The 57,671-nt window shown below is 38.1% G+C and carries 63 protein-coding genes and 1 pseudogene (2 of these 64 cut by a window edge); 60 read left to right on the forward strand and 4 right to left on the reverse strand.

What is annotated here, in order from left to right:
- From bhn_RS05015 to rlmD, 8 genes are all read left to right on the forward strand, one after another.
- A protein-coding gene (locus bhn_RS05015; protein WP_071175656.1) for a TlyA family RNA methyltransferase crosses the window boundary here: on the forward strand, positions 1-143 show its 3' portion. The gene continues 757 nt to the left of window position 1, outside the view; only the last 143 of its 900 coding nucleotides appear in the window; the start codon falls outside the window, past its left edge; it ends in the stop codon at positions 141-143.
- 20 nt (positions 144-163) lie between these two features.
- A complete protein-coding gene (locus tag bhn_RS05020; protein ID WP_071175657.1) occupies positions 164-1,006 on the forward strand; it encodes an NAD(+)/NADH kinase in 843 nt (280 codons plus the stop codon).
- 28 nt (positions 1,007-1,034) lie between these two features.
- Positions 1,035-1,490 (forward strand): arginine repressor, encoded by a 456-nt coding sequence (argR, locus tag bhn_RS05025; protein ID WP_071175658.1) that lies wholly within the window; start codon positions 1,035-1,037, stop codon positions 1,488-1,490.
- Between the two features lie 39 nt (positions 1,491-1,529).
- A complete protein-coding gene (gene recN / locus bhn_RS05030) occupies positions 1,530-3,221 on the forward strand; it encodes a DNA repair protein RecN (RefSeq protein ID WP_071175659.1) in 1,692 nt (563 codons plus the stop codon).
- A gap of 4 nt (positions 3,222-3,225) precedes the next feature.
- The gene (locus bhn_RS05035) at positions 3,226-3,873 is read left to right on the forward strand and encodes a DUF1836 domain-containing protein (protein ID WP_071175660.1); all 648 of its coding nucleotides are present in this window, start codon (positions 3,226-3,228) and stop codon (positions 3,871-3,873) included.
- Positions 3,873-6,332, forward strand: a complete 2,460-nt coding sequence (locus bhn_RS05040) for an ATP-dependent helicase (protein ID WP_071175661.1) — start codon at positions 3,873-3,875, stop codon at positions 6,330-6,332. The genes bhn_RS05035 and bhn_RS05040 overlap by 1 nt, the downstream gene beginning before the upstream one ends.
- A gap of 82 nt (positions 6,333-6,414) precedes the next feature.
- A complete protein-coding gene (locus tag bhn_RS05045; RefSeq protein ID WP_071175662.1) occupies positions 6,415-6,681 on the forward strand; it encodes a DUF4366 domain-containing protein in 267 nt (88 codons plus the stop codon).
- 12 nt (positions 6,682-6,693) lie between these two features.
- A complete protein-coding gene (rlmD, locus tag bhn_RS05050) occupies positions 6,694-8,106 on the forward strand; it encodes a 23S rRNA (uracil(1939)-C(5))-methyltransferase RlmD (RefSeq protein ID WP_071175663.1) in 1,413 nt (470 codons plus the stop codon).
- Between the two features lie 384 nt (positions 8,107-8,490).
- Here the strand turns inward: rlmD and bhn_RS15680 are convergent, their stop codons facing one another.
- Both bhn_RS15680 and bhn_RS05060 read right to left on the reverse strand, forming a co-directional pair.
- Positions 8,491-8,709, reverse strand: coding sequence for a hypothetical protein (locus tag bhn_RS15680; protein WP_071175664.1), 219 nt, complete (start codon positions 8,707-8,709; stop codon positions 8,491-8,493).
- Between the two features lie 60 nt (positions 8,710-8,769).
- Entirely contained in the window at positions 8,770-9,159 is a 390-nt protein-coding gene (locus tag bhn_RS05060; protein WP_071175665.1) for a hypothetical protein, read from the reverse strand.
- 535 nt (positions 9,160-9,694) lie between these two features.
- On the opposite strand from bhn_RS05060, the gene bhn_RS15685 reads away from it, so the two are divergent.
- The 19 genes and pseudogenes from bhn_RS15685 to bhn_RS05150 all read left to right on the forward strand — a co-directional run.
- Positions 9,695-9,862 carry a hypothetical protein gene (locus tag bhn_RS15685; protein ID WP_161487296.1) on the forward strand — a complete coding sequence of 56 codons (168 nt, stop codon included), beginning with the start codon at positions 9,695-9,697 and terminating at the stop codon, positions 9,860-9,862.
- 86 nt (positions 9,863-9,948) lie between these two features.
- A complete protein-coding gene (locus tag bhn_RS05070) occupies positions 9,949-10,200 on the forward strand; it encodes a DUF7678 domain-containing protein (protein ID WP_071175667.1) in 252 nt (83 codons plus the stop codon).
- A 209-nt stretch (positions 10,201-10,409) separates the two neighbouring features.
- On the forward strand, positions 10,410-11,432 hold the full coding sequence (locus tag bhn_RS05075) for a hypothetical protein (protein WP_071175668.1): 1,023 nt from the start codon (positions 10,410-10,412) through the stop codon (positions 11,430-11,432).
- Positions 11,433-11,471: 39 nt separating this feature from the next.
- The gene (locus tag bhn_RS15920; protein ID WP_161487297.1) at positions 11,472-14,102 is read left to right on the forward strand and encodes an AAA family ATPase; all 2,631 of its coding nucleotides are present in this window, start codon (positions 11,472-11,474) and stop codon (positions 14,100-14,102) included.
- Between the two features lie 12 nt (positions 14,103-14,114).
- Positions 14,115-15,422, forward strand: coding sequence for an McrC family protein (locus bhn_RS05085; RefSeq protein WP_071175670.1), 1,308 nt, complete (start codon positions 14,115-14,117; stop codon positions 15,420-15,422).
- 51 nt (positions 15,423-15,473) lie between these two features.
- Positions 15,474-16,208: a hypothetical protein gene (locus bhn_RS05090; RefSeq protein WP_071175671.1), complete on the forward strand. Its 735-nt coding sequence runs from the start codon at positions 15,474-15,476 to the stop codon at positions 16,206-16,208.
- A gap of 133 nt (positions 16,209-16,341) precedes the next feature.
- Entirely contained in the window at positions 16,342-17,613 is a 1,272-nt protein-coding gene (locus bhn_RS05095) for an AAA family ATPase (RefSeq protein WP_071175672.1), read from the forward strand.
- Between the two features lie 79 nt (positions 17,614-17,692).
- Entirely contained in the window at positions 17,693-18,262 is a 570-nt protein-coding gene (locus bhn_RS05100; protein WP_071175673.1) for an HD domain-containing protein, read from the forward strand.
- Positions 18,263-18,985 carry a hypothetical protein gene (locus tag bhn_RS05105; RefSeq protein WP_071175674.1) on the forward strand — a complete coding sequence of 241 codons (723 nt, stop codon included), beginning with the start codon at positions 18,263-18,265 and terminating at the stop codon, positions 18,983-18,985. It abuts the gene before it with no gap.
- Positions 18,986-19,082: 97 nt separating this feature from the next.
- A complete protein-coding gene (locus bhn_RS05110) occupies positions 19,083-19,826 on the forward strand; it encodes a hypothetical protein (protein WP_071175675.1) in 744 nt (247 codons plus the stop codon).
- Between the two features lies 1 nt (position 19,827).
- Positions 19,828-20,814: a helix-turn-helix transcriptional regulator gene (locus bhn_RS05115; protein WP_071175676.1), complete on the forward strand. Its 987-nt coding sequence runs from the start codon at positions 19,828-19,830 to the stop codon at positions 20,812-20,814.
- 130 nt (positions 20,815-20,944) lie between these two features.
- Positions 20,945-21,517, forward strand: a complete 573-nt coding sequence (locus tag bhn_RS05120; RefSeq protein ID WP_071175677.1) for a tetratricopeptide repeat protein — start codon at positions 20,945-20,947, stop codon at positions 21,515-21,517.
- 102 nt (positions 21,518-21,619) lie between these two features.
- The gene (locus tag bhn_RS05125; RefSeq protein ID WP_071175678.1) at positions 21,620-22,432 is read left to right on the forward strand and encodes an ADP-ribosylglycohydrolase family protein; all 813 of its coding nucleotides are present in this window, start codon (positions 21,620-21,622) and stop codon (positions 22,430-22,432) included.
- Between the two features lie 93 nt (positions 22,433-22,525).
- On the forward strand, positions 22,526-23,824 hold the full coding sequence (locus bhn_RS05130; protein ID WP_071175679.1) for a PcfJ domain-containing protein: 1,299 nt from the start codon (positions 22,526-22,528) through the stop codon (positions 23,822-23,824).
- Between the two features lie 86 nt (positions 23,825-23,910).
- Positions 23,911-24,402 carry a hypothetical protein gene (locus tag bhn_RS05135; protein WP_071175680.1) on the forward strand — a complete coding sequence of 164 codons (492 nt, stop codon included), beginning with the start codon at positions 23,911-23,913 and terminating at the stop codon, positions 24,400-24,402.
- 265 nt (positions 24,403-24,667) lie between these two features.
- Positions 24,668-24,880, forward strand: coding sequence for a helix-turn-helix domain-containing protein (locus bhn_RS05140; protein ID WP_026527516.1), 213 nt, complete (start codon positions 24,668-24,670; stop codon positions 24,878-24,880).
- Positions 24,874-25,311: a DUF4869 domain-containing protein gene (locus bhn_RS05145; RefSeq protein ID WP_071175681.1), complete on the forward strand. Its 438-nt coding sequence runs from the start codon at positions 24,874-24,876 to the stop codon at positions 25,309-25,311. The genes bhn_RS05140 and bhn_RS05145 overlap by 7 nt, the downstream gene beginning before the upstream one ends.
- 216 nt (positions 25,312-25,527) lie before the next feature.
- Positions 25,528-25,692, forward strand: a complete 165-nt coding sequence (locus tag bhn_RS15690) for a hypothetical protein (RefSeq protein WP_161487298.1) — start codon at positions 25,528-25,530, stop codon at positions 25,690-25,692.
- A gap of 12 nt (positions 25,693-25,704) precedes the next feature.
- Positions 25,705-26,394 (forward strand): annotated as a pseudogene (locus bhn_RS05150) (Abi family protein); the annotation flags it as partial.
- A gap of 439 nt (positions 26,395-26,833) precedes the next feature.
- On the opposite strand, the gene bhn_RS05155 reads toward bhn_RS05150, so the two are convergent.
- Entirely contained in the window at positions 26,834-27,187 is a 354-nt protein-coding gene (locus tag bhn_RS05155) for a helix-turn-helix domain-containing protein (RefSeq protein ID WP_071175682.1), read from the reverse strand.
- A 124-nt stretch (positions 27,188-27,311) separates the two neighbouring features.
- Here bhn_RS05155 and bhn_RS05160 point away from each other — a divergent pair, with 124 nt between their 5' ends.
- The 6 genes from bhn_RS05160 (at position 27,312) to bhn_RS16130 (ending at position 31,970) form a co-directional block, all read left to right on the forward strand.
- Positions 27,312-28,259 (forward strand): hypothetical protein, encoded by a 948-nt coding sequence (locus bhn_RS05160; protein WP_071175683.1) that lies wholly within the window; start codon positions 27,312-27,314, stop codon positions 28,257-28,259.
- Between the two features lie 449 nt (positions 28,260-28,708).
- On the forward strand, positions 28,709-29,422 hold the full coding sequence (locus bhn_RS05165) for a metallophosphoesterase family protein (RefSeq protein ID WP_071175684.1): 714 nt from the start codon (positions 28,709-28,711) through the stop codon (positions 29,420-29,422).
- A 234-nt stretch (positions 29,423-29,656) separates the two neighbouring features.
- Complete coding sequence (locus bhn_RS05170; protein WP_148661919.1) at positions 29,657-30,265, forward strand: DUF6088 family protein; 609 nt, start codon at positions 29,657-29,659, stop codon at positions 30,263-30,265.
- A gap of 125 nt (positions 30,266-30,390) precedes the next feature.
- Positions 30,391-30,744 carry an AbrB/MazE/SpoVT family DNA-binding domain-containing protein gene (locus tag bhn_RS05175; RefSeq protein ID WP_035783510.1) on the forward strand — a complete coding sequence of 118 codons (354 nt, stop codon included), beginning with the start codon at positions 30,391-30,393 and terminating at the stop codon, positions 30,742-30,744.
- Between the two features lie 3 nt (positions 30,745-30,747).
- Positions 30,748-31,038, forward strand: a complete 291-nt coding sequence (locus bhn_RS05180) for a type II toxin-antitoxin system RelE/ParE family toxin (RefSeq protein ID WP_071175686.1) — start codon at positions 30,748-30,750, stop codon at positions 31,036-31,038.
- An 800-nt stretch (positions 31,039-31,838) separates the two neighbouring features.
- On the forward strand, positions 31,839-31,970 hold the full coding sequence (locus bhn_RS16130) for a helix-turn-helix domain-containing protein (RefSeq protein WP_161487299.1): 132 nt from the start codon (positions 31,839-31,841) through the stop codon (positions 31,968-31,970).
- 3 nt (positions 31,971-31,973) lie between these two features.
- Here bhn_RS16130 and bhn_RS05185 read toward each other — a convergent pair whose 3' ends face one another.
- Positions 31,974-32,522 carry a TetR/AcrR family transcriptional regulator gene (locus bhn_RS05185; RefSeq protein WP_071175687.1) on the reverse strand — a complete coding sequence of 183 codons (549 nt, stop codon included), beginning with the start codon at positions 32,520-32,522 and terminating at the stop codon, positions 31,974-31,976.
- Positions 32,523-32,668: 146 nt separating this feature from the next.
- Here bhn_RS05185 and bhn_RS05190 point away from each other — a divergent pair, with 146 nt between their 5' ends.
- The 27 genes from bhn_RS05190 to bhn_RS05315 form a co-directional block, all read left to right on the forward strand.
- The gene (locus bhn_RS05190; RefSeq protein WP_071175688.1) at positions 32,669-34,162 is read left to right on the forward strand and encodes a radical SAM protein; all 1,494 of its coding nucleotides are present in this window, start codon (positions 32,669-32,671) and stop codon (positions 34,160-34,162) included.
- A gap of 67 nt (positions 34,163-34,229) precedes the next feature.
- Positions 34,230-34,472 (forward strand): hypothetical protein, encoded by a 243-nt coding sequence (locus tag bhn_RS05195; RefSeq protein WP_236845968.1) that lies wholly within the window; start codon positions 34,230-34,232, stop codon positions 34,470-34,472.
- A gap of 337 nt (positions 34,473-34,809) precedes the next feature.
- Entirely contained in the window at positions 34,810-35,376 is a 567-nt protein-coding gene (locus bhn_RS05200; RefSeq protein WP_071175689.1) for an NAD(P)H-dependent oxidoreductase, read from the forward strand.
- 41 nt (positions 35,377-35,417) lie between these two features.
- Positions 35,418-36,368, forward strand: coding sequence for a DUF1848 domain-containing protein (locus bhn_RS05205; RefSeq protein WP_071175690.1), 951 nt, complete (start codon positions 35,418-35,420; stop codon positions 36,366-36,368).
- 209 nt (positions 36,369-36,577) lie between these two features.
- Complete coding sequence (locus bhn_RS05210) at positions 36,578-37,003, forward strand: DUF2798 domain-containing protein (protein WP_071177440.1); 426 nt, start codon at positions 36,578-36,580, stop codon at positions 37,001-37,003.
- Positions 37,004-37,403: 400 nt separating this feature from the next.
- Positions 37,404-37,985 carry a phosphatase PAP2 family protein gene (locus bhn_RS05215; protein WP_236845970.1) on the forward strand — a complete coding sequence of 194 codons (582 nt, stop codon included), beginning with the start codon at positions 37,404-37,406 and terminating at the stop codon, positions 37,983-37,985.
- 15 nt (positions 37,986-38,000) lie between these two features.
- Positions 38,001-38,612 (forward strand): helix-turn-helix domain-containing protein, encoded by a 612-nt coding sequence (locus bhn_RS05220; RefSeq protein WP_071175692.1) that lies wholly within the window; start codon positions 38,001-38,003, stop codon positions 38,610-38,612.
- A gap of 20 nt (positions 38,613-38,632) precedes the next feature.
- Positions 38,633-39,262: a GNAT family N-acetyltransferase gene (locus tag bhn_RS05225; RefSeq protein WP_071175693.1), complete on the forward strand. Its 630-nt coding sequence runs from the start codon at positions 38,633-38,635 to the stop codon at positions 39,260-39,262.
- Positions 39,263-39,321: 59 nt separating this feature from the next.
- Positions 39,322-40,200: a GNAT family N-acetyltransferase gene (locus bhn_RS05230; protein ID WP_071175694.1), complete on the forward strand. Its 879-nt coding sequence runs from the start codon at positions 39,322-39,324 to the stop codon at positions 40,198-40,200.
- 118 nt (positions 40,201-40,318) lie between these two features.
- Positions 40,319-41,731: an MATE family efflux transporter gene (locus tag bhn_RS05235; RefSeq protein ID WP_071175695.1), complete on the forward strand. Its 1,413-nt coding sequence runs from the start codon at positions 40,319-40,321 to the stop codon at positions 41,729-41,731.
- A 57-nt stretch (positions 41,732-41,788) separates the two neighbouring features.
- Positions 41,789-42,769, forward strand: a complete 981-nt coding sequence (locus bhn_RS05240) for an aminoglycoside phosphotransferase family protein (RefSeq protein ID WP_071175696.1) — start codon at positions 41,789-41,791, stop codon at positions 42,767-42,769.
- Positions 42,770-43,052: 283 nt separating this feature from the next.
- Positions 43,053-44,612, forward strand: a complete 1,560-nt coding sequence (locus tag bhn_RS05245; RefSeq protein ID WP_071175697.1) for an ATP-binding cassette domain-containing protein — start codon at positions 43,053-43,055, stop codon at positions 44,610-44,612.
- Complete coding sequence (locus tag bhn_RS05250) at positions 44,596-45,369, forward strand: P-loop NTPase family protein (RefSeq protein WP_071175698.1); 774 nt, start codon at positions 44,596-44,598, stop codon at positions 45,367-45,369. The genes bhn_RS05245 and bhn_RS05250 overlap by 17 nt, the downstream gene beginning before the upstream one ends.
- Positions 45,370-45,496: 127 nt before the next feature.
- A complete protein-coding gene (locus bhn_RS05255; protein ID WP_071175699.1) occupies positions 45,497-46,801 on the forward strand; it encodes an MFS transporter in 1,305 nt (434 codons plus the stop codon).
- On the forward strand, positions 46,782-47,900 hold the full coding sequence (locus tag bhn_RS05260; RefSeq protein ID WP_071175700.1) for a helix-turn-helix domain-containing protein: 1,119 nt from the start codon (positions 46,782-46,784) through the stop codon (positions 47,898-47,900). The genes bhn_RS05255 and bhn_RS05260 overlap by 20 nt, the downstream gene beginning before the upstream one ends.
- Complete coding sequence (locus tag bhn_RS16015; RefSeq protein WP_257786648.1) at positions 47,893-48,024, forward strand: hypothetical protein; 132 nt, start codon at positions 47,893-47,895, stop codon at positions 48,022-48,024. Before bhn_RS05260 ends, bhn_RS16015 begins: the two co-directional genes overlap by 8 nt.
- Before the next feature lie 240 nt (positions 48,025-48,264).
- Positions 48,265-49,269 (forward strand): ribosome small subunit-dependent GTPase A, encoded by a 1,005-nt coding sequence (rsgA, locus tag bhn_RS05265; RefSeq protein WP_071175701.1) that lies wholly within the window; start codon positions 48,265-48,267, stop codon positions 49,267-49,269.
- A gap of 58 nt (positions 49,270-49,327) precedes the next feature.
- Positions 49,328-49,882: a dienelactone hydrolase family protein gene (locus bhn_RS05270; RefSeq protein WP_071175702.1), complete on the forward strand. Its 555-nt coding sequence runs from the start codon at positions 49,328-49,330 to the stop codon at positions 49,880-49,882.
- A gap of 57 nt (positions 49,883-49,939) precedes the next feature.
- Positions 49,940-50,380: a LytTR family DNA-binding domain-containing protein gene (locus tag bhn_RS05275; RefSeq protein WP_071175703.1), complete on the forward strand. Its 441-nt coding sequence runs from the start codon at positions 49,940-49,942 to the stop codon at positions 50,378-50,380.
- Between the two features lies 1 nt (position 50,381).
- Positions 50,382-50,846 (forward strand): DUF3021 family protein, encoded by a 465-nt coding sequence (locus bhn_RS05280; protein WP_071175704.1) that lies wholly within the window; start codon positions 50,382-50,384, stop codon positions 50,844-50,846.
- Between the two features lie 96 nt (positions 50,847-50,942).
- Positions 50,943-51,641 (forward strand): ABC transporter ATP-binding protein, encoded by a 699-nt coding sequence (locus tag bhn_RS05285; RefSeq protein ID WP_071175705.1) that lies wholly within the window; start codon positions 50,943-50,945, stop codon positions 51,639-51,641.
- Positions 51,642-51,643: 2 nt separating this feature from the next.
- The gene (locus tag bhn_RS05290) at positions 51,644-52,435 is read left to right on the forward strand and encodes an ABC transporter permease subunit (protein ID WP_071175706.1); all 792 of its coding nucleotides are present in this window, start codon (positions 51,644-51,646) and stop codon (positions 52,433-52,435) included.
- Positions 52,436-52,583: 148 nt separating this feature from the next.
- Positions 52,584-52,985, forward strand: a complete 402-nt coding sequence (locus tag bhn_RS05295; protein WP_071175707.1) for a hypothetical protein — start codon at positions 52,584-52,586, stop codon at positions 52,983-52,985.
- A gap of 122 nt (positions 52,986-53,107) precedes the next feature.
- Complete coding sequence (locus bhn_RS05300) at positions 53,108-54,175, forward strand: substrate-binding domain-containing protein (RefSeq protein WP_083385752.1); 1,068 nt, start codon at positions 53,108-53,110, stop codon at positions 54,173-54,175.
- Positions 54,168-55,646, forward strand: coding sequence for a sensor histidine kinase (locus tag bhn_RS05305; protein WP_071175709.1), 1,479 nt, complete (start codon positions 54,168-54,170; stop codon positions 55,644-55,646). Before bhn_RS05300 ends, bhn_RS05305 begins: the two co-directional genes overlap by 8 nt.
- Before the next feature lie 16 nt (positions 55,647-55,662).
- Positions 55,663-57,258, forward strand: a complete 1,596-nt coding sequence (locus bhn_RS05310) for a helix-turn-helix domain-containing protein (protein ID WP_071175710.1) — start codon at positions 55,663-55,665, stop codon at positions 57,256-57,258.
- 20 nt (positions 57,259-57,278) lie between these two features.
- Positions 57,279-57,671: the 5' end (the start) of a sugar ABC transporter substrate-binding protein gene (locus bhn_RS05315; protein WP_071175711.1), read on the forward strand. It continues 651 nt past the right edge of the window; the window shows 393 of its 1,044 coding nt (coding positions 1-393); it begins with the start codon at positions 57,279-57,281; the stop codon falls past the right edge of the window.

Genomic DNA, 57,671 nt, shown 5'->3' on the forward strand with positions numbered 1-57,671 from the left:
AAAAAGTTTCTGAGCTCACAGAGGTTGATGGTGAGAAGATATTAAAAGAGGTATGTGAAGCTGGAACAGGAATCTCACATACTAAAGAGATGGAAAAGCTCATTGCAGAGACAGTAGACAGAGCCCACGGCAAACTTGATTAAAGCATTATTGGGGAATTTAGATGGATAACTTTTGTATAGTTACTAACAGAAACAAGGATATAAACCTTGAGATCACTAATTATATCAAGGGATATCTTGAAAAAAACGGAAAGAAATGTGTTATTGCTGAGAGTGAAAAGATCAGAGACGACAAGCACACAGGAAAAGAGTTTAAGAGTGCTATTCCAAAAGATTCTGACCTTTGTATTGTCCTTGGCGGCGATGGCACAATGCTTCAGGCGGCAAGAAGTGCCGCTATCTATGACATCCCGATCATTGGTGTCAATTTAGGAACACTTGGATATCTTGCTGAAGTCGAAAAAAATGGGATTGACAATGCTCTTGAGCAGATTCTTGCCGGAAAGTACGAGATAGAGGATAGAATGATGCTTGATGGCAGTATGGGAGACAAGAAGGATTATTGTCTCAATGATATTGCTATTACAAGGTATTCATCTATTTCAGCAATAGATTACAATATTTACGTTAATGATCTTTTGCTCTGCACTTATCACGCAGATGGTATCATAGTTTCAACTCCTACCGGATCAACAGGCTACAATATGTCAGCAGGCGGTCCTATCGTGGAGCCTTCAGCTAATATGATACTTATAACTCCAATATGTCCACATACTCTCAATTCAAGGAGCCTGGTGCTTTCATCAAAGACCAAGGTTGAAGTTGAGATTGGGTCCTTTAGAGACAACATCGGTCAAAAGGTTGTGGCCAGCTTTGATGGATGCGGTATAATTGAAATGACAACAGGGGATAGGATCGGGGTTCAGAGGTCCAATATGACAACCAGGATACTTAAGCTCAATAGGGTTAGCTTTTTACAGGTTCTTGGCGAAAAGTTCAGATAATATTTGAATATGAAGGGGATGGTTAGAAATGAAGAAAAACAGACACGACAAGATCATCGAGATCATTGCGAGAAATGTTGTTGAGACACAGGAGCAGCTTGCAGCTCTTTTAAAGGACGCAGGCTATGATGTTACTCAGGCAACAGTTTCAAGAGATATAAGACAGATGAAGCTTACCAAGCAGGTAACTGAAGATGGTAAGTCAAAATATGTGTATACAACTGCAGATAGCGATGTAATGCAGGACAAATATGTCAGCGTTCTCAAGGCTGGATTTGTAAGCATGGATCTGGCTCAGAATATATTAGTTATGAAGACAGTATCAGGTATGGCTATGGCCCTTGCTGCAGCCCTTGATGCACTTAATTTTCCACAGGTCGTTGGATGCATTGCTGGTGATGACACTATCATGATTGCCATCAAGAACAACGAAGAAGCAGTAGAGATCATGGAAGAGATCCAGAATCTCATGAATGAAGACTAAATAGACTTTGGCGGGGTCCTCTTTTAGAGGAGATGAAAAATGTTATATAGTTTGCATGTAAAGAACCTGGCTCTTATAAAAGAGCAGGAGATCGAGTTTTCCAAGGGACTAAATATTCTTACCGGTGAAACAGGTGCTGGTAAATCAGTCATCATAGGTTCAGTCAATCTTGCTCTTGGTGGCAAGACAGATGCTGGCCTTATCAGGACCGGCGAAGAGTCAGCACTGGTGGAGCTTATTTTTGGGGAATTAAATGATCAGCAAAAAAAGTTCATAAAGGATATGGATATTGACCTTGATGAGGATGGAACTGTAATCATCCAGCGCAAGATCATGCCTGGAAGAAGCGTGTCTAAGATCTGCGGCGAGACTGTTTCAGCCAGGCAGCTCAAAGATATTGCCAGCATTCTCATAAATATCCACGGACAAAATGATCATCAAGAGCTTCTTCACAAGAAAAAGCACATGGAGATTCTTGATGATTATTGTATGAATGAGCTAAAAACTCCGCTTCAGGAGCTTTCGCTTAGATATGAAGAGATGAGATCTCTTGAAAAAGAACTTGAGGACATGAGCATGGATGAATCTTCAAGGCTTAGAGAGCAGGAGCTTTTGGAGTTTGAAGTTAATGAGATAAATGATGCAAATGTAGTTCTTGGCGAAGACGAAGAGCTTGAGAGCAGATACCACAAGATGGTAAACAGCAGAAAGATTTCTGAAGCAGCCTATGCAGCATCAGCCATGACTTCAGGTAACGACGGAGAAGATAGCGCATCTGACCTTATTGGCCGCGCTGTAAGGGAGCTGTCATCTGTTTCAGGTTATGACAGCGATATAGAAGATCTTTTGTCCCAGTTATCAGACATAGAGAACCTCCTGACAGACTTTAATCACAGCTTGTCAGATTATGTCTCTGACCTTGAGTTTGATGACGAAGACTTTAGAAATACAGAAGACAGACTTAATACCTTAAATCATCTTAAGGACAAGTACGGCGGAAGCTTAGAAAAGGTTCTTGAGTACCTTGAGGAAAAGTCTAGTAGGCTTGAAGCTCTTTCAGACCTTGATGCTGTAAGGGATAAGCTTACTAAGTCTTTAAACGACAAGAAGAAAGAAGTTCTTTTACTATGTAAAAAAATCTCGGATATCAGGAAGAAGGGAGCAAAATCTCTTCAGGATAAGCTCACTGAGGCCCTTATTGACCTTAATTTCCTGGATGTGAGATTTGAAATAGAAATAAAGAGTGATGAAGATAAGATTTCTTCAAAGGGCTATGATGATGCACAGTTCATGATATCAACAAACCCTGGTGAAGCCATGAGACCACTTGATCAGATCGCCAGCGGTGGCGAACTTTCAAGGATCATGCTTGCATTAAAGACTGTGGTTGCTGACAAGGACGATATCAGCACTCTAATATTTGATGAGATTGATGCCGGAATCAGCGGCAGAACAGCCTGGAAGGTTTCCCAGAAGTTGGGCGAACTTTCAAAGGATCATCAGATTATCTGCATCACGCATCTTCCACAGATTGCGGCTATGTCAGATACTCATTTCATGATTGAAAAGGGCCTTGATGATGGCAGAACAGTAACAAGCATTTCAAAGCTTGACGCAGATGCTTCTACAAGTGAGCTGGCTAGACTTCTTGGTGGCGAAGAGATCACTGATGCAGTTATCCAAAACGCACTTGAGATGCGCAAATTGGCAGAAGAGACTAAACGAGGATAAAAAGATGACTATCGACAATGATGATCTTATGAACAGCATAATTGCTTCTCTTGGAAGAATAGATACTATTCCTCTTGATGAGATTCCAAATATTGATCTGTATATGGATCAGCTCACGACCTTCATGGATGAGAGACTCAAAAAGACAACAAGACATCCTGAGACTGACAAGATCCTAACTAAGACCATGATCAATAACTATGCCAAGAATGATCTTTTACCACCTCCAGTGAGAAAGAAGTATTCTAAAGATCATCTTATTCTTTTGATATTCATCTATTATCTTAAGAGTATTTTATCTATAAATGACATACAGACACTTATTGAACCATTGAAAAACAGGTTCCACGTAAGTGATGACGAACTAAATCTTAGTAAGATATATGAAACAGCCTTTGATCTTCAGAAGGAAGAACTTGAACCTGTTATAGAAGACCTTAAAAAGAAATATAAGAGAGCAGGCGAGACCTTCACAAACCTTGATATTACAGAGGATGAGAAAAAGAGAATGCAGCTCTTTTCCTTCATAACTCTTTTATCCTATGATGTTTATGTTAAAAAGCTTCTCATAGAGAAGATTCTTGATAACGTGACCAAAGATGAGGACGAGGCGAAGGCAAAGAAAGATAAGAGCAAGGAAAAGAAGAAGTAATGGGAATTTACGATACACTTAATACGCAGCAGAAAAAAGCTGTTCTTCAGACTGATGGTCCGGTATTGATCCTGGCAGGAGCAGGTTCAGGTAAGACCAGAGTCCTCACTCACAGAGTTGCATATCTCGTTGATGAATGCAACGTCAATCCATGGAATATAATGGCTATCACCTTTACTAACAAGGCAGCAGGTGAGATGCGTGAAAGAGTAGACAAGATCGTCGGCTTCGGAGCTGAGAGCATTTGGGTTTCAACCTTCCACTCCAGTTGTGTAAGGATCCTTAGAAGATACGCCGACAGACTTGGCTTCGATAATAATTTTACAATCTACGATACTGATGATTCTAAGAGTCTGATGAAGGATATCTGTAAGAGATTTCAGCTTGAAACTACTCAGCTCAAGCTTCGCAATATCATGGGTAGCATATCCAGATGTAAAGACAACCTGGTTTCTCCAGAAGAATACGCATTAAGTACAAATAATGAATATAACAAGGTCCGCATTTCAAAGGCATATACTGAGTATCAGAATGCTCTCAAAAAGAATAATGCCATGGACTTTGATGATCTTATCTTTAAGACTGTAGAGCTCTTTAAGACTAATCCTGATGTTCTTGAAGCTTATCAGGACAGATTTCGCTATATCATGGTGGATGAGTACCAGGATACCAATAATGCTCAGTTTGAGCTCATAAGGCTCCTTGCTGATAAGTACAGAAACCTCTGCGTTGTAGGTGATGATGACCAGAGTATCTACAGATTCAGGGGTGCTAACATCAGAAATATCCTTGATTTTGAGAAGGTATATCCTGATGCAACTGTAATAAAACTTGAGCAAAACTACCGCTCAACCCAGGAAATCCTCGATGCTGCCAATGCTGTCATCAGTAACAACTACGGCCGTAAAGACAAGGCTCTTTGGACAGATCAAAAGGATGGGGATAAGGTTAAGCTCGTGCAGTTTGATACAGGAGAAGATGAAGCTAAGTTCGTTGCTACAGATTTGGGCAAATTAAAAAGAAGCGGCAAATTAAATTATAACGATGTAGCCGTTCTGTATAGAACTAATGCACAATCTCGTCTTTTTGAAAAATGGTTTGCAGCGGAAGGAATTCCATACAATGTTGTTGGTGGAGTGAATTTCTATTCGAGACGAGAAATAAAGGACATTTTAGCGTATTTGAAAGTTATTGATAATGGTCAGGATGATATCGCAGTAAAAAGAATTATCAATGTTCCTAAGAGAGGCATTGGAGCAACGACCATTGAATATGTTCAGGAATATGCTATAGAGAGACAAATTAGTTTCTATGATGCTTTGTGCGAAGCTGATCAAATTGTTGCAGTTGCTAGAAGTGCTAGCAAATTAAAAGATTTTGTTACAATGATCAGAGCTTTTAGAACAAAAGCCAAAAGCTATTCTGTGGAAGACTTAACTAAAGACATCATTGATGTTACTGGCTACATGAAGTATGTAGAAACTTTGGATGAAGATGAAGAAGACAATAGCGGTGATAATAGCAGAAAAGGCAATTTGGATGAGTTGATCTCAGCCATTGTTGAATATGAAAGACGCGTTGAGGAAGAAGGTAATGAAACTCCAAGTATATCAGGATATTTGGAGAATGTAGCTCTTATTTCTGACCTTGATAGAGTAGATGAGGATGGTGAAAAAGTCCTTCTTATGACACTTCATAGTGCTAAGGGACTTGAGTTTGAGCATGTTTATCTTGCAGGTATGGAAGAGGGCGTGTTCCCATCTTACATGACACTTCAGTGCGAGGATTCTGATCCTGAGGGCATTGAAGAGGAGAGAAGACTTGCTTATGTAGGAATCACAAGAGCAAAAAAGCATCTTACTTTAACTGCTGCAAGACGCAGAATGGTAAGAGGCGAGACCATGTACAACAGGCTCAGCCGCTTTGTTACTGAGATTCCTGACAATATGCTTGAAAACGCCAAGCCTCAAAGTAGTAAGCCAGCATTTCTTTTTGATGATGGCGAATCAATTGACGAGTATGAAGGCGTAGAGAGTACTTATGGAAAGTCCCGTAGAAACAGCTCTTTTGACGACTATGATGGACCAAGCCTTAAGTCATCCTATCAGAACAAGAACTTTGGAAGTAGCAGCGGAGTTTCACAGCTCTCCAATTCTTACAAGCTAAAGGCAAAGCCTGCTCCTAAAAAGCCAAGGGCAGTTCCACAGAGTAAGCCTTACATTGCTGGCGCAGCCAAGACACACACTAAGGGCACTCTTGCAGGTCTATCTAAGGGAATGCCAATGTCAGCATCCAAGCCTGATTACAATGTTGGAGATAAGGTATCACACATTAAATACGGCGTAGGAGTAGTAACATCTCTTGAAGAAGGACCACGTGACTACAAGGTTACAGTTAACTTTGATGATTGTGGTCAGAAGATCATGTATGCTGCTTTTGCAAAACTTAAGAAAGTGTGAAAAAATTCGGCATTCAATTACGTTTAATATTATATATGCTATACTTAATCTAGATTATTTATTCGAGAAAGGGGTTACTAAGATGGAAGTAAAATCAAAGATTGACGACATTATTGAACTTACAAGAATTAACGAACTTCTGGACAAGAGAGAGGCTGCAAACGCTAAGAAGCCTTCTAACGTGATCCTTTGGATTTTGGCTGTGATTGGATCTATTTCAGCTGTAGCAATCATTTCATACCTTGTATATCGTTACATGACACCAGCCTTTGAAGATGATTATTATGATGATGATTTCGACGATTTCGAAGATGACTTCGATGACGAAGATTTTATCAGGGAAAGTTAAGAATTAATTACCGTGAAGAAAAAAGACATTGTAACAGGAATAGTTAAAAGAGTAGAGTTCCCAAATAAGGGAGTTCTTGAGACAGAAGAGGGAAAAGTCATTGTAAAAGGTGCTCTTCCTGATCAGAAAGTTTCAGTACAGATACAGAAGGTTAGAAATGGCAGGGCAGAAGGAAGACTTCTTGAAGTATTAGAAGAAGCTCCTGATTCAAATGAGAGCCCATGCATTCACTTTGGAAAATGTGGTGGATGTAGCTATCTTACTATGCCTTATGTCAAGGAACTTGGTCTTAAGGAACAGCAGGTAAGAAGCCTTTTAAAACCAGCTGTAGAGAGAAACTCTATTCGCTTTACATGGGAGGGTATCAAGACCAGCCCTGTTAAGTATGCATATAGAAACAAGATGGAATTCACCTTTGGTGATGAGATCATGGGAGGACCTCTCTCTCTTGGAATGCACAAGAAAGGGAGCTTTTATGATATCGTAACTGTCAGCGGTTGTCGCATCGTAGACGATGATTACAGAGCAATCCTCTCAGCTACTGTAGATTACTTCTCGCCATTGTATGAGAAAAAGAAGATTACCTTCTATCACAGAATGAAGCAGGAAGGCTATCTTAGACACCTTCTTGTGAGAAAAGCCGTTAGAACAGGTGATATCCTGGTTGACCTTATTACAACAACTCAGGAAGAGCATGATCTTACTGGCTTTAAGGAGGCACTTTTAAATCTTCAGTTGGATGGCAGGATTGCAGGTATCCTTCATACTAAGAATGACTCTCTTGCAGATGCTGTAATTGATGAAGGCACAGAAATCCTCTATGGTCAGGACTTCTTTTATGAGCAGATTCTTGGTCTTAAGTTCAGAATCACACCTTTTTCATTCTTCCAGACAAATAGCTTAAGTGCTGAAGTTCTCTATCAGACAGTTCGTGATTACATTCGCAGCTTGTATGATCAGAGCAATATCAAAAATGACGGAGTCGTATTTGATCTTTATTCAGGAACCGGAACTATCGCTCAACTCCTTGCACCAGTAGCAACGAAAGTTATCGGCGTTGAAATTGTTGAGGAAGCTGTTGAGGCAGCTAAAGAGAATGCTAAGCTCAATCACCTGGATAACTGCGAGTTCATCGCAGGTGACGTCCTTAAGGTTCTCGATGACATTGAAGATAAGCCAGACCTTATCATTCTTGATCCTCCTCGTGATGGTATCAATCCTAAGGCACTGAGGAAGATTATTGATTACGGCGTAAATTATATGATCTACGTATCATGCAAACCTACATCCCTTGCCCGCGACCTGGAGATCTTTCAGGAGAACGGCTACATGATGAGCAGAGCTGTAGCTGTAGATCAGTTCCCATGGACAAGCCATGTTGAAACAGTCGTTCTCTTAACGAAAACGACTGATAAGGAAGTTTGAGTTTAGAGACGACTGTTGTTCTGGCGAGCCCCGTATTTTGGGGCGAGAGCAGAACTTCCTTGTGAAAAAGTGGTGAGAAGCCAACGGGATTGAGGCGGTTTTACAAGGAAACATGTCGACTAAAATCGAAGCAAAAATTATGTACTTTTAGCGCACAATGAACTTTGGGGGATAGGAAAAAAAACCTATCTGCGGACAATGTTTTTGTACGCAAATATTTAAGAATTTTACATAGTACGCCAAGATGTATCTTGATGGCTCTTGAGGCATTTAACTCCGCGGGGAGGTATTGAGAGAAGGCATAGATATTGACGGACAATGAAATTCTATATAATAAATAAGGGGAGACTAAATGTAGTCTCCCTTTTAAATGTCGTTACTGTGTTAGATTTCTACAGTCTTTGAGCAGGAAATGATGTATTTATTGTTTTTGATTATTGCCTTGTTGAAGTAGGCAACCTCAGCTTTTGTTAGATTACTAATGCTAAACTGCCCTTTTTCTCCACGACCAAATACAATAAGTAATGTTGGAAGTGCAACAAAGATTTGTTCTTTCTTTCCGTCTATCCTATCGTTTATGAATACAGGATGCTCAGAAGTCAAAAATGGATGCGATATATCTGTTAAACAGAAGTGGGGTACAAGATTTTCATTATATCTTTCCTATATCGTTTTAGCTGTTCCAGAGAAATCCTTTCCATTCAAAATATCATAGCAGATATGCAATACATTTTGATGTTTGAATTGTTTTTTATATGTAGTTTCCGTTGGATGCATTTGTTCAGAGGTGGGAATTCTCTGATTTGCTAATTCTGGAATAGTATTGAAAACGCTGTCAATTACATGATTTAGATAATTATCACTCGGAAAACCTCTTAAATCAAAGATAACTAGCTGCTTTATAAGTTCGTCAAGTGTTTCTTGTGTAATACTATTACAAATAAGTCTTCCGTTGTTTGTTTTGCAGTTTTGACCTGTTTTGGCAGTGACAAGTGTATTAAAAAGAGTGTTGATGTAGGTTGGCCATTTGACTTCATATTTTTGCCCCCACATTTTTTCAATAAAAACATAACGTGAATCTTGAAAATATTTTTTTAGGCGATCAACTTCTTCTGGAGTTAATAGACAACCTGAGTTGTCAGATATTATCCACTCGTCAAAATAAAAAAAGAGCGGTTACGTTTTTCTGGAGTATCTAAATTTTCTGAGTTGTGTATAACTGATAAGTGCATTGTTGGGCCAAAGATTTCTTCTAGTGCATCATTTGGCATGAAATATGAACCTGCTTTTATATCGTAGTAGTTATCTATGGAGTTTATTTTTGGATTTAAATGAAATAAAAGTATTTTCGGATGATAACTCTAAATCTGTGAATTGACCGTTGCTTTTATATAACCATACAGATGACTGGGCTGTATTATATGTCCATGCTTTCATATAGCATCTGGGGACGAGATGTTGATTTATAGCAGTTTCTTTGTGATTGATTGGTTCTGGTATTGATGCCATTTTTCTCCTCCGAAAGAAGATTAATTTAGTAATAAAGATTATGATAGCTTAATAATTCATTTTGTAAAGCGTTCTAAAAATGAATAATAGAATTGGATATATTATGGAAGAAGCTGCGAAAGGACCTATCCAGGAATTTGGTCCCAAGCTAATGATAGAGGTCATGGATACCATAACAGTCTTTGAAAGAGGAAACCTACGAATCCGATTCTATGATGGTACGGAATTTAGCTACGAAGCCGCATAAATACTGAAAATATGTGTATATAAAGCTTGCTATTATCTGCCTTTAGAGTGACTAATGTATATACCAAAACGAAGGAGGTTATGCATATGTGGCATGAAGGAACAATTGGAATACCCGTAACAACAAAGGATAAGAAAACAAAGATAGCTCATTACTGGGTGAAATCCTATGACGAGGGCAGCAAATTTGGAATAAATGGTGGAAGAATCAGCAAGCTCATGATCAAGATAGATGGCCAAACAGTTGTCAGCTATGACAGTGGCTGGGATATCGAACCGGATGAAAACGACCAGACTGTAATGTCCGCCTACAGCATTTGCTTGCAGGATTATAACTGAAAGACTGAAAGGGCTTAAATGAAATCATTTTGTAAAAGTGCGGTGTGCATTAATTTGCACATCGCTTTTGTTATGATTATCTAAAAGTATTTTTAAAATAGCCGAAATAACAACAATTTATAAAATTTGGGTGATAAAATATAATGTGTGCCCTTATAAGGCATTTAATTAGTATTCCAAAAAAGTAATGAGAATAAAGAGGTTGTTTTATGACTAAGTGGCTTATTCAAAGCAATCCAAATATGTTTGATGCAGTATCAGCATTTAATGAATTACAGCAGATTGATTGGAAGCAGAGCATTAAGGCTGAATTGGGTGATATAACATATATTTATGTTGCTGCGCCAGTAAAAGCTATAAGGTTAAAGTGCAAAGTTGTAAAACTGGATATTCCAAAAGCAGAAATTGATGATCATAAATTTACTTATGATGGATCATCTTTTGAAAACTATGGCAAGTATATGAGGTTGGAGCTGATGGAAGAATATGATAACCCAGGCTTGTCATATCAAGAGCTGGCTCAACATGGATTAAAAAGTGTTCAGGGGCCGATGAAAATTACAGGTGAATTGGAAGAATACATTGATCAAGTGCTGGACAGCCCGAATAGTAAGCAGTTTGAAGTATTAGATGTTTCCAAACATATAGAGTTCAAATCAATATTCGAAGCGATTAATGCTTGTATTGGAACGCATTATACAGGATGGATGAAAGCATGCTATCCCTCAGTTAATGGGAATTTGAAATTTAGGATGTGGTTTCCTAAATTGGCTAAAATCAAGAATGGCGAGAAAGTGTCAGCCGCTTTTGATTGTATAAATACTATTTCGGATGACTGGAACCAACTGGTTTTTGAGGACCTAAAGAAAAGTCCGGATTACGTAGAAAAACCTGAAAATATTTATAAAGGATATGATCTTATTTTTGCCAAAGATACTGACGGTGGGTATCTGTTTAGAGGTGTATATGTTTATGATGAAGTCAATAGCAAAGGTAATAGATCAGTTTCCAAGAGAATTGCCACAAAAGTAAGATTGTTAGGCAATCCTACGACTGATATTGAATTGATAGACAATGCTAATAATAAGGATATAAACGTCCCTAAAACGCCTAAGAGAAAGACAGAGACCCCAGATGGAATTAGGTATGTATGTGCAAAGTGTGGTTATAAATTAAAGAAGGCTCCAAGATGCCCGAATTGTGGCCAGTTGATTGATTATGATAATGAATAAAAGGAACCTAATATGATTGAGTCAAAATCTTATGATATTTTGAAACAAAGTGAAGAACTTATTCCAGATGAGCATGATGGCAGCTATGAGATGATGCGATCTCTAATAGCTGAGTATGCAAATATGGAAAGCACTGAGGAGTGTACGGTTGATGATCTTAATGCCATTTATGCAATGGCTATTGGTACGTGGACTCAAAACATAGAGAAGAAGAAAGACTGTATTGATAAGACGCATTTGCCTAATGATGCTAAGGATAGAATGCACCAGGTTCTTGATAGAATTTGGGACAATGCTTGCTATGACAAGTACTCAAATTCAGATGCTGATGCCAAGGGTGATGTCAGCGTAGGAATGTTTGGAACGGGATTTTATAGTTTTGCAGGTGATACGAGTGATGAAAATGCCCGTGCATTTATTAAGATGTGTGTAGATGTGGCAAATATGGAAGGCGGCGAGTTTGAACGAGTAGAATCAGTCTTTTCTCATGGAATTAAAGGAATGCAAGCAGCTTCAGCTTCTGTAATGCTGCACTGTCTTAAACCATATGTGTTTCCAATAATAAACAATAGAGATAGTAATGCCAGAATATATAAGGACTTAGGATTGCCACTAGAGAAATCAGATTCCCTTATCAACTATATTGCTAATAGTAGAGTGATTGAAAAGTATCGCGATAATAACTTTCCTTTCAAGAACTATAGAAGAATAGATGTGGTGGGAAGTGAATTGTTTGGCGAATTCTGGCCTTCACTAAGAGAATACAATCCAGGAATTACCAAAGAAAAGTACAAAGAACTGCTTCAGAACCCGGAGGTTACAAGTGATTCTGCAAAAGCAGTTATCTACAGATTTTATCAAGTTGGAGGTCAAGCAACTTGTAAACAGCTTGCAAATACGTATGGCAAAACTCCAACATATTACAATTCAAATGCTACGAACCTGGCAAAAAATATTTTAAAGAAAACGAATTGTCCCACATTACCACGTTCAGAAGAAAACAGCAGATATTGGCCGATACTTTTTGTTGGAAGAAGAACAACTGCTGAGGAAGCGGGAACATATCTCTGGAAATTAAGAGAACCACTAAAAGAAGCAATTAAAGAACTCATGGATGAAGGCGTAATAGAGGAAAATATTATGAATGTAAACGCAAGAAACTCTGTAAAGTCACTAAATACAATACTTTATGGACCTCCTGGAACAGGAAAAACGTATTCAACTGCAAGTTATGCAGTATCTATATGTGATGATAAGCCTATAGATGAACTTGGAGACAGAGATGCTATTATGGAGCGTTTCAATAAGCTGAAGGCAGAAAAACGTATTGTGTTTACCACATTCCACCAATCTTATGGATATGAGGAATTTATAGAAGGAATAAAGCCGCAACTTAAAGAAGATAGTAATGGCATTGGCTATGAAATTGCAGATGGAGTCTTTAAAGAATTTTGTAATGAAGCAAGAACAATAAAGGTGCATACTACAGGCACTGCTCTAATTAAGGAACAACCTAGAATATGGGGAATGATTCTTGAGGGAACAGGCAAAACAAAGCTTAAGACAGAGTGTTTTGCGAATAATGAAATACGTCTAGGATGGGATGAAGTAAAGGACAGTGATATAGAAGGTGATTTCTATGGTGATGAAAATGCTTCATGGAATGGAAAACATATGGTCTTTGACTTCAAGAACACTATGGAAAAAGGCGATGTTGTTGTTATAGAGAAAACTAATAAGAGCATAGATGCAATAGGTGTTATTACTGGTGACTATGAATATGATGAATCTCGTGAACGCCATGCAAGAAGCAGAAAAGTTGAGTGGCTTGTGAAAGATATTGATCAGGACATTGTTGGTTTTCTTCCTAAGGGCAGGAAGCAGCTTGCTCGTTTTTCGCTGTTTGCTTTTGACTACATTGGAATGGAAACAATATCAAAGATCTTGGAGGCACATAGCCAGAACCCTGTGGTTGAAGTGGAAAAGGAAGTACAACCTTATGTGTTTATAATTGATGAAATCAACAGAGGCAATATTTCTAAGATATTCGGTGAATTAATAACTCTTATTGAGGATACAAAGCGAGAAGGAGCCTTAGATGCTGCCAGTGCAGTTTTGCCATATTCAGGAGAAGAATTCAGTGTTCCAAGTAACGTATATATTCTAGGGACGATGAATACGGCGGATAGGTCCATTGCATTACTTGATACAGCACTTCGAAGAAGATTTTCATTTGTAGAGATGATGCCCAATGATGCTGTGCTAGAAGGTATAAACAAAATCAGTGGGCAGGATCTTGATGTATCTCTAATGTTAAGAACAATCAATAAAAGAATAGAATTTTTATATGACAGAGAGCATACGATAGGACATGCGTTCTTTATGGGGCTGAAAGATAATCCGACAAAAGAGAAGCTTGCTACTATTTTTGAGAATGCTGTTATTCCGCTATTGCAGGAGTATTTCTATGAAGATTATCAGAAAATACAGCTTGTTCTAGGTGATAATGCTAAGACTGATGACGCCTTGAAGTTTGTTACTAATAAAGAAGTTCATTTAGATCAGACATTTAAGGGAAATGTAGAAGATATTGTTGATGAGAAGCCTATGGAGTACGAAATAAATAAAGAAGCATTCACTAACATAGAGGCTTACAGGCAGATTATGTAAATAGGTACTATCATGAAAAAACCTTTTGAAGTACAAGAGTTTGACACCATCATCGGAAACAAAGAATATGAGCATAACGATAAATATAAGTATATGGATGAGAAGGCTTTTGCTGATCTCAATAGGTTTGTGCGCGAATTTACAGCTAATGAAGACAATGCAGATGTTCTTGATTTCATGAAGGTTGGGCTTAAGCGTAATGTTGGTGATGTTATAACCATTAAGAATTATGTTGGTTTAATTCAAATGAAAAATGGTTATCAGGTTCAGATTTTACCCAAGATATATTTGGGCGAGGCAGATGCAGATAATAAGCGTACTAAAGAAGTTTTTCTGAATATGCTTAAAAGTATGAAAGACTTTCCTGGAAAAGCTTTCAATACCACTAGTTTAAAAGTCGATAGAATGAATCTCTATGAGCTATTCATAAACATGTATCTGCAAGAAGTTAGAAAACTGGTGAAACATGGTCTTAAATCAGCATATGTTAACGTGGAAGAAAATCTGAATTATTATAAAGGAAAGCTTCTGATAAATCAGCACATTAAGTCAAATCTTGCGCATAAAGAACGATTCTATATGGCTCATGACGAGTTTTTGCTTGATAGACCGGAGAACAGAATAGTTAAATCTACTTTGTTGAAACTACAGAGGTTGACAGGAAGTGCCGAAAACAGCAAAGAAATACGGCAGGCCCTTGTGGCATTCGAGTTAGTTGACCCTTCAAAGAATTATTATTCTGACTTTTCAAAGATTACCATAGACAGAAATACCAAGGACTATGGATCTTTGATTCCATGGTCGAGGGTGTTTCTTATGAATAAGAGTTTCTCAACCTTCTCAGGAGAAACAACTTCTCGGGCATTACTTTTTCCTATGGAATCTGTGTATGAAAGCTATGTGGCGATGAAGATGAAAAAGGTATTTGGCCCGGAGGGGTGGCATGTATCAAGCCAAGATAAAGGGAAGTATCTTTTTGAAGAACCTACTAAGAAGTTTAAGCTCCGCCCAGATATAGTAATCAAAAACGGAGATAGAATCGTAGTATTAGATACCAAGTGGAAAAAGCTTGTCCCCGATCCACGTATTAATTATGGAATATCTCAGGCAGATATGTACCAAATGTATGCATATTCAAAGAAATACGATACTTCTGACATTTGGCTTCTTTACCCTTTGAATGCAAATATGAAAGACAAACCTCCTATTCATTACTTGGCGACAGATGTTAGCAGTATCAGAACAAATGTAAATGTATTTTTTGTTGATGTGGCAAATATAGATAAGAGTTTAGAGGAATTAAAGGAGCGAATAGGATAACGAAGAAACCTAACCATTTTTACCTGAATTCACTATTATGTGGAGAATCTTATGAAAAAGTATTCTAAAAGGGAAATATTGGATAAATGTAATGAGTATATAAATCTACATGGTCAACCACTAAAAAACGGAGCATTGTTTTATAAAGAAAGTTTTGTGAATTATAAAGGTGAAGTGAGAGCTAGCAAAGAAGCTGAAGACAGAGAATTCTATACAGAGATAGTAGCTGAATTTCTATTGACCAACCCGGACGTTCTTGATGCTATAGAACAGATAGACAGAAGCAAATACAAAATAGATGGTCATGACGGCAAATATGATCCAAAGAGCAATAGGGTAGAAGAAAAGCTAGCTATGGATATGTTTAATTATTGCAAATCATCTCCGAATCATATGTATGAAGGTTTTGGAAGAATAATCGATTACCAGATTCCGTTAAAGAAATCTAATAATGATGAAGGAGTCGGTAAAATTGATCTACTCTCAAAAAATGATGATACTTTATTCATCCTTGAACTAAAGATACCAGACAGTAAAGAAACTATGCTAAGATGTGCTCTTGAATGCTATACTTATTGGAAAATGGCTAATCACAGCAACCTGATCAGGAGCTATGAATTCGATGATGTAAAGTATGTGAAAGCGGCTCCGCTGGTATACTATGGAGGAATTCAATGGCAGGAAATGCAAGAGAATCGGGTGAATCTTGAACTGCTTATGAAAAAACTCGGAATAGCAGGTCCTTTCTATTATGAAATGAATAGTATTTTTAGTATTAGAGAATAAGCATTATAAATAAAGCAATTTTAGTTTATTGAGCGATGTGCATTAATTTGTACATCGCTTTTGCTATTCTATGACCAACAAATGAAGGAAAACGCGTTTATTGCCTATGTTTAAGAAAGGATAGTGAGAAGATATGGCAGATTATTTTTATGGAGTTATTGGTTATGAGGATATCAAGAAAGAGTTAAATATCATTATTGATATGATGAACAATACTCAAATGTATGAAGATATGGGAGCCTCATTGGAAAAAGGAATTATTCTTGAAGGTAACCCGGGCACTGGTAAAACAACTATGGCCAATTGTTTGATAAAAGCAACAGACAGAAAGTGCTTTGTGTGTAGAAAGAAGGCTTCAGACGGAAAGTTTGTTGATGAAATAGTTAAGACTTTTGAAGAAGCCAAGAAGAATGCACCGTCAATTGTTTTTTTGGATGATATTGATAAGTTTGCTGAAAAAGGCGGTAATGATTTTGATGACAATGATCCAGAAGAGTTCGTTACGATTCAATCTTGTATAGATGAAGTAAAGGATGAGAGCGTATTTATTATAGCTACTGCGAATAAAATACGTAAATTGCCTAAATCGTTATTAAGGCCCGGAAGATTGGGAAAATGCCTGTATGTTAGATTGCCTAAGCCTAATGAATCTGAAAAGATAATAGAACATTATCTTAGTAAAACCAGGATGGGGACTGACTTGGACGCCTTGTCTATATCAAAGTTATTATACGGAGAAACATGCGCAACTCTTGAGAACGTTATTGCAAGGGCGGCATCGAAAGCAGTTTTTAACAGAAAAGAAACAGTAGCTATGGGAGATATTGTTTCGGCTTGCCTTGATCTTGTTTTTGAATCACCAGAATATGACAAGAAACCAAGTGCAGATACGCTTCGAAGGATTGCATATCATGAAGCTGGTCATGCTGTTGTTGGAGAACTATTAATACCTGGAAGTGTGGGAATAGCATCCATAAGAATGTCATCCAGCGATACATTGGGATTTGTTAGATACTGCAGAGAGGACGATGAATGCAATACTCTTGAATATTATGAGAATCTTATAAAAACTTCTCTTGCAGGAAAGGCTGCTACAGAGGTTGTGTATGGGGAAGCAGATCTTGGCGCTAATAAAGATTTACATAGTGCATTTGATAGGGCAATTAAAATTGCAGATGACTTCTGCACATATGGCTTTTCCAACTGGATTGAAGATGATACTACAAGTTTTTCTGGTGAAAACAGGAATAGAACAATGGCGCTCATCATGGAGCAACAGTACCAGGCTACGAAGAAACTTTTGATAGACAATAGAGAAATCCTTGATGCTATGGCTGATGCTTTAATTTCGAAAACCACACTTGTGTATAGTGATATCCAAAAGCTAGTCATGGGTAAAGAATAATCAAAGAATTAAAAGAGTATTAAATGTATAAAATTATGCACATTAATACATGGTGTAAGAATAAAATAGGAGTGTGGGAATGGCGGATAGAATCGATGAACTAATGAAAAGATATAATGCCCTGAAGGAAAAAGTTGTTGACAGGAGAAAAGAGTTTGGCGAGTTGATGGATTTTGTTGAAAATGAGACATCATATATGACTTGCCCTGCGTCAACACATTATCATTTATGCACAGAACATGGCCTTTTAGAGCATAGTATAAATGTGGCCGAGAATCTTCTGAAGATAAAGAACATCCTTGCTCCTGATATTACAGATGAAAGTTGCGTGGTGGTTGCTCTTATGCATGATCTAGGAAAGGCTGGAGTTCCTGGAAAACCGCAGTACTTCAAAAATGCGGATGTGGAAAAGCCATGGCCGCCATACAAATTCAATAAAAATCTAGTGTATATGAGTGTTCCTGTAAGAAGCCTATACCTTATTGGAGCCAAGTTTCCTCTGACCGAGGAAGAGGCTCAGGCTATTGTTTATCATGATGGTCAGTATGTGGAAGATAATAGAAGCGTGGCATCTAGAGAGGAACCGTTAACTCTCTTGCTGCAATATGCTGATAATTGGAGTGGATTTGTTCAGGAGGAAAATGCATAAGTGAGTAATACTTCATTGGGAAAAGGTAAAAAAGGAAGCAAGTTTTGGATGGGAACTGTTCTAGAATATCCGGAACTTGAAAAAGATATCAATGCATTAATAGGACAAGATGTTTCTTGGATTTCTCCACTTCCTAAAGAAAATTATCGCGAATATGAAATAAAGCAGAAGGGAGAGTTGCTTGGCCTTAAGCCAGATGAAATACAGAAATTATTTTCATTCTGGCCATCAAGGCAACCGCAGTGGGATGGAATTGCTGTTGGTAATAATAACCAGACTTTGTTTTTGATTGAGGCAAAGGCACATTTAAAAGAGCTCAATAGCAAATGCATGTCAAAGAATCCAAGTAGTAAAGATAAAATTAGATGTGCTATGAAAACAGTACATGCTACATATTATAAGAAAGCTGATTTTGGCTTATGGATGGAAGAGTATTATCAACTTGCGAATAGGCTAACTTTTTATCATATGATAAAAGATATGATAAAAAGGCAGGAGATAAAGGCTTTTGATGATATAAAACTTGTGCTTCTTAATTTTGCTAATGATTTTACATATAATTCGACAGATATAGTGACGTGGCGCGATTACATGTCATTTGTCTTTGAGAAAATGACGGGTTTCAAAGATACACCAGAGGGTGTGCTTGAATTATTTATTGACGTGGGGAAATATAGCGATGCATTTAAAAAGACAGATGAAGGTAAATGGATATTAAAATGATAGATACATTATCATTCAAACGAGTAGATTGCTTCAAGTGTTAAGAATGTTTATGAAACATTCGAATGAATTGTTGAAAAAGTAAAAGGGTTTGTATATGGGATATGTGGATGAAGTAAGGAATTGCACGTCATTAGAGAAATTATTCGAGTTATGGAAAAATAAAGCTCCTGAAGTTAGGAGCTACGTTATTAAGGGAAAGCAGCATGAAGTAAATATTAACCATAGCAGAAATAGGTTCATTCCAGACGGGATAGTTGATTTTGCTGTTTGGGATGACGATGCGCATAAAAAAATCTTATATGTATTAAAAGAAGCATATACGGATGATTCGGATGGTTTTAATCTCGCTTCGTGGCTATCAGGGGCACCAGATATTCAAATTTGGAATAGGATTGCGCGTTGGACAAATGGATTGCAACACACAACAGCAAAAGAGATTTTTAAGTATGACCATGATCCTTCGGAAGAAGTGTATAAGGAGTGTTTTTCTCAAATAGCAGTACTGAACCTCAAAAAGAGTGGGGGAAATAGTGAATCTGTATATGAAGAGATAGCATCATATGCTGAGGCTGACAGAGAAGAAATTATAAAGGAATTTGAACTTATAGATGCGGATATTATTGTATGTGGATACACCTTTGGAATATTGATGGACAAGGTTTTTAAGGTTGATTATAAAAAGAATTCTAATAACTGGGCGTATTATATGGACTTATGTGGCAGGGAGAGACTTGTCATAGATTACTATCACCCAGCAAACCATTATCCGGATCTTGCAAATTATTATGCAGTTACCAACATTTATCAACAGGCTCTTATAGAGAAAGCAGGTAAATGACATGTATGCTACCGGAAACAAGAAGATGCTTAATATGCTCATCCTTGAGATCCTTAGGCAGTACACTGATGAGAATCATTCTTTGACACAGCAGGAAATCATAAAGCTATTGAAAAAGAATTATGATATGCCATGTGACAGGAGGTCTGTAAAAGCAAATGTTCTGTCTCTTAAGGAACTTGGCTATGAAATTGACATGGAAGATGGATACAGGCTTCTTGATAGAGAATTTGATGATGCAGAACTCCGTATCCTTATTGATAGTGTGCTTTTTTCAAAGTCTATTTCAACGAAACAAGCAAAGGATCTTATTGCCAAACTCCAAGGACTTGCCAGTAATTATTTTAATGCGAAGGTATCACATGTAAGCAACCTGCCTGAGCTAAACAGAACTATTAACAAACAGGCTATGTATGGTTTGGATACGCTTAATGATGCTATTGCTGCAAAGCATCAGGTAAGCTTTATGTACAACGATGTGGGAACGGACTTTAAGCTGCATCCACGCTGGAATATGCATTATATTGTTAATCCATATCAGATTGTGGCTTGTAATGGCAGATTCTATTTGATTGGCAACTATGATAGGTATGACAATGTTTCCCATTTTAGAATCGATAAAATGACTGAAGTTAAGGAATTGGATACCAAAGTTAAGCCAATGAAGCAGGTGGAAGGACTAGAGCATGGGCTTAATCTTCCAAAGCATATGGCTGAGCATGTGTATATGTTCAGCGGCCCCGCTGTTAATGTAAAGATGGAAACAACACCGGAAGTATTCTCGGATATTATAGACTGGTTTGGTACTGACATTAAAATTCTGGAAGAATATGAGGATAAGCTTATTATTCGAGTGTCATGTAATGAAAAGGCTATGAGGTATTGGGCACTACAATATGGACCTTCGGTTGAAATACTGGAGCCGGAATCACTAAGAAATCAGATCATTTCGGATATGAAAGATATGATGAAAAGATATAGTGATTAAAATATTATGTATTAATCCTAAGGAGCTCCGGATCCTTTTTGTGTGCAAAAAAATGTACATCGCTTCTGATATTCTAATTGGTATCAAGAAGCGATGTTTTTTATTTCCCAAGGAAGTACGAGGTTACTCCATGAAAGACGATACAAGAAAAGAAATCATGACAATAATAGAGAATGCTGATAATGGTGATGAAGAAGCAATGCTGACATTCATTGGCATGGCCTCATTGTCTTCAGAGCTGTATAGTAATCCATTCGCTATTAAAAAAAGAAATGAGTACATAGTAAATCTTGTTGAAAATGGGAATCCTGCTGGATTTATTCTTGCAGGAGATGATTATCTAAATGGCGATATTCTTGAGAGAAGTGTTGAAAAGGCTGTTGCATTTTATTATCTTGCGGCTAATAGTGGAGAAACATTTGGATATGAACTAATTGCAAAAATGCATTTGGACGGGGATGGCCTACCTGTGAATTACCAATTGGCTTATGAATTTCTGAAAAAATCTGAAGATAGCAATGCTGGCCAAATGAGATCTGACCTAGGCTATTTCTTTATGGGTGAGATGTTCTATCACGGATTATGTGTGGCAAAAGACTGGGGCAAGGCAAAAGATTATTACATGGAAGTAATGAAAAAGTATTATGGCGGCGATTACTATATGAAAGCTTGTGAGAGGGTAGCAAGTATGAATGCACTCTGATGTAGAACCCAATTGGTTATTTGTAATGTAAAAAAAGCACATTACGTCTGATAAAGAGGTTGTATTTTGTGCGAGGAATATTTGAACTAGGAGGACAATTGCATGTATGGAGCAATTTTAGGAGATATGATTGGAGCGCCATATGAATTTGATCAGGGTGAAAAAACAAAGGATTTTATACTTTTTGATCCAAGAAAATGGGTAAGGTACACAGATGATACAGCGATGACTCTTGCTGTTGCTAAGGGAATAATGAAAGCTGGTGCATGTGCTGATGAATTATCCATGAAAGCAGTATTTGTTGGATGTATGCAGGATATAGGCAACAGATATGCAACCGGAGAATATGGTGGGATGTTTTCGAAGTGGCTGCGCAATCCTGACCCACAGCCCTATGGTAGTTATGGAAATGGTGCTGCAATGAGAGTATCTGCTGTCGGATGGGCTTTCAATTCGTTAGAGAGGACAACTGAAGTAGCAAGATGGTCAGCAGAAGTGTCGCACGATCATCCAGAAGGAATTAAAGGGGCTGAATCAGTAGCATCAGCTATATATCTGGCTAGAACGGGAATGGGTAAGGATGAAATAAGAAAATATATAGAAGAATGCTATGGATATAACTTTTCTCGTACATTAGATGAAATCAGACCAACTTACCATCATGTGGAGAGTTGTCAGGAGACTGTACCGGAGGCTTTAACCGCATTTTTTGAAGGCGTAGATTTTGAGGACGTTATTCGCAATGCAGTTTCTCTTGGGGGAGATTGTGACACGTTGACTTGCATTGCAGGGGCTGTAGGAGAAGCATTTTATGGTGTGCCTGAAGATATGAAAAAGGAATGCATGAGCAGACTTCCGGAGGAATTCCTTGGTATTATGGCTGATTTTGAGCAGTTTATTAAAGAAATATCATGAGGTATTTGAAATGACTGATGCTTAAGAATATGTATCACGAATTCGCTCTTGAAAAACTGTCTGGTTATTATGGAGAACTAACGGAGTAATGACATGTTGGAATTAAAGATTGGCCAGAATAATTGGGAACCACCTGAACTGGATGAAGAAGAGGTAATGAGGCTTGTTACTAAGAAAATGCCTATTACAGAGGAACAGCATGAAAGACTTCTTTTTCTGAGGATTAGGCCATATATTGATACCGTGTATGTAAATTACAAATATAAGGGAGAGCCAGGCGTAGGCTACATGGTGAGATTTGTTTTTAGAGAGGACTATGTTTGGAATGCTGAACAAGAGCAGCTTTTTGCTGAACTATGTATAGATAATTCTGACTGTACATATAAGTATGGCTTCTTTGATGAGATATTCGATTACTATAACGAGCTACATCCAGAGTGGAGACTGAAGAGATACTACACGGATTCTACAAGGCTTCTTGATCATATCTATCATTGCATGAGGAAAAATACGGTAAAGGAACTATTATACAAATGTGGCCTGGATATGTTGGCAAAGCATTCTTCGGATATCGATGATCTAGATTTGTTGGCTTCAAGTCCTTCGGAAGTGTATGGTGATGTGCCGATGAAACTTCTCAGAGCATTGAACTGTGAGACGGGTGGAATGATGCTCTGCCATGAGGAGTATAGGAAAATGCTAAAGGCGCTTGGGAGAACTTATGGAGAGGTTTATTCTCAGCCTCTTAATGATGCACAGTGTGAGTATATAAAGCATCTGTATGATAGAGACCTTACAACTAAAGAAATAGGCAGGATTTACCTGGCGCGTAGAGCTGAATTATCATATATGTGGCATCCAAGACAATTTAGGGATTTCCTATGTAAAGTAAAAGGTGTAGAGGCACTATCAGATTTAGCAAAGATAGATTCTATATATGGTAACTCGCTTAGAGCAGGTGAGGATGATGATGAGATATGTGAGATAAAGTTTTACTTGCTTGATGGCCGGGAGACTTTTGACAGGCGTGTTAGGGTTTCTAACAGGAAAAGAGAATATGATTGGCAGGAACGGAATAATGGATATGTAGTCAGATATCCGCAGACCATAAATGATTTTTGCAGAGAAGCAGCGTATATGAGAAATTGTTTGTTGGGGTATGTTGATGCTTTTGTAACAAATGCTACAACAATCATGTTCATGAGAAAGAATGATGATGTTAACGCTCCATTCATTACGCTTGAAATATATGATGGAGAACTAACACAGGCTTACCACAGATTTAATAATGATTGTACTTCAGAGGAAGCTAATTGGATTAAAGAGTACTGCTTAAGGCATGGAATTGGTTGCGATAAGTTTTTCTTTAATAGGGAAATTGACCTGGCATAGTAGTTGACTATTTCTTCCTTATAAGTGATGTATGGTATACCGCTGCGGCGGACAAATACTATATGTTCAGATAAGGAGGTATCGCAATGAATGCAGAAATGGCACGTCAGATTACGGAGCTGCGACATAAGGGACTTGGGTATAAGTCCATAGCCATAGTTGTAGGAACTTCACGTGAGAACGTCAGGTATTTTTGTAAGACACATGGCCTTGTAGGAGATGTTGAGCAAGTAAAGGCAACCTTCAAAGATGAGAATGTCCCTAGCAGATGCAAATTCTGTGGTAAAAGGATCGAGAGAAATCCTAAGTCCGGAAAGAAGCTCTTTTGCTCGGATGAGTGTCGAAGGGCATGGTGGAAACAACACCCGGAGAAAAGTATGCATTCCCAAGAGGCAACGTACACTTTTGAGTGCGCCTATTGCAAGAGATACTTTTCAGCATATGGGAATAAGTTCAGGAAATACTGCAGTCATGATTGCTATGTCATGGATCGTTTTTGGAAGAATGGCAATTTGAATCATGTGGTGCCCAAGTCGAAGATTAGGGCAGAAATTAAGGATATTGTTTTGGAAGCGTAAACTAAAATGGTTTACAAGTTAAATATGCATGCTGAGATTAGTGGTTGTTGCATTTTTCGCAACAACCATTTTATGAAAACGCTGTTGAAAAACTAACTATATTCGCTATAATAAGCTTAATAGGAGCTCCCACACCTCTCATTGAAGTGTCCAATGGGAGCACATTTTATTTGTTTTGATATATGTTTGATAATACACGTTGTGTAAATAAGAGCGATATGTTATTCTTATACACAACGTGTATTTTGTTTGAAGGAGCATTCTTATGGATGATAAAGCTAAAAAAATAAAAGAACTACGTGAAAGTACTGGCATGAACCGCAAGGAGTTTTGTGAGTATTTTGATATCCCTTATAGAACTGTCACTGAATGGGAACGTGATATGCGCCATGCTCCGGACTATGTAGTAAGGCTTTTGGAGTACTACATAAGAATGGAAAAGCTGTTTAAAAAGGATGAGGACGATAAAACATGCTAAGAATTATCTTTGGTGAAACAGAAGGAGCTATGCATGTACCATCATGGTTCAGATTTAATTACGAAGAGGAGTGGTTTGAGGATCCTCTTGTAGCTGAAATGATGGCTGATGTTGATAAGTCATGTTATAAAGGAAATCAGCTTATCGTAAATGATGAGTTAGGACCTATTCCACCAGAAAGGCTTTCAGAAGGAGTACAAACACTCATTTGTATTTATAAGATGCCTGATCTTATGTATAACGCTACAAAGTGCGGAGAGAATTGTGCCAAGTGGCTTGTTGAGATTGGACGTAGAGAAGATGTTACTGTTAATTTGAGATACTATTTGCCCTTTGATGATTGTGGTGATATAGAAATTGAAATTCTCAATGCGCACAAGAAGGTTTATTCTGCTGAGGAATATATGCATATTGCGCTGAAATATGTTTGATGGCATAAAAAATGCTGAGGGTGGCTATTTCCATTTTGGAAACAACCACTCAGAATAACAATAGTAGCAGTTCGTCAGATAAACTATACAATATATCTGACAACAGAAAAATGTTATTGAAAAAAAAGTAGCTTTTGTTATAATGAAACTAACAGGAGCTCCCACACCTCTCTTTGAAGTGTCCAATGGGAGCACATTTTTATTTTAGGGGTTATTATGCAACTTAAAAAGTCTAAGACTTATAAGGAGCAGGTTGAGATATTAAGAAATAAGGGACTTAAGATTAACGACAGTAGTAATGTTATCTCATTTCTCAATCATGTAAACTATTATAGGTTTTCGGGATATTTTCTTCCGTTTATTTCAAAAACAGACAAATAATTTCATGAAGATACAAGTTTTGAGCAATTAGAGAATATATACTATTTTGACTCTGAATTAAGAAAGTTGATAATGGGAACTATAGATGAAATAGAGATATACTTAAAATCTCAGATTTCATATTACCATTCTCAGAAGTATGATGCAGAAGGCTATACAGATAGTATAAATTATAATAGCAAACATAACCACAATGCCTTTTTACAACGTGTGTCAGTTTGTATAGCTGAAAACCAGCGTACACTTGTTGTAAAGCATCATATGAATAATTATGGAGGGCATTTTCCTATATGGGTATTGATCGAGTATTTTTCTATTGGAATGCTTTCATATTTTTATCGTGATTTACCTAATATAGATAAAGCGACTATTGCACAAAATACATATGGTGTGAATTATCAGGTACTCGATAGTTGGTTTAGATGTCTTACTGATTTACGAAATAAATGTGCCCATTATTCTAGATTGTACTATTGGATATTCACAGCGTTACCTAGGATGCCACAAGGTGAGAAGTATATTCCTACTAGGAGATTATTTGCGCAGCTATATATGCTGAAGCTGATGTATCCGGATCATAAAAAATGGAACGAGGTATTTGTAAAGCCGTTGGCAAAACTAATGAGAAAGTATAAATCAGACATAGTAATGGCACATATTGATTTTCCATATAAATGGAAATCGATGTTGATGTATAAATAGTTGTCCGCTATTTCTTGACCCCTTCATCACAAACTATGTAAAAAGGGGTAAATATATCTGGCGCCTTATCCTCCGCAGTATGTTTAAATTATCAGCGGTAGTACCGCATGTTGAAACAGTCGTTCTCTTAACGAAGACGACTGTAAAGGAAGGCTGAGTTTAGAGGCGACTGTTGTTCTAGCAAGCACGAAGTGCGAGAGCAGAACTTCCTTGTGAAATAGTGGTGGGACAAAACTAAATATCTATGGCATAACGGCGCGGTTTGTAGCTGACAAGAAAGTTTGGACAGCTGATCAAATCGGGCCGTTTTTTTGAAGTGGTCGTCCAAGGGAATTGGTCTACTTGATTTAAATGATTTCTTTGGGAGCGTTTTTTAGCGAAGGTCATGTAACATGGAGCGGACTGCTCGTTCTTTTTAAAGTATTCGGATATGAACACTTTATTTTTGGGGGTTGGAATTAAGTCTTTGAGCATAAGCCAATAAACGTTTCTGTGTTGCAGAATTGTAAGTTGAAAGGGTTTCTATTAGTTCAAATAATTCAGGAGCTTCTTTTTTACTGATCATGATAAAATCAGGTTTCATGTCTTCGGATTCACCTGTTAAATAAGCTACGGAAGTACCTAAAACTCTTGCTATTACTTCGACAGTCTGAGGCGAAGGTGTTCTGTCACCATATTCGTATCTGCAATATCCAATCTTAGAAAGATTCAGTCTTCTGGCAGCTTCTGCCATAGATATTCCAAGGCTTTCTCTTGCTGATTTTAATCGTTCAGGTATAAGTTGATTTGTCATATTTGTATCCTCTTAGTTATTGACGGTAACCAATGGATAATATATAATAGTATCCATTGGTTAGTATAGCGTATCTTGTTATGTTAGGCAAATTTTCTGTGGCCCATAGAGCTGGGGGGAATTGATGCGAAAAATAGAGCTTTTTAAGACTAGAGTAGTAAATGATAATAAAGTATATTTATTGGCTTCTGATGTTAGGAAAGCTTTTGGATATGACAATATAGAACAGTTGAAAAGGGAACATCCTGATATTGTTAAGAAGAAAAGTGGATTGCCAGAAATAGTGTTGGAAAGTGACTTCAATGCGTTAATGTCGACTAATGTTTCCTTAGCTGAGAATCTAAAGCATCTTGAGCTCACTCGTGTTGAGACACTCAGAACTAACACAGAATCCTTAAAGTCTCTTTATCCGCTTAAGTTCTTATTTGCAGGGAATATGTTTAAAATGGAGGCGATAAAAGCTGGCTTTCAAAGTGTGGATGAATATATTGAAAAAGTGGATTATGTGAAAGAGATAGAATCCGAAAAGCAAAAACTGCTTTCAAAGAGAGATTTACTTGACTATATAAATGACAGCAGAGAAGAAATAAAAGAACGTATTGATTTTGATATTCTTAAAAAGTATGGACTTTCAATACAGCATTACATTCATATAAAAGAGTGTGTTCCGCATTTGGAAAGCTTTATTGTAGGTCCAGGTATTTTTTTCTCTGTATATGATTCCGACTATGAATTTGAAAACTTGAAAATTTACAATCAAGATCTGATTATTCCGACATATGAATACCAAAAAGGAGATATTATTGAGAACTATGGGCATGACCCGAGCATGAGGGATTATAGTAAATATAGTACTTTAGAAAATATTATTTATATTTTAAAGAATAAAGAAATAGAAGATGCAGGTGTTGATCTATTGTGCTGTCACGTACCAGGAATAGATTTTTATATATCACAAACAGAAGTAATAAAGCTTCTTAATCCAAATATGTATAGAGATGTGATTTTGATTGAGGGTGACATACCTTTTGATAGCATAAAATATATTACTGGTAGTGAATTTGATAATTAAAAAAACTGCTTAATATTTTTATCATAATTTTAAAACATGGTCTTAATAGAGTATATGTGCATTTAATTGACTTTTGAGATGCTGATGCTATAATACAATTAATCGGGAGAGCTCCTGCCATATAAGTGGAGAAGTTTAAACTCGGGTGAGTCCCTACCATATAAGTGGGAAAGCTTAAACTCTAAGAGGACTGTTGTTGCAGTCCTCTTATTTTTGTGGGGTAATATGGACAATTTTAAGATCTATAGTGTGACGGATGAGTATATAGATTATTTGAGAATAATAGAACCAAACGTATATTCAAATAAAGTGGAGAATAGGATTCATACAAGAAAAGTATAAACAAAAAACTGCTAATGAAGAAGTTGGCTACGTTAAAACTGCTTTGGATTTTAAAAAGCTGGAAGAGATATGTAAAGATTATGAAAAGTATTTAGAGAGGGATGTATATGATAGTTCTAGTAATACCTGACATTCACTTGAAAAGTTGGATTTTTGATAGAGCAGAAGAGATAATGCGCAGAGGAAAAGCTGATAGAGCAGTGTGCTTAATGGATATCCCTGATGATTGGGACATGGAGCTTGATATTGCGCACTATAGAAATACATTTGACCGGGCAATCAGATTTGCAAAAGAGTATCCCGATACCCTGTGGTGCTACGGCAATCATGACGTTAGCTATCCGTGGGGCAAGCTCGAAACAGGTTATTCTCCGTATTCGGAGCGAACAGTTATATCCAAACTGGAGGAGCTGACTAATGCGCTGCCAGATCCTTCACAGATAGCTATTATCCATAGGATTGATAATGTCCTTTTTTGCCATGGTGGGCTGACAGAAGACTTTGTGAGCTACTTGAATGAAGAACTAATTGATGCTGATATAGATGAGATTTTATCTGTTATAAATGAAGCCTCACCAAAATATCTTTGGAATGATCAATCTCCACTCTGGTTCAGACCACAGCACAGGAATGTTGACGCTTTTAGAAAAGAGACATTTATGCAGGTTGTAGGGCATACTCCAGTTGATAAGATCTATGAGGAAAATGGATTTATCTCAACGGATGTATTTTCTACTTATCGAGACGGACGGCAAATCGGTGAATCTGCGATGGTAGTGATTGATTCGGTATCGAGGGAGTTTGAGAAGATAGAAGTTTAAAGAGGTGTCAATGATATATTTTACAAGTGATTTACATCTAGGGCATAGAGGCATCATAACCATGCAGAACAGGAACGAAGGTGTGCTCAGGTATGATGTCGGAGTGGATGCAAATAACTTTTATCCTGTGTCGGTGAAACAGATTATTGAGTTCTTTGAAATGCCACGATAATCATGTAGTAATCGTGACAATACGTCTGATAAATTATATAATCTATCTGACGAAAGGAATTCATGATGAGAGATAAATTTCAGACTGAAATAGAAAAAAGAATAGAAAGTTTTGATCCAAGGTATGCTTTTTCTGCAGTAGACTTTAGTGATATGGCTGGAACTGATCCGATAAATAAGGCATTATCAAGGCTTTGCGAAGCTGGAACAATACGAAGAGTACTTAAGGGGATATATGATAAGCCTTCATACAGCGAGTTTTTAGGAGAGTACCTTCCACCAAATATTGAGAAGGTTGTAGAGGCTATTGCTCGGAAGTATAATTGGACGGTTGCGCCTTCAGGAGAAATTGCACTTAATAAATTGCATTTATCAACACAGGTACCTGTTAATTATAGCTATGTCAGCGATGGCCCATATCGAAAGTACAAGATTGGAAATTATCTGGTTGAGTTTAAGCATTGCGCCAATAAGGAAATATCCGGCAAAAGTTACATTACGATTATAGTTATTCAAGCAATTAAGAGTATTGGAAAAGATAGAATTCAGCCTAAAGACATAAGTATATTATCAGATTTGCTACCGGAAGAGGAAAAGAAAAAAATACTTCGTGAGGCAATGACTACTACACCGTGGATATATGGAGTTATAAAAGAGGTATGTAAAAAGTGACAACTATTGCTGATTTTTTTATGAAATAAATATAAGGTTAATTGAAATAACAAAGAAAGTGAGATACAATGAAACCAAGAAACAAAGAAATTTGTTTTTGGACTGTTTCGGTTAGGAGGTTCGTAATGATAGCTGAAATGAATAAAAAGATTATAAGCATTTCGTCAAAAAGACAGCTAACTATCCCAGGAGCTTTTTATGCAAAACTTGGGTTTGAAGATAAAGCAGAATGTATCATAAGGGATAATGAGTTGGTTATACGCCCGGCTAGAATTGATTCTAATGGTGAATTTGCAGAAGAGATTCTTTCTGATCTTATAAAGGAAGGATATTCTGGACAAGCTCTACTTAAGGAATTCAAGAATAGACAGGCAAAAGTAAGACCAGCAGTTAAGAAAATGCTTGATGACGCTCATAAGATGGCAACCGGAGAGCTTGAGTCAATGTCATATGATGATGTCTTCGGTGAGGAGGAATGATTAGTGGCAAAACTTATTATTTCTCCTGCAGCAGGTAAATATCTTAAAAAGATTAAGGATAAAAATCTTAAGGGGTTGTTTAAAGATGTAATTGATGAGATTGTTGAAGATCCATCCATAGGAGATGCAAAAGTAGGTGATCTGGAAGGAGTGTCTACCTACGATTTCAGGTATAACAAGACTGATTACAGAGTGGCTTATACAGTGGAATATGTAAAAGATGAAACTGTAGTAGTGATTTTGGCAGGAACACACGAGAATTTTTACAAAGAATTAAAGAAGTATTGGAATTAAGAATAAGTATAGACGTGAGTGGAATTATGCAAGTCTACTTGCACAATTGCCTCGAATTCGAGGCAATTAATGGTGATGAATATAGTAAAAAGCAAAGAACATAAGTAATACGAGCAACTATTTCCAAAATGGAAATGGTTTAAAGGTAGCAGTTGTTGCCAAAAATGCAGCAGCTGCTTCTTATTGCATTATAGGGGAACATAAATCCCTACGCACTGCATAAATCTTTAATGCAAATGCAGACAGGTTCTGATTTTAGCACATACTGAGGGTTAGAATACATCTGAATGTACAAAGGAAGATGTAGCATATACAGTAAATATCAGAAAAATGTATTTACCTAGTATTTTTAACACCCATAATTTCTATGTTCCTCAATGGGGTATACAGTATTACTCCGTATATGTACATGCAAACATAGATGATTACGCATGTTGAGACCATTGTTCTTCTCACAAAGTGCTGATGCACTTTGCGAGAAGATTACAACGGTCCATGCGATAGATGTCCAAGAATCGGAGCCGAAGGCGAACGATTCTTGGAAACATCGAACCGCTGAAACAGTCGTTCTCTTAACGAGAACGATCTGAAAGGGCGTTAGAGTTTAGAGACGACTGTTGTTCTGGCGAGCACGAAGTGCGAGAGCAGAACTTCCTTGTGAAATAGTGGTGGGACGAAACGGTGCGTTTAGTCTGAGAATTCTTTTTTTCTATATATCAAGACGTATTTCGAATATGGGTCTCTTGTGTTCATATGATGATCAACACATTATATGAAAGACAGGTGAAAAAATGTCTCATATGACATTAGATGATCGTGTTTATATTCAGGAAGGTTTTGATAATAATCTTAATCCTAATCTGATATCTAGAAAGATAGGAAAATCCCATTCAACTGTCTTGAATAAAACTTTTGGATGTTTCGTTAAGTAATTTTCATTCCAATCTTAAGGTTTCTGAGCATACCCTTGCCATATATTCAGGAGATTCTTTCATACCGTTTTTTATCCATGTCAGCGATACTTCCCATAAGCCGGCAGCAATACCTCTGGCAATATATTCATGTTGGGAAGCGTATTCGCTGTCTGAGGCAATACGCAAGGCATTATAGAACATATCCGTAAAAGAGATATTTGAATTACGGATAAGTACACACATGTCTTTATCGGAGTGCAGCCTTGAAAACACCTTTAAAAACCACTCATACGTGTTACTTTTATGCAACACTCCTGTCAAAGAAGCGCTGAGCTCGTCAGTTATGTTTTTTGTAATGTCCTGAATGATAGCCTCTTTTGAAGGATAATTTCTGTAGACAGAAGCTCTTGAAGCTCCTGATTTTTTTATTATCATGGTCATATTTATATCTTTGTACGGATGCTCTTTCATCAATCCGATCAGCGCATCACAGATGCATTCTTTAGTAATTCTGTTGGACTCCTTATTTGACATTCTTCGTATATTTCTTTTTTCAAGCTCTGTGGACATTTTGGCCTCCATTTGTATTGTCACGACATTTCGTAAAATTGTGTATCAAATACGCACAACATATTGCTTGACATTTGTATAGATGATATAAATGTATTATCAGACAGATGTTTTGTCAATATACATAAAAATACTGGGGGGACGATATGAACACATTTACAAATATTTCACATGCAGCGCAAAGACAAGCTTTTAGTGTCCTGATAGACAAATTCCTTGGCCATCTTGATAAGACTGATGACCGCACCAAAACATACTTAAAGTTCGTTGATGAAGCAGAACGCTTTTGGGGAAAGAAGGCTGCTGATCCTGAAAAACTGGAAGCTGTTAGACGTGCATTTAAGGATCCGGATAACCGCTGGGTAAACTTTATAAACAGAGTATTGGATGAAACTGATCCGCATGTAGCCAAAATGACCATGCTCAATCTGGGGTACGAGGCTTTCTTCAGGGGAACAAAGACTATACGGAAGAACAGGGAAAAATACGGCTGTAACATACCATGGCTTATACTTTTTGATCCTACTTCTGCCTGCAATATGCACTGTAAAGGATGCTGGTCAGGCACTTATGGACCAAAGAACAATTTGTCTTTTGCCGATATGGATAAGATAGTAACTCAGGGAAAAGAGCTGGGCGTGTATCTCTATATGATGACAGGTGGAGAGCCCCTTGTCAGGAAGGCAGATATACTTAAGCTTGCAGAAAAGCATAATGATGTGCAGTTCGGAATATATAGTAATTCAACTCTTGTGGATGATGATTTTTGTAAAGAGGTTGTACGGCTTGGAAATATTACATTCATGCTTTCCATAGAGGGGACACCTGAAACTAATGATGCAAGAAGAGGAAGCGGTCATTATGATGCAGTGATGAATGCAATGTCTCTTTTCAAAAAATACGGGATTCTCTTTGGTACATCTATTTGCTATACAAGAAATAATATTGAAGCCGTGACAAATCCTGAATTTATAAAGTATATTGCAGAAAAAGGCGCGAGATTTGGCTTTTTCTTCCACTATATGCCGGTTGGAAATAATGCGGTACCGGAGCTGATGCCTACCGTAGAGCAGAGAAAGCTGATGATAGAACGTATCAGATGGATTCGCTCAAACGAATGTGATACAGGCTTCTTTCCGATGGATTTTCAGAATGACGGAGAAGCTGTAGGTGGATGTATTGCAGGTGGAAGGAATTATTTCCATATTAACTCAAGCGGAGATGCAGAACCTTGCGTTTTCATCCATTTTTCAAACACTAATATACATGACAATTCTATTTTGGAAATGCTAAAGAGTCCGCTTTTCATGGAATATCATAAGGGACAGCCCTTTAATAAAAATCACTTAAGACCGTGTCCGATGCTCGAAAATCCAAAACTTCTAAGGGAGATGGTGGAAAGATCAAAAGCACATGGCACAAATGAAGAATCGGAGGAGAGTGTAGAGCATTTATGTGCAAAGTGTGATGACTATGCTCTCAAGTGGGCACCTGTTGCCGATGAGATTTGGAAATCGCAGCCACATCAAAAAAAGAAGTATGAAAATTATGCACCGGCTAAAAGGATAGAAAATGATAATCTTAAGAGATTTGAAGAGAAGAAAACAGGCCTTGCCAAAGATTTCAAAAAACATGCATGATTATAGAATTGCGAATGCCTTCTAATATAATAGAAACAGCTTAACCAAGCCATTTCTGGAGGTGTTTATGAAGGATTTTCGCATTGAATTTACTAATGAAAGAATCATCCCATCCGGTGGTCTCGCTGTAGTAGGAGCTATCCTTGGAAAAAGCGATTTTGTCAAAAGGCTTAATCGAATGGATGTTACACCTAACCGCTCGCAGCATCAGATCAAGAATGGAGATATTCTTCTTACATATACTGGCATGCAGTGTATGGGAAAGCCACAGTTTGAGGCGGCTTTACAAGGAAACATGTCGACTAAATAGTTTTCTGATCACAAATTCTAACAAGATATTCTAATAATTGCGGCTGGCTAAGCTTTTAGTCTGCCGCAATCTTGAACTTTTGATTCTTAGCAGACGTTTTATTCAAAGCTTGTCTGCTGCAAATCCAATTTTTTCATATAGAACAGACATATTCATTGGTGTTTGTCTGCTTGAATTTGAGGATGCTGTATTTAAGCAGACCAAATGCCTTCAAACTGCCTGCCTAAGGGCAATATTTCTAGCGAAAAGGCAGACAAATAAAGACACACAAGTAAAAGCAACATACAAAAGAAAATAAAGTACCTCATAATGCTATAATTGATTTGGAGGACTACATATGATTCTTTTCATAAATGCATGCGTAAAAACAGAATCCAGAACCAGGAAGATTGCGGAAAAACTGCTGGAAAAACTTGGCATGGATGTAACCGAAGTTAGGCTTACTGAAATTGAATTTCCGGTTACAAGCGAAGCCTTTCTTGGGAAAAGAGACTGTGACATTCTGAATAGGGATTACAGTCATCCTTACTATGATCTGGCTAAGCAGTTTGCAAAAGCAGATACTATAGTTATTGCAGCTCCCTATTGGGATTTGTCTTTTCCTGCAGTACTCAAGCAGTATATTGAGCATATTAATGTTTTGGGAATCACTTTTGAATACTCAAAAGAGGGCACGCCTATCGGACTATGTAATGCCCAAAAACTATATTACGTAATGACCGCAGGTGGTGCTTATGTCCCAGAAGAATTCGGTTTCGGATATATAAAGGCTCTGGCTCAGAATTTCTATGGCATAAAAGACGTAGAACTGATCAAAGCTACCGGCCTTGACATTCAAGGAAACGACGCGGAATTGATATTGAAGGATTGTATAAGTCAATTGGAGAGGAGTGTAATCCAATGATGACCAGGCAAGACATAAAAAAGAGTAGGAAAAGGTAGAAGATGATAATTAATACTGGGCAGCGGACGGATATTCCGGCATTCTATCCCCTATGGCTTGCTAATAGAATAAAAGAAGGCTTTGTCTGTGTCAGGAATCCATATGATCCTACACAGGTTAGCAGGTATTTGCTAAGGCCCGATGTGGTTGATGTCATCGGCTTTTGTACCAAGAATCCAAAGCCTTTTTTCCCATACCTTGATTTGGTAAAAGAGTTTGGACAGTTCTGGTATGTGACGATTACGCCCTATGGAAAAGACATTGAGCCTGCTGTTCCAAATAAAGAAGAGGTTCTAAAGTCTTTTAAATATCTTTCAAAAAGAGTTGGAATAAATTCAATTGGTTGGCGCTATGATCCAATATTTGTAAGCGATAAATATACAGTGGATTTCCATCTTAGCTCTTTTGACAAAATGGCAAGAGAACTGGAGGGGTATACAAAGGTAGTTGTTATCAGCTTTATAGATCTTTATGAGAAGGTTAAAAGAAATTTTCCTGAGGTAAAGGTAGTGTCTGAACAGGATAGGATTAATCTTGGTAAGGAAATCATTAGTATAGCATCTTCACATGGAATGGTGGTTAAACCTTGCGGAGAGGGAAACTTTCTTGAAAAATATGGGGCTGATTGCAGTGGATGCATGACTATTTCGCAGTATGAGAGCGCTATAGGCAAAAAGATCAATGCACCAAAAACAAAGCCCTCCAGAAAAGAATGTGCCTGTTACCTTTCCGGTGATATAGGAGCATACGATACATGCGCTCATCTATGCAGGTACTGCTACGCAAACAATGATGTAGAGCTGGTAGCTCAAAACAGAAAAAAACATGATCCTAAGTCGCCTTTCCTTATAGGAAATTACAGGCCTGAAGATGTGATTCATGATGTGGTTCAAAAGTCATGGGTAGATGGTCAGATGAATATTTTTGATTACCTTAATTGTAGAGAGGGATAAAAACAATCTCACTATTACATCTTTCTTTTTTTTCTGTTATAATCACACTCTGTTGATTAAATTTCAGAAGATATAAAAGTTGGTAACATTGGAAACGCACACCCAAAAGGTGATAACGAACAACACGCTTAAGTCTTCGCAGTATTTGAAAGGAGAATCTTAACGTGTTACCACAGAATAAGTTTCAAGATGTTATTTTTACAATTTTTATGGCCTTTGTCATGGTCTATGCAATGATCTGCTACAATATCGCCCTTAACGTAGGGGGAATGCAGAACTTTGTATTTCTCGCAGCGTTCAAGGAAATGGTGATCATGTGGCCTATCGCCATAGCGTTAGAGCTCATCTTTGTTGGAAGACTTGCTCAGAGGCTTGCTTTCAGATTTGTAACTCCAGGTAAAGATCCAGCGATCATGCTCATTCTTGCTATATCTTCCATGTCAGTTTGCCTTATGTGCCCACTGATGAGCTTTGCAGCAACACTTCTTTTCAAGGATGCAGGAAAAGAGATTGTGGCAGTGTGGCTTCAGACTACAGCAATGAACTTCCCAATGGCTCTTTGCTGGCAGATATTTTTTGCAGGACCTTTGGTTCGTAACATATTTGGTTTCTTTGTAAGAAAAATTTCAAAATAAGTGCAAAACAGACCCATATGAGTGTAAGCCATGGGTCTGTTTTTTTGTGATGCTAAAGTACTGATAGTAGGTCAAAAATAGAGATACTGAGTATATATTCGGACTTTGTTATAATAGATTTATACTTTGAACACAACCTATAACAGGAGAACAAGTACATTTTTATTTAAAGGATTATAGATTAAATGTGTGTGAAAGCCAGTATTTAAGCGCATGACACGAAGCGTGTCACACATGTGACGGGGCGATTCTTTTTGTTTTTCATATCTTTTGCTAGTTTGAAATTGACCGGAAGGAAATTTATTTCTAAGAAAGGAATTAAAAAATGGAAAACAGAAAGGATTGTTTGTTATTTGGATTTATTTTTGTAGCTTTATTTGTTTTATTCACGGCATTGGTTATGACGATTGACGTTCAACCTGTAGGACAGAATGGAACTGATATTGGATTTGCCGGATTAAACACAGCTTTTCATGCATTGACAGGAGTCAACATGAAAATCTATACGATCACAGACTGGCTTGGCCTGGTACCAATATTCATCTGCATGATATTTGGAGTAGTTGGCTTTGTGCAGTTAGTGAAAAGAAAGAATTTGCTTAAGGTAGATAGCGATATTATTATTCTAGGAATCTACTACATTATAGTTATTATGGCATATCTGATCTTTGAGATGATACCAATCAACTACAGACCAATTCCTATAGAAGGTGTTATGGAGGCATCATATCCCTCTTCCACAACACTGCTTGTACTTAGCGTAATGCCAACATTGGTGGAACAGTCAGGCAGAAGGATAAATGATAAGCTCATAAAGAAACTGATCACGCTTTTTTCAGGATTGTTCTCGCTATTTATGGTAATAGGAAGAACTATATCAGGAGTTCATTGGTTAACTGATATCGTAGGATCAGTACTGCTGAGCATAGGCTTATTCTATCTATATAAAGGATTTGTCCTGAAATTCAGCAAAGAGAGATAAGAGGAGATGATAGCTATGGAGTTTAACGAAAAACTTTTGGAACTTCGAAATAGCAGGGGAATTACTCAGGAAGAACTTGCGGAGGCTTTGTTTGTTTCAAGAACTGCAATTTCAAAGTGGGAATCTGGAAGAGGCTACCCTAGTATTGATTCGTTAAAAGAGATATCGAAGTTCTTTTCCGTATCCATAGATGAACTTTTATCCAGCGATAAACTGGTAACAATTGCAGAAAAAGAAAACAAGACAAATATGCGAAAGGTCCTGGATTTTCTATTAGGGCTTAATGATCTGCTGGCGTGTGGTATGATATTCCTTCCGCTTTTTCCACATCCGGTAGATGGCAAGATCTACGCAGTAAGCCTTATTGAATACATTGATGTATCAATGACTATAAGGCTGATCTACTGGATACTTTTTGCGAGTCTTGTAGTAGTAGGAACTGTATTAGTAATCTTGAGCCATTTTAAGTTTGAAAAGGCAAAGAGAGTAATGGTCATATTGTCTATGATCATAAGCATAGTGACAGTGCTTGCTCTTGCAATCACCAGGGCTGCGTATGCTACATCTGTAGCCTTTATCCTGCTGACCATAAAGGGATTGTTACTGCTTAAACGAGAGAAAACATGATTTTTTGAGGAGATTTTGATATGAATTCGAATGATTACACAATACGAAAAGAGAAAAAAGAAGAATATAGAGAAGTTGAAAACCTTGTAAGGGAGTCTTTTTGGAACGTTTACCGTCCGGGATGCAGCGAGCACTTTGTGATACATGTTCTCAGGGATGATCCTGCATTTGTAAAAGAGCTTGATTTTGTCATGGAGAAGGACGGCAAGCTTATAGGTCAGAATATGTTCATGAAGACTATCATCAATGCGGATGATGGCAGAACTATAGATGTTCTAACTATGGGACCTATAGGAATTATCCCTGAGCTTAAGCGAAAAGGCTATGGAAAAGCTATTCTGGACTATTCCCTTGAAAAGGCTACAGCCATGGGATTTGGAGCAGTACTTTTTGAAGGAAACATCGGCTTTTACAGTCATTGTGGCTTTGATTATGCCAGCAAATTCGGAATCAGATACCATGACCTTCCAGAGGATGCAGACTCATCATTCTTTCTTTGCAAGGAACTGATTCCGGGATATCTTGATGGAATCACTGGAGTTTATCAGACTCCAAAGGGATACTATGTTGATGATACAGACGTTGAGGAGTTTGATAAGAACTTTCCACCAAAAGAAAAGCTTAAGCTTCCAGGACAGATTTTTGACTGATAATAGAGCAAAAACAGATCTGTATTAGCCAGGGAAGAATAAAAGAGGATGATATAAAAATGAGGCCTGAAATAAAATTCAGAAACTATACTGACGACGATTATGAGGCATTATGCGACTTTCTCATTGCTTTAAATGATAAGGAAGACAGCCATATTAATTGGAACTGGGCAAGGCTTGAATGGATGATGGAGCATCCAGAATTTGATAAGAGTTTAAAAAAATCCATAGGTCTTTGGACAGAAGATGGCAGGATAGTTGGTGCAGCAATCTATGATATGTATTTTGGTGAGGGCTTTTGCGGAGCCCTTCCGGAATATAAAGAGTTATATAAAGACGTTGTGGAATATGCATGCAAAGAACTTAAGGATGATTCTGGATTTGGGCTGGCAATCTGCGAAGAAAATACTGATGAAGTAGAGATGGTAAAGAAACAGGGATTTTATATCTTTGACCAGGACGAGACCATAATGGAGAGAAGCCTTGATGATCCATTTGAAGCTAAAATTCCAGATGGCCTTAAGTTCTTTTGCCCTGATCCTGTGGAGGATGTTTATGATCTAGAGTGGCTTTTCTGGCAGGGATTTGATCATGGACAGGACAGAGCTGAATTTGAACGGGAAGAAGAGATCATTCCAAGAGTCAGAAAGCATTTCAATAAAGACTTAGGCGTTGCTGCGGTGAATGAAAAGGGAGAAATGGTTGCATGCTGCCTGCTTTGGTATATGCAAGGAACTGACTATGCTTATGTGGAGCCTGTCTGCACTATTCCTGAATATAGAGGAAAAGGTGTTGCAAAGGCCTTGATATATGAAGCGTTTGGTAGAGCTAAAAAACTTGGTGCAAAAAGAGCTTATGTCATTTCCGATATGGAATTCTATGAGAAACTTGGTTTTAAAAAGAAACATCACTACTTGTTTTTTAGGAAATTACCATGAAATGAATTTTTGAATCAGTGCAAAATAGGCTCAAATAAGTGTATTTGAGCCTGTTTTTTTCTTTGATATGATAACCTGTTAAAGACATGATATTGAGGAAAAAATAGAGGTTAAGAAAATGAGAGAAAAGGGAAGATTATTTGGAAATTTACAATTTTATAAAAGTGCACTGGCTATCGCTGTTCCGATCATGCTGCAGCAACTTATCCAAAGCATGGTTTCATTGATAGATAATTTCATGGTTTCAGGACTTGGTGATATATCCATGTCAGGAGTAAACATTGCAGGACAGGTAATGTTTGTATTCATGGTCTTTGTAAATACGATCTGCATGGCAGGAGGTATTTTCCTTACTCAGTTCTTTGGAGCAAAGGATAAGGCAGGAATGCAGCAGGCTTTTTTGTTTAAGATATTGATCAGCTTTGCGGCTATGATACCTTATTTTATGGTGTGCCTGGTTTATCCAAGAGAGATATTATCCCTTATGGTAATCGGAAACACTCAAGCCAATCTTATTCTTGACGAAGCAGTAAAGTATATCAGAATAATGTCTCTGGTTGGAACGCCAATGACATTATCTGTATGTATTGCCAGCTCCCTAAGAGATATGGGAAAAGTAAAGGCACCACTTGTTGTAACTGTTATAGCAACACTCACAAATACAGTGCTCAATTATCTGCTTATCTATGGCCATTTTGGTTTTCCTGCACTTGGGGTCAGGGGCGCAGCTATTGCTACAGTAACTGCCAGAACATTAGAATTTATTATTTTTGCAGTTATTTATATTAAGACAAAACCAGAGTTTGCTGTTGAATTTAGCAGAGACTTTAAAATTGACGGCGGCATATTCAGAGATATTCTTAAGAGCGGAGCTCTTATGCTGTTTTGCGAGATGACCTGGGTGCTTTCAGAAACTTTAACTACTGCTATCTATAATGGTAGAGGAGGAGCGGATGTTGTTTCAGGAATGGCATCGAGCTTTGCCATAGCAAATCTTTTCTTTGTGGCATTTGGTGGTATCTACTCTGCAACCAGCGTCATAATTGGTAAGACACTTGGAGAGGGAAATCTTGATAAGGCTCGCAGGGAAAAGACATGGCTTTTGTCAGGTTCTGTATTATTTGGAATTGCTATGGTGTTTGTTGGTTTTGCTACAACACTGATTGTTCCTATTGTCTTTGTAAAACTTAGTCCAAGCGCTATCGCAATATCAAGAAACATGGTAATTCTTATGTCATTCTTTATGCCTGCATGGGTATCTATTAACGCACAGCAGGCAGTTGCAAGGGCTGGTGGTGATACAAAGATGGGAGCTTATGCAGATGCAGGTTTAACGATCGTGGTGATGCTTCCTATGTTGTTTGTACTTGCCAGATATACGGATATTGGCCCTGTACAGATGTATCTTTGTGTAAAGATTTTGGATATTGTTAAGATTGTTATATTCCATTTTTGGCTGAAAAAAGAGCGCTGGCTTAAAAATCTTACCTGCGAGCACAAATTAGAGAACCTTACGCCTAAGGCGTCATAAAGATAAAATATCAGAGGTCAAAGACAGCATGATCCGCTGATTAAAGGAGGGAACAGGATGATCAACAGCAAAACAAAATATGAAGCTACACATGAAGAAATCAGGGAATTATTCGATCATCATAAGGTTGGAAAAGTGGCAGACATTACGCCTCTTGGAAATGGCGAGTTCAATGCTGCTTACAAGGTTACTTGTGACGATGGAAATTGTTATGCACTTAAAATTGCGCCACCTGATGACGCGAGAGTTCTTACATATGAAAAGAATATGATGGAATCGGAAGTGCTTTGGTATAGCAAAATGCATGAGAACACAGATATTCTCTGTCCTAAAGTGTATGTGGCGGATTATTCTAAGAGCATTATAAAGAGTAACTGCTTTATCATGCAGATGATGGAGGGAGAGCCGCTGTGGGCTGTAAACTTCTCAGATCATGAATATGAAAATGTACAGAAGCAGAAAATAGGGATGCTTGCCAAAATTCATAGGATAACAAATGACAAGTATGGCTACATACAATCTGGTCTTCATGATACATGGTATGACGCGTTGAGATCTATGGCGGGAAATCTGGTTTCAGACTGCAAAGCCCTGGGCCATGAGACACCAGATGGCGAAAAGTTTATTTCATTCATCGATAAGCATGCGGAAATTTTAAGGGAAGTACCATGCCGTATGGTGAATTTTGATCTGTGGGATAGCAATGTCCTTTATAAAGACGGTAAGATCTGCTGGATTGACCCGGAGCGTGGCTTCTGGGGGGATCCTGTAGCTGACTTTATTACCCTTGGTTCAGGCCAGAAAGCGCCTCTTTTATCTAAGTTAAAAGAGCTTGAGATATACAATGAAACCGCTGATGAAAAGATAGTTCTTTCAGAAGAAACTGAAATTAGATATCAGATTGCAGTCTGCCTTCTTGCTCTCATCGAGGAAGTTGAGAAATATGTAAGATACGAGCCGGAGGAAGATAACTATATTAGAAACACAAAGGACGCCAGAGAAATGTACGATATGGCCTTTGACATATTGAGCAGATAAAAAATAATTGCATCAACCATTTATCAATGATAGTATAAAAATGGTTTTAAAAATATAAAAGAAAGAGCGCTTTGCGTTTAGGTGAGGAAATGTTTATTAGATAATTTAGCTTGAGTTAACACAAAGATTTTTAGGTAGCTGCTTATGCGGCTGTTTTGTGTACGCTTAAACTAGATTATCATGCATTCTTTAGCCTAACTGTTATAGTAGGTCTATTTGTGTGAGTCTATTTTGCGTATGCAGAATGGACTTTTTCTTTTGCAGCTAGACTGGAGGTTGATATATGCTACAGATCAAAAACTTGACTATAACGCACCGGGGAGATCTGCGTATCATATTAGAAAAATACAATATGGTCCTGAATGATGGAGATAAAGCAGTGATCATAGGAGAAGAAGGAAATGGTAAGTCGACTCTTATGAAATGGATCTACGATCCTGAGCTTGCTTTGGAATATGCAGAGTGTGAGGGCGAGAGGGTGTTATCTGGAGAAGTCCTTGGATATCTTCCACAGGAACTACCTGAAGCTGATAAAGACAAGACGCTTTATGAATACTTTTCAGAGTCGAACTTTTTCTTTGATAAGACGCCAAAAGAACTATCGGCCATGGCCGTAGAATTTCAGGTTCCCGCGGACTTTTTTTACAGCGAGCAAAAGATGCAGAGCTTGTCCGGAGGAGAAAAGGTAAAGGCCCAGCTCATGAGACTTCTTATGAATGGTCCAACAGTGCTTCTTTTGGATGAGCCATCAAACGACATAGACATTAGCACCCTGGAACTTTTAGAGAAGTTAATTGATGAGTGGAAGCACATAGTTCTTTTCATATCTCATGATGAGACCCTTATTGAGAACACTGCAAATGTGGTGATCCATATAGAGCAGATCATGCGCAAGACCAAGAGTAGGTACACTGTGGTAAAGGATAGCTACAGGAACTACATTGAGAAAAGAGCTGAGAATTTCGAGAGGCAGGAACAGCAGGCGATAAATGACAGGAATGAGAAGAAGCGCCGGGACGAGAAGTATGCAAGGGTATATAACAGCGTAGATCACGCTCTTACCAATATATCCAAAGGCGCCCGGGATTCAGTAGCTAAGAACCTCAAAGACAAGATGCATACCGTAAAGGGCATGGGTAAGCGCTTTGAAAAAGAGGATGAGAACATGACCAAAATGCCTGAGCAGGAAGAAGCAATATTCTTTAAGCTTGGGGATGATAACGCCAAAATGCCTGCAGGTAAGACGGTTATCGAGTATGAACTAGATGAGCTGAAGACACCGGATGGATCAAAGCTCCTTGCAAAGGATATTTTCCTTAGAGTAAGAGGCCCTGAAAAGATATGTATCGTAGGCACTAATGGAGCCGGCAAGACCACGCTTTTAAAGATGATGGCAAAAGAGCTCCTTTCAAGAAAAGACATAAAGGCGCAGTACATGCCGCAAAACTACGAGGAACTTCTTGATCTTGATGCTACGCCTGTGGAATTTTTGGATGATACCGGTGATAAGGCCATACGTACCCGCATTAGGACTTATCTGGGGGCTCTTAAATACACCGCAGATGAAATGGATCATTCCATAAGGGAACTATCTGGCGGTCAAAAGGCAAAGGTACTTCTACTTAAGATGAGCCTGTCAGATGCAAATGTTCTGATACTAGACGAGCCAACACGAAACTTTTCGCCCCTGTCAGGACCAGTTATCAGGAAGATGATAGCTTCTTTTCCTGGAGCAGTGATCAGCATCTCCCACGATAGAAAGTATATAGATGAAGTGTGTACCAAGATTTACACATTAACAGATGGAGGATTAAAGGAGGCTGCATATGAACTATTTTGTTGAAGGATTGCAGGGAAGTGGCAAGAGCACGCTTGTAAGAAAGCTTTCTGAGAAGTATCCTGAGTATAAGGCTATTTGCGAAGGGGACTATTCTCCTGTTGAGCTTGCCTGGTGCGCTTATGTGGACAAAAAGACTTATGAAGAAATTCTTGATAAGTACGAGAGCCTTAGAGATGAGATCAAGGAAAAGAGCTATGAAGAAGATGACCGCATGATCATCTGCTACACCAAGATCATCACCGATATTCCGGGCTTTCATAAGGATTTAGAAAAATATGAGATCTACAATGGGAACCTTGAAGCTGAAAGCTTTAAGGAAGTTGTCTTAAGAAGGTTTCAGCACTTTAATGGCGATAGGAATATCTTTGAGTGTTCTCTTTTTCAGAACATTGTTGAAGACATGATCCTATTCCAGCAAAAGAGTGATGAAGAAATTCTAGATTTTTATAAAGAGGTCAAGAAAGCCCTTGCAGGCAAGGATTATCAGATAATGTACATTCAGACTGGGGACATAGCAGCAAATATCGATGTTATCAGGAAGGAACGCTCTGATGATAATGGAAAAGAGATGTGGTTTCCGCTGATGCTTGGATATTTTGACAATTCACCCTATGCCAAAGAAAAGGGAGTGTCAGGCACTGAGGCACTACTAGATCATTTCAAACATAGACAGGAACTGGAACTTAGGATATGCAGGGAAGTATTTGAGGGAAAATTTAGGATTTTGAAGTCGAAGAATTATGTATTGGAAGAAAACTAATGTTATAATTATAGTATCTTCCTGATAGGAAAGTTTTTTTATTCCAAACCCTACACTTGGGCTGTTAAAAACTACGTTCACTCTAATTAGAATGAACGTAAAGAAAAGACTAAGTGAGGAGAATAATATGGATAAAAAAACAGGTTACAAAGAAATACTTAAGAATTATCAGTACATGAAGCTACTTTTAGCTGGACTGATCAATAGATTTGGAGATTCTATAGACACGATCGCATCAGCGTGGCTGATATATGAACTTACAAGTAATGCCATGTGGTCAGCTATTATTTTTGGAGTAAACAAGATTCCAACAGTTTTTATTCAGCCGCTTGCTGGTGCTTGGATTGAAGGAAAAAAGAAAAAGCCCATTATGGTGGCAACTGATCTTGTAAGAGCAGTTTGCGTTGCCTTTATTGCAACAGGATTCCTAATGGGATTTCTAAGTTCATGGATGCTGGTTGTTGTTTCTTTTACAATTTCAACAGCTGAAGCTTTCAGACTTCCTGCTGGTTCCGCGGTTATTCCCAAACTGTTAAAGAAAGAAGAAATTTCCTACGGAACATCTATGTCTACGGCAATCTATACTGTTGTGGAACTGATCGGCATGGGCATTGCAGCTGGAATTATTGCTCTTATTGGAACTGCAGGCGCAATATATGTTGATATGGTAACTTTCATTTTGTCAGCAGGAATAATTGCAACGATCAAAATTGCCTCAGATGAGAGAAGAGACATAAATGGTAATCTACAAGCTTATTTTGTTACATTAAAACAGGGATTTACCTATATAGCGCACAACAAAGTTGCCATGTTTTTGGTTTTGTTTGCAGCATTTTTAAATGCCATTCTTGTTCCCCTTAACAGTTTACTTGCACCTTTAGCAAATGAAGTTATCGGCTCAGGGGCTGAAATGATCTCAATCATCACCGTTTCTAGTACATGTGGAATGCTTGTTGGAACTGTAATTTATCCTGTTTTGGCAAAGCTTATTAGAAAAGAGCTGTTTGTTATAAGCGGAGGTTTATGTATAGGCATATATTATCTTGCAGTAATTCTTGTGAGGCCAGCCTATAGTAGCATATTATTTAGTTATGTATATTTGACATTTATGAGTTTTGCCATGGGAATCTTTATATCAATTCTTTCTGCTTTCTTGCAGGTTGTGTTTATTGAACTTATTGATGAGCAATATTTTGCAAGAGCATCATCTATAATGAATGCCATGGGAAGTGTAGCGACACCTGCTATGTCAGTTGTGGTAAGTTTACTTGCTGCCTGGCTTCCAACAGCAATGATTTTTATAATAGTTGGGGCAATCGATGTACTTGTTTGTCTTTATCTTGTTCTTTCTCATACACTCTCTAATATTTTAGGATGCAATAATGAAGACTTAGGAAAAGAGGTATCTTCTTATGCAACACAAGTTAAGTGAGAATATAAAAAAATATCGAAAAGAAATGAATCTTACACAAAGTGATCTGGCTGAAGCTTTTGGGATTACTGAAGGAGCCGTTTCTAAATGGGAAAGTGGTAATACCGTTCCTGATATTTCACTACTCATGGACCTTGCTGACTTTTTTGATATATCTGTAGATACATTGCTTGGGTATAGTATTTCATCCAAAAATATTGATGACATAATTGGTAAAATGAAAAATCTTTTGGATGAAGGAAAGTATGATGAAGCAGTATCTGTGGCTGAGAAGGCTCTTGTAAGGTATCCAGGAAATTTCAAGATTCTTTACAAATGTGCGCATACATATGGGACTGCATTAAGACAAAGCAATGCTAAAGAGTATTGTAAAAAAGCTATTGAATTATATGAAAATTCTATTCGTTATTTATACCAAAACACTGATCCTGAAATCAATGAGTTCGTAATAAAAATGGAAATTGCTCATGTGAAGTTTTGGGATGATATTGATAAGGCACTTGCTGATTTTGAAGCGTTAAATTACATGGGTGTTTCAGATGTTCAGATAGCAAGAATACTTATGAGAAAGGGTAAGACTGATGAAGCACTAGATAAATATACTAGAACCATGGTGCGAGCCCTCATCCATGATCTTGATATGGCGGCTGGAATGTTCATTGCACTTGTAAGCACCGGCAAGAATAAAGCTTTTGTTGAAGCATCTGAATTAATGGAGTGGTACTTAGCTATTATTGATGCAACCAGCAATGGGAAAATCAGCTATCTGACCAAGATGAAGACAGTAGTACTTGCATTTAAGGCCATGAGTCTATCATGTTCAAAAGATTATGAAATTATGAGGCAGTGCTTGGATGAGGCTTTGGCGCTTGCTAAAGAATTTGATAAAAAACCATCCAATGATTTTAATGGAAAAATCAAGTTTTGGCACGCTAGTGAAGATTTTAGCTCTTCAGTATATGATGAGATAGGTTGCAGTGCTGTTGATGGAATAGATAATCTTTTTGACGAAATGATGGGAAAGGCTACTCCTGATGCTGTGGTAAAGAAAATGAAAGAAGCAAGGGAGTATTGGGATAGTATAAAACATAATGAATGACGATTTGATTTTGACGGAACCAGCTGAGAAATATGCTGAAGAGATTAGAGCTTACAGGCAAGAGTTTATTGATATCGGTGATCACATGGATGGTTGCGGACATGCTATTTGGGTGATATACTGATTTTGTTGTAAAAATACTAAAGAAAGCGAGGTAATCATAATAATGAGTGTAGAGAAGATGAATATGAACGTTTTAACTAAATATTTTATGAAGACCTCGGTTTGTGATAAATAATCAGATTTTTCTTAGCCGTGGCTTATTAGTCACGGCTTTTTCTTTTTTAATTTAAACCAGCCATATTCTTGGCACTTTTCCATACTGGGGTCTCCATACCAATTATTGAATAAGGATGGAGAAAAAATGAATAATTCAAACGAAAAATTATCTAAAGGTAGGGTATCTGCAATTCACAAGAATAGCTATATCCTAAGATTTGAGGGAAAAGATATTTCAGCAAAGCTAAAGGGAAGCTTTAGAGAAGAAGAGGCAGAGAATCTTCCGGTAGTTGGAGACTATGTTTCTTTTGCCTATAATGAAAACGGAGATTCCCTCATAGCGTCGGTCTATGAGAGAACAAGCTTTTTGCAAAGGCCAGATCAAGCTAAAACTGGCGTCATGCAGTACATGGTGGCAAACGTTGACTATACCTTTATAGTGACATCACTAAACGAAGACTACAGCTTTAACAGGATTGCCAGATACGTAAGCGTCGTTTTACAGGGCCATTCTATTCCTGTTGTGATCCTTACAAAGTCAGACCTTTGTAGTAACTACGGCAGATATATAAGGGAAGTCGAGAGTGTATCTGATCAGGTTAGAGTTCATGCAATTTCGGCACTATATGGCATAGGAACAGATGAACTTCAGGAATATATGCGTCCTGGCGTTACCATATGCCTCATGGGATCATCTGGAGCTGGGAAATCAACTCTTTTAAACGAGCTTGCAGGTGAAGACCTGATGAAGACCTCTGCTGTCAGAGAATCGGATTCTACAGGTAGGCATACCACAACCTACAGGCAGCTCATCGAACTTGATAATGGGGTATCCATGATCGACACTCCAGGCATGAGAGAGATCGGAATGGCTAGTTCAGAGCAGGGAATAGACAACACCTTCTCTGATATATTGGCTCTTGAAAAAAACTGTAAATTCAGCGACTGCAAACATGATACGGAACCAGGATGTGCCATAAAGGCAGCAATAGAAAGTGGCGAACTTTCGATAGAGCGTTATAATCTATATAAGTCTTTACTTTCTGAGAACACCAGAAACTATGCCAAGAAAAAAGAAATTTCTAAATGGGCTAAGGCTGCCAAGAAAATGAAAATGAGCCCTAGGGACGGAGGTTACGGCTCATTTTAGAAATAGTGAGCCCTAGGGACGGAGGTTAGGGCTCATTTTAATAACAGGAGGAGAATCAATGAATTTCAAAAAGCTAGCAGTAATCTTACCAGGAACAGGCTATAACAAGGATAAGCCTCTTTTATACTATGCTCAAACTATAGCTATAAAGAAGGAATACGAGATAGTTAACGTTGATTATGACAAATTCTTTGTAGGCGTTAACTATAGAAATTCTGATGAGATGAATGCTGTGACGGGTAAGGCATACGAATATGCGGCAGAGCGCCTTGATAGCATAAATTATAGAGAGTACGACAAGGTTGTATTTATTGGAAAGAGTTTTGGAACTATTGTGGGTGCAAGATATGCTACTGAGCATAACATGGCTCCAACACAGATCTGGTACACTCCTGTTATGGACGCCTATGAGAAGGCAGCAGGTCATATCGTGGCATTTATGGGAGATAAGGACCCAATAGCAGACGTGGACGCAGCGCGCAAGAAAGCGAAGGAAAAAGGAATTCCTCTCCATGTTTATCCTAATGCCAATCACTCTCTGGCTACAGGGGATGCACTTGTGGACATCGATACACTTAGGGATGTCATGACTATCACTAATGAAATCTTGTAAGACAAAAATGAGCCCTAACCTCCGTCCCTAGAGCTCATTTTATGCTAGAATTATAGTATGAAGATAGATATAGAGAAGATTACTGCAGGGGAGGAAAGCGTAACCATACGCTACAAGGACCTCACACCTGCTATCAAAAGAATAATCGGTATCCTTGAAAAGACTGAGGATAAGCTGTGGGGCAAGACAGAAACAGGTACTGTCAGTATCAATCTCCACGACATTCTCTATCTTGAGTCTGTTGATGACAAGCTTTTTGCCTATACAGGTAGTAGCGTTGTAAGGATTGACGGAAGCCTTAATTCCTTCGTTACAGACATTGACGACGAGAGCTTTTTTAGGTGCAGTAAGTCTATGGTCATCAATGTCAACAGGGTGAAGGCCTTGAAGAGCCTGTCCTCTAACAGGATAGACGCTACCATGGAAAGCGGCGAGCATATCATAATATCCAGAAGATATGCGTCAGATTTTAGAAGACTATTGAAGGGAGGCAGGTAATATGAAGGACAAAAAGAAATTATCACTGTGGGAACTGTATCTTACAAAAGAGATAGGTATCGAGTTTAAGTCATGCCTTTATTTCTTTGCATTTCTCTTTTTCTACTGTGTTTACAGAGTATGCCTTGGAATCTACGACGCCAGCATTCTCCACATGACAGAGCTTATATTTACCTGCTATATAATTGGCTATATTCAGGTGTATCTTCTTTGGAATTTTGACGAAGCTGACAGGCTTGGACTCAAGGAAGCCTTTGGTATGATAGGCTGCACCGCGGTTTATTGCATTATCTCTTATGTCTTTAACTGGTTTGCAAAAGACCTTTTGGTAACGCTTTTATTTGCGGCGTACATTTTACTTGTTTATTTCTGCGTATATCTGATCTACAAATATAAGCGCAGGATAGATGACAAAAAACTAAACGAAGACCTTAAATTTTTCCAGACAAGCCATCAAAAAAAGTGAATGATAGAGGTAATATAGTGCATCTTACGGGAACATGTATTGTTCCCGTTTTTTGTTTTTGTTATGAATAAATTACAAGAACAAAGGAGGCGCTATATGAAAGAAAATGTTATCGAGATCAGACATCTCACAAAAAATTACGGTAAGAGCCGAGGAGTAATAGATGTATCTCTAAATGTAAAGCAGGGAGATATCTTTGGCTTCCTTGGACCTAACGGAGCGGGCAAATCTACCACGATCCGATCCATGCTTGGATTTCTTAAGATAAATGAGGGCAGTATCAATATCCTTGGAATGGACAGCGTAAGGGACCATGAAAAGATACTTAGAGAAGTAGGCTACATGCCATCTGAAGCCTGGTTTTACGATTCCATGAAAGTAAAGGATGTTATCAAATACGCAGCAGACGTAAGAGGGCTTGACTGCAGTAATGAAGCAGAGATGCTCTGTGAAAGGCTTAAGGTTGATATAAACAAAAAGATAAAACAGCTGTCTCTTGGAAATAGAAAGAAGGTCAGCATTGTCTGCGCAATGCAACATAAGCCAAAGCTCTTTATCTTTGACGAGCCTACAGGAGGTCTCGACCCTCTTATGCAAAAGAAATTCTTTGAACTCATAAATGAATATGTAGATAAAGGCGCCACATGTCTTTTATCAACACATGTATTATCTGAAGTTGATAAATACTGCAAAAATGCAGCAATCATGAGAGACGGAAGGCTCACAATGCTTGATACACCGCACATTGATGATGAGACTTTTCTAAGTTTTTATGAAGATGATGAGGAGGCGTAAATATGAGATCAGTACTTAAAAGAGAATTATTACTTAATATAAAGAGCTTGCTAATATGGTGCATTTCAGTAGGACTTATGGGATTTGCCTGCATACTGCTGTATCAGTCAATGGAAGGCGAGATGAAGGACATGGCAGATGCCTTTTCCAATATGGGAGCCTTTTCAGAAGCCTTTGGAATGAGTACTCTTAGTATTGCAACGCTAAAAGGATACTTTGCTACAGAAGTAGGAGCTGTTCATGGCCTTGGAAGTGCCATGTTTGCAGCTATAACAGCAATAGGCATTATTTCTAAGGAAGAGGATGCCCATACAGGAGAATTTACATTTTCTCTTCCACTATCAAGAAGTAAGATCATTGCAGCAAAGGGAATCTGCGTAGCCATAATGCTCATAGTATTTACTGCAGTTTGTACGGCGTTTTATTGCATGGCCTTTAAGATCCTTGGAGAAGAGATGCCTATGGATCAGTTCATGAAATTTATGGGAATGCAGCTTCTTATGAATATGGAAATAGCCGGAATCTGCTTTGGAATATCATCACTTACCGGCAAAAACAGAATGGGACTAGGCCTTGGAATAGCTCTCTTATTTTATGCCTACGATGTAATGGGAAGAGTCATTCCTAACCTCAAAGACTACCTCTTTATAGGCCCCTATTCATATTCCAACGCATCCGAGATATTTACTGGGGTAGCTACTGAAGGAAAAGCTATAGCACTGGCAGCAGCTTTTTTAATCGGAGGAGTAGTCTTTGCATTCTTAAGATTTAACAAAAGAGATCTGGCAAGCTGATAAAAAAGTTACCATCCCCAAACTGTGAAGGGTAACAAAAAAAATAAATTTATACTGTACGAAATATAGTATTATGTGATATCATACTAAATGTTGCGGCTTACGTAACAATTACTAAAGGGAAAAATATAGAAAGAGGTATGATGTTATGAAAAAGTTAGTTTCAAGAATCCTTCTTCCACTTATGGCTTGCTTAATGCTTGTAGCTTGTGGAGCACCAAGTTCACTTGAGGAAATCCTTACATCTGATGCTGCAGTAGCAGAGACAGAGAAGGCTAAGGAAGATCTCCTTTCTCAGTACAGTGACACATATTCAGACTATGATATGGAAGTAAGTGGTAACAACCTTACTTATAAGTATTACTATGTAGAAGAGCTCACAGCTTCAGCTGATGATCTTAAGGCAGCTCTTGAGGGTGAGACATCATGGTCAGATCTTATCAACCAGACAAAGGATGAGATCGAGAAGACAGCTAAGATTCGTCCAGAGACAGTTACATTTGCTTACTATACAGCAGATGGTACAGAAATCTTCAGCATTACAGAGTAATTCTTAAGATAATAAAGTGTTTTTTTGAATGAAATTAAGAAAGTGGATTTTTTTGTGATTTGAAATCTCAAATGCAAAAAAGTCCACTTTTTCTTATTATATTCATCTGCTAAAATTTCCTTATGAATAAAGAAAGCGTGGATAAATACAAAAAGAGGATCGTAAGACAATATCTGATACTGATATTTACTCTTGTCTTTGTTCTGGCAACTTTATTTGTCGGTGCATTTACCTACAGGTTTTACAAGATAGATATAGAAAATCAGGCAGATGCTACTGTATATGACAAATATTATGTAATGATCACGGATAATTATAAGGCAGATTTCTGGAAGTCAGTGTATGAGGGAGCATTGGCTACTGCCAAGAAAGATAATATCTATGTAGATCTTTTGGGAGAGAATCTTTCAGAGGGGCGTTCATGTGAGGAGCTTATGAAGATAGCCATAGCTTCCAAGGTGGACGGAATCATTGTTTACGCCAACGAATCAGCAGTAATGACAAGACTTATAAATGACGCTGTATCTAACGGGATACCTGTAGTTACGCTCTATGGAGATAGCGCAAGGTCCGACAGACTCAGCTTTGTTGGTGTGGGCGGATATAGTATCGGCAAGCTCTATGGCAAACAGATCCTTGGCATTTTGGAAAAGAAATCTGAAAATGATGAAGAAAACTTAGAGACGAAGGTCTGTGTTCTTGCCAGCGCCGATACTCAAAATACCGGACAGAACATCATAATCTCTTCAATGCAGGATACAATAAATGAAGAAGCTGGTGATTCCCAAAACATTTCAGTATCTATAGTAACAGTTGATAATACCAATACTTTTTCCGCAGAAGAATCCATCAGAGACATTTTCTTAAGTGAAGAGGTCCCTGATGTTATCGTGTGTTTAAATGAGCTTAATACGATCTGTGCATATCAGGCAGTTGTTGATTTCAATATGGTTGGTGAAGTTGATATCCTTGGCTACTATGATTCTAAGGAAATCTTAAGTGCTATTGATAAAGGAGTTGTTCATTCAACAATCTCTATCAATACAGATCAGCTTGGAGAATATAGTGTAAGTGCGCTCTATGATTACTACGAATATGGTAATACCAGCCAGTATTATATGGCGGATATAACTCTTATTAATAAGGATAACGTAGCTGACTTTATAAATAAGGAGGGCAAGGATGAATAAGTTTTTGAACAAACCCCTCCAGTTTAAGATCATCAGTATCTGTATCTTTGCAAACGTTATCATCTTTATTGTTAATATGTTCCTTATCCTGGGAATCAACAGTATGTCCAAGGATATGGAGCTGATCTACGAAGACAACAGGTCTTTGAATGAATTGTCAGATTCATTAAGTGCAGTACAGGATTCCATGACAGGCTATCTTAGTTCCAAGACCAGTGACTCTCTTGAAGAATACTACAAGAGCGCTCAGGCCTATCAGGATATGGCGGAAAAACTTGATGATAAGGTAACCGATTTCTCTTTTAACAGAATGGAGAGAAATATCAAGTACATGTCCTATAGATATCTGGAAGTTGTTGACCAGACCATCGAAGCTAAGCGTGGTCGCAATGTAGAAAAATACAGAAACTACTACGAGACAGCAACAGGACTATATGAAGATATCAGCGCATATATCACAAGCCTTAATTTGGAGCTCTTTGTAGCAAACTCAGAGAACTACGTTATGCTTTCTAAAGGCTATAGGAACTTCGAAGCTGTGGCTGTCACTATCATGACTCTTATCATGATAGGTAACGTTGTGATCGTAACAAGCTTTGTAAGTGCTATGATCATGCCTCTTAAGAACCTTGCTGATTCAGCAGATGAAGTGGCAAAAGGTAACTTTGATGCAGACCTTCCTGAGATTGCCTATAACGATGAGATCGGAATAGTTATCGGTGCCTTCAACAAGATGGTTGTCAGCATCAAGGATTATATCGAGAAGTTAAAAGAGAGCCTTGAAAAAGAAAGATATATGCAGGAAAAAGAGCTTATGATGGAGGCACATCTTAAGGATGCCCAGCTTAAGTACCTTCAGGCCCAGATCAATCCACACTTCCTATTTAACACACTTAATGCAGGAGCGCAGCTGGCCATGATGGAAGGGGCTGACAGGACCTACGAGTATGTTCAGACTGTGGCAGATTTTTTCAGATACAATGTCAAAAATCAGAAAACTTTTGTTACAATTAGTGAAGAGGTTACGCTGGTTGATAACTATATTCAGATTTTGAATGTTCGCTTTTCTGGCGATATAGGTTACGAGAAGCAGGTTGACAACAGGCTCCTTGAATGTAAGATGCCAAGCATGATCCTGCAGCCTATCGTTGAGAATGCAGTTAATCATGGAATCCGCGAGATGGGTGATAAGGGTATGATCACCTTGAAGGTATATCGCGAGGATAGCAATGTCTGCATTTGCATCAAGGACAATGGTAAGGGAATCAGTCAGGAAGATATAGACAAGATCCTTAGTGGGGACTACTCTCCAAAAGAGCAGCAGTATGACAATAATGGTATTGGTATGGACAATGTCATATCAAGGCTTCGTCTCTTTGCTGGAGAGAGGGATGTTGTAAGTATCGTAAGTCCTGGTCCTAATATGGGATGCGAGGTCATAATCAGGCTTCCATTTGCAAAAAACAAATAATATTTTGGGGTAAAAAATGTATAGAGTAATGCTTGCGGATGACGAAGGAATCGTTATCGATTCCATGAAGTTCATCATTGAAAAAGAATTTGGCAGTAAATGTACTGTAGAGTATGCCAAGACCGGAAGACAGGTTATTGAGCTTGCAGAACACTTCAGACCGGATATTGCTGTTATAGATATCCACATGCCTGGTATCAACGGAATTGATGCCATCAGAGAGATGAAGCAGTTTTGTACTAATACGGTCTTTATTGTTATGTCAGCTTATGACAAGTTTGACTACGCCAAAGAGGCCATCAAGCTTGGAGTAATGGAATACATTACAAAGCCCATGGACAGGATGAAAGTAGTAAACGTCCTTAAAAAGGCCATGGAGCAGATCGATTCTGATAGGGAGAAAAGAAGCAACGAGCTCCTTATCAAGGAAAAGCTTGAGACTGTTGAGCCTATCATTGAAAACGGACTTATTTATGACATTCTTTTGCAGGAGCATTTTGAGGAGGATATAGACAGCTACAGGACTATCCTTGGCATCCAGGAAAACTATGGATATATGATGGCAATCGTCTGCGGCGATTCTCAGGAAGGTAACCGAATGACCAATGCCATCGGAAGTTCCGTCAAGGTTTCCGGCAAGTACCAGGAAATCCGTGAAGGGGTCAAGACCTTTTTTAACTGTAAGATCGGTAACGTAATGGCCAACAAGATTGCAGTACTGGTGCCGTGTTCCAAGGATAAACTCGAGTATAATGAGAGAACTGAGCTCATTGACAGAGCAAGAGAGCTTGTAAGATACCTTAGGAAAAGAAATGATATCAGCTTCAGAGTTGGGATCGGAGGCATAAGGCCACTTAGAGAGCTTGGCGATTCCTATAGAGATGCACTAAATGCTTTGATCGCAACAACTGGTTCTGTAGCCCACGTAGATGATCTTAATATCAACTGTGACTACGAAGAAGATTATCCAAAGGGACTTGAGAAACCTCTTTTTGAAGCTGTTTCCAAGGGCGACTTAAATGGAACTCAGGTTATTGCAGGCAAGTATGCTGACTGGATGTGCAAAAGGGCCAGAGACGGCGATCTTATGTCTATGAGACTTAAAGTTCTTGAGTTTGCTCTTTATGCTGAGCACATTGCGTACCAAAACGGTGGACAAACCTATCATTATTCCAGTAGGAATAACTATCTGCCGGAGATAATGGCTCTTGAAACAACTGATGACATCAAGGACTGGTTTATTAGTAAACTTATTGAAGCCTGCAGGAATGTTAGCAGCAAGAGAGAAGAGCGTTCAAATGACATCATCAAGACTGCCAAGAAATATATTGATGACCATTTTGACAAGGAAATATCTCTTGATGATGTATCAAGGATAGTAAATATATCTCCTTATTATTTCAGCAAGATATTTAAGGAAGAGAGTGGACTTAACTTTATAGAGTATCTGACTAATATAAGGATAGACAAGGCCAAGAAGCTATTGGAAAGCTCTAACATGTCTATCAAGGAAATCTGTATTTCCTGCGGATATACTGATCCAAATTATTTCAGTAGGAGTTTTAAGAAGAATGTTGGGGTTACTCCAACTGAGTACAAGGATCAGCTGTAATTGGGGATGGTAAAAAAGTTATGGGGAAAAGGTTATTTGTTTTTTGTCTTTTGGCGATGCTGACACTGACTGGCTGCTCAAAGGTAGGCACTGAGGAAAAGACTGGGGATAGTACTGAGAGCGACAAGGTCCAGATCGGCATATGCTTTGACTCCTTTGTTATTGAGAGATGGCAAAGAGACAGAGATGTATTTGTATCCACTGCAAAAGAGCTTGGGGCTGAGGTTAATGTGCAGAATGCTTACGGCGATGTGGAAAAACAGAGGAATCAGATCGATTATTTCATTAAGAAGGGCATGGATGTCATAGTCATCATCAGTATTGACGGTGAGGCCATAAAGGATATGGTAAAAAAGGCTCAGGATGCAGGAATAAAGGTTGTTGCATATGACAGACCTATTCCAAATGCAGGA

Origin of the sequence: Butyrivibrio hungatei (assembly GCF_001858005.1) — a bacterium.
Lineage (GTDB): Bacteria > Bacillota > Clostridia > Lachnospirales > Lachnospiraceae > Butyrivibrio > Butyrivibrio hungatei.

Bases quoted from the DNA above. Each gene is read 5' to 3' on its own strand.
- bhn_RS05020 (WP_071175657.1), top strand. From the start codon at position 164: ATGGATAACTTTTGTATAGTTACTAACAGAAACAAGGATATAAACCTT.
- argR (WP_071175658.1), top strand. From the start codon at position 1,035: ATGAAGAAAAACAGACACGACAAGATCATCGAGATCATTGCGAGAAAT.
- recN (WP_071175659.1), top strand. From the start codon at position 1,530: ATGTTATATAGTTTGCATGTAAAGAACCTGGCTCTTATAAAAGAGCAG.
- bhn_RS05035 (WP_071175660.1), top strand. From the start codon at position 3,226: ATGACTATCGACAATGATGATCTTATGAACAGCATAATTGCTTCTCTT.
- bhn_RS05040 (WP_071175661.1), top strand. From the start codon at position 3,873: ATGGGAATTTACGATACACTTAATACGCAGCAGAAAAAAGCTGTTCTT.
- bhn_RS05045 (WP_071175662.1), top strand. From the start codon at position 6,415: ATGGAAGTAAAATCAAAGATTGACGACATTATTGAACTTACAAGAATT.
- bhn_RS05060 (WP_071175665.1), bottom strand. From the start codon at position 9,159: ATGTGGGGGCAAAAATATGAAGTCAAATGGCCAACCTACATCAACACT.
- bhn_RS15685 (WP_161487296.1), top strand. From the start codon at position 9,695: ATGAATAATAGAATTGGATATATTATGGAAGAAGCTGCGAAAGGACCT.
- bhn_RS05070 (WP_071175667.1), top strand. From the start codon at position 9,949: ATGTGGCATGAAGGAACAATTGGAATACCCGTAACAACAAAGGATAAG.
- bhn_RS05075 (WP_071175668.1), top strand. From the start codon at position 10,410: ATGACTAAGTGGCTTATTCAAAGCAATCCAAATATGTTTGATGCAGTA.
- bhn_RS05085 (WP_071175670.1), top strand. From the start codon at position 14,115: ATGAAAAAACCTTTTGAAGTACAAGAGTTTGACACCATCATCGGAAAC.
- bhn_RS05090 (WP_071175671.1), top strand. From the start codon at position 15,474: ATGAAAAAGTATTCTAAAAGGGAAATATTGGATAAATGTAATGAGTAT.
- bhn_RS05095 (WP_071175672.1), top strand. From the start codon at position 16,342: ATGGCAGATTATTTTTATGGAGTTATTGGTTATGAGGATATCAAGAAA.
- bhn_RS05100 (WP_071175673.1), top strand. From the start codon at position 17,693: ATGGCGGATAGAATCGATGAACTAATGAAAAGATATAATGCCCTGAAG.
- bhn_RS05110 (WP_071175675.1), top strand. From the start codon at position 19,083: ATGGGATATGTGGATGAAGTAAGGAATTGCACGTCATTAGAGAAATTA.
- bhn_RS05115 (WP_071175676.1), top strand. From the start codon at position 19,828: ATGTATGCTACCGGAAACAAGAAGATGCTTAATATGCTCATCCTTGAG.
- bhn_RS05120 (WP_071175677.1), top strand. From the start codon at position 20,945: ATGAAAGACGATACAAGAAAAGAAATCATGACAATAATAGAGAATGCT.
- bhn_RS05125 (WP_071175678.1), top strand. From the start codon at position 21,620: ATGTATGGAGCAATTTTAGGAGATATGATTGGAGCGCCATATGAATTT.
- bhn_RS05130 (WP_071175679.1), top strand. From the start codon at position 22,526: ATGTTGGAATTAAAGATTGGCCAGAATAATTGGGAACCACCTGAACTG.
- bhn_RS05135 (WP_071175680.1), top strand. From the start codon at position 23,911: ATGAATGCAGAAATGGCACGTCAGATTACGGAGCTGCGACATAAGGGA.
- bhn_RS05140 (WP_026527516.1), top strand. From the start codon at position 24,668: ATGGATGATAAAGCTAAAAAAATAAAAGAACTACGTGAAAGTACTGGC.
- bhn_RS05145 (WP_071175681.1), top strand. From the start codon at position 24,874: ATGCTAAGAATTATCTTTGGTGAAACAGAAGGAGCTATGCATGTACCA.
- bhn_RS15690 (WP_161487298.1), top strand. From the start codon at position 25,528: ATGCAACTTAAAAAGTCTAAGACTTATAAGGAGCAGGTTGAGATATTA.
- bhn_RS05155 (WP_071175682.1), bottom strand. From the start codon at position 27,187: ATGACAAATCAACTTATACCTGAACGATTAAAATCAGCAAGAGAAAGC.
- bhn_RS05160 (WP_071175683.1), top strand. From the start codon at position 27,312: ATGCGAAAAATAGAGCTTTTTAAGACTAGAGTAGTAAATGATAATAAA.
- bhn_RS05165 (WP_071175684.1), top strand. From the start codon at position 28,709: ATGATAGTTCTAGTAATACCTGACATTCACTTGAAAAGTTGGATTTTT.
- bhn_RS05170 (WP_148661919.1), top strand. From the start codon at position 29,657: ATGATGAGAGATAAATTTCAGACTGAAATAGAAAAAAGAATAGAAAGT.
- bhn_RS05175 (WP_035783510.1), top strand. From the start codon at position 30,391: ATGATAGCTGAAATGAATAAAAAGATTATAAGCATTTCGTCAAAAAGA.
- bhn_RS16130 (WP_161487299.1), top strand. From the start codon at position 31,839: ATGACATTAGATGATCGTGTTTATATTCAGGAAGGTTTTGATAATAAT.
- bhn_RS05185 (WP_071175687.1), bottom strand. From the start codon at position 32,522: ATGTCCACAGAGCTTGAAAAAAGAAATATACGAAGAATGTCAAATAAG.
- bhn_RS05190 (WP_071175688.1), top strand. From the start codon at position 32,669: ATGAACACATTTACAAATATTTCACATGCAGCGCAAAGACAAGCTTTT.
- bhn_RS05195 (WP_236845968.1), top strand. From the start codon at position 34,230: ATGAAGGATTTTCGCATTGAATTTACTAATGAAAGAATCATCCCATCC.
- bhn_RS05200 (WP_071175689.1), top strand. From the start codon at position 34,810: ATGATTCTTTTCATAAATGCATGCGTAAAAACAGAATCCAGAACCAGG.
- bhn_RS05205 (WP_071175690.1), top strand. From the start codon at position 35,418: ATGATAATTAATACTGGGCAGCGGACGGATATTCCGGCATTCTATCCC.
- bhn_RS05210 (WP_071177440.1), top strand. From the start codon at position 36,578: ATGGCCTTTGTCATGGTCTATGCAATGATCTGCTACAATATCGCCCTT.
- bhn_RS05215 (WP_236845970.1), top strand. From the start codon at position 37,404: ATGACGATTGACGTTCAACCTGTAGGACAGAATGGAACTGATATTGGA.
- bhn_RS05220 (WP_071175692.1), top strand. From the start codon at position 38,001: ATGGAGTTTAACGAAAAACTTTTGGAACTTCGAAATAGCAGGGGAATT.
- bhn_RS05225 (WP_071175693.1), top strand. From the start codon at position 38,633: ATGAATTCGAATGATTACACAATACGAAAAGAGAAAAAAGAAGAATAT.
- bhn_RS05230 (WP_071175694.1), top strand. From the start codon at position 39,322: ATGAGGCCTGAAATAAAATTCAGAAACTATACTGACGACGATTATGAG.
- bhn_RS05235 (WP_071175695.1), top strand. From the start codon at position 40,319: ATGAGAGAAAAGGGAAGATTATTTGGAAATTTACAATTTTATAAAAGT.
- bhn_RS05240 (WP_071175696.1), top strand. From the start codon at position 41,789: ATGATCAACAGCAAAACAAAATATGAAGCTACACATGAAGAAATCAGG.
- bhn_RS05245 (WP_071175697.1), top strand. From the start codon at position 43,053: ATGCTACAGATCAAAAACTTGACTATAACGCACCGGGGAGATCTGCGT.
- bhn_RS05250 (WP_071175698.1), top strand. From the start codon at position 44,596: ATGAACTATTTTGTTGAAGGATTGCAGGGAAGTGGCAAGAGCACGCTT.
- bhn_RS05255 (WP_071175699.1), top strand. From the start codon at position 45,497: ATGGATAAAAAAACAGGTTACAAAGAAATACTTAAGAATTATCAGTAC.
- bhn_RS05260 (WP_071175700.1), top strand. From the start codon at position 46,782: ATGCAACACAAGTTAAGTGAGAATATAAAAAAATATCGAAAAGAAATG.
- bhn_RS16015 (WP_257786648.1), top strand. From the start codon at position 47,893: ATGAATGACGATTTGATTTTGACGGAACCAGCTGAGAAATATGCTGAA.
- rsgA (WP_071175701.1), top strand. From the start codon at position 48,265: ATGAATAATTCAAACGAAAAATTATCTAAAGGTAGGGTATCTGCAATT.
- bhn_RS05270 (WP_071175702.1), top strand. From the start codon at position 49,328: ATGAATTTCAAAAAGCTAGCAGTAATCTTACCAGGAACAGGCTATAAC.
- bhn_RS05275 (WP_071175703.1), top strand. From the start codon at position 49,940: ATGAAGATAGATATAGAGAAGATTACTGCAGGGGAGGAAAGCGTAACC.
- bhn_RS05280 (WP_071175704.1), top strand. From the start codon at position 50,382: ATGAAGGACAAAAAGAAATTATCACTGTGGGAACTGTATCTTACAAAA.
- bhn_RS05285 (WP_071175705.1), top strand. From the start codon at position 50,943: ATGAAAGAAAATGTTATCGAGATCAGACATCTCACAAAAAATTACGGT.
- bhn_RS05290 (WP_071175706.1), top strand. From the start codon at position 51,644: ATGAGATCAGTACTTAAAAGAGAATTATTACTTAATATAAAGAGCTTG.
- bhn_RS05295 (WP_071175707.1), top strand. From the start codon at position 52,584: ATGAAAAAGTTAGTTTCAAGAATCCTTCTTCCACTTATGGCTTGCTTA.
- bhn_RS05300 (WP_083385752.1), top strand. From the start codon at position 53,108: ATGAATAAAGAAAGCGTGGATAAATACAAAAAGAGGATCGTAAGACAA.
- bhn_RS05305 (WP_071175709.1), top strand. From the start codon at position 54,168: ATGAATAAGTTTTTGAACAAACCCCTCCAGTTTAAGATCATCAGTATC.
- bhn_RS05310 (WP_071175710.1), top strand. From the start codon at position 55,663: ATGTATAGAGTAATGCTTGCGGATGACGAAGGAATCGTTATCGATTCC.